Annotated in this window: 45 protein-coding genes, 1 tRNA gene and 5 pseudogenes; 27 read left to right on the top strand and 24 right to left on the bottom strand. The window is 61.0% G+C overall.

Annotated features, from left to right (window positions below):
- Window positions 1–32: 32 nt before the first annotated feature.
- From AB5Y70_RS16730 to AB5Y70_RS16710, 5 genes and pseudogenes are all read right to left on the bottom strand, one after another.
- On the bottom strand, window positions 33–812 hold the full coding sequence (locus tag AB5Y70_RS16730) for a TSUP family transporter (protein WP_010674863.1): 780 nt from the start codon (window positions 810–812) through the stop codon (window positions 33–35).
- A gap of 366 nt (window positions 813–1,178) precedes the next feature.
- Window positions 1,179–1,292, bottom strand: a pseudogene (locus AB5Y70_RS16725) (DTW domain-containing protein); the annotation flags it as partial.
- A gap of 2 nt (window positions 1,293–1,294) precedes the next feature.
- Window positions 1,295–2,044, bottom strand: a complete 750-nt coding sequence (locus AB5Y70_RS16720; RefSeq protein ID WP_010674865.1) for a tRNA-uridine aminocarboxypropyltransferase — start codon at window positions 2,042–2,044, stop codon at window positions 1,295–1,297.
- Between the two features lie 190 nt (window positions 2,045–2,234).
- On the bottom strand, window positions 2,235–3,224 hold the full coding sequence (locus tag AB5Y70_RS16715) for a D-alanine--D-alanine ligase (protein ID WP_010674866.1): 990 nt from the start codon (window positions 3,222–3,224) through the stop codon (window positions 2,235–2,237).
- A gap of 200 nt (window positions 3,225–3,424) precedes the next feature.
- Complete coding sequence (locus AB5Y70_RS16710; RefSeq protein ID WP_029314582.1) at window positions 3,425–4,033, bottom strand: 2OG-Fe(II) oxygenase; 609 nt, start codon at window positions 4,031–4,033, stop codon at window positions 3,425–3,427.
- 207 nt (window positions 4,034–4,240) lie between these two features.
- Here AB5Y70_RS16710 and AB5Y70_RS16705 point away from each other — a divergent pair, with 207 nt between their 5' ends.
- Both AB5Y70_RS16705 and AB5Y70_RS16700 read left to right on the top strand, forming a co-directional pair.
- Window positions 4,241–4,717, top strand: coding sequence for a glutathione peroxidase (locus tag AB5Y70_RS16705; protein WP_368176082.1), 477 nt, complete (start codon window positions 4,241–4,243; stop codon window positions 4,715–4,717).
- A 260-nt stretch (window positions 4,718–4,977) separates the two neighbouring features.
- Window positions 4,978–6,366, top strand: coding sequence for a DEAD/DEAH box helicase (locus AB5Y70_RS16700; protein WP_010674869.1), 1,389 nt, complete (start codon window positions 4,978–4,980; stop codon window positions 6,364–6,366).
- A gap of 70 nt (window positions 6,367–6,436) precedes the next feature.
- Here the strand turns inward: AB5Y70_RS16700 and AB5Y70_RS16695 are convergent, their stop codons facing one another.
- The 3 genes and pseudogenes from AB5Y70_RS16695 to AB5Y70_RS16685 form a co-directional block, all read right to left on the bottom strand.
- The gene (locus AB5Y70_RS16695; RefSeq protein WP_010674870.1) at window positions 6,437–6,874 is read right to left on the bottom strand and encodes an acetyltransferase; all 438 of its coding nucleotides are present in this window, start codon (window positions 6,872–6,874) and stop codon (window positions 6,437–6,439) included.
- Between the two features lie 36 nt (window positions 6,875–6,910).
- Window positions 6,911–7,395, bottom strand: a pseudogene (locus AB5Y70_RS16690) (GNAT family N-acetyltransferase).
- A gap of 117 nt (window positions 7,396–7,512) precedes the next feature.
- A complete protein-coding gene (locus tag AB5Y70_RS16685) occupies window positions 7,513–8,358 on the bottom strand; it encodes a DUF5718 family protein (RefSeq protein WP_010674872.1) in 846 nt (281 codons plus the stop codon).
- Between the two features lie 267 nt (window positions 8,359–8,625).
- On the opposite strand from AB5Y70_RS16685, the pseudogene AB5Y70_RS16680 reads away from it, so the two are divergent.
- The 4 genes and pseudogenes from AB5Y70_RS16680 to AB5Y70_RS16665 all read left to right on the top strand — a co-directional run.
- Window positions 8,626–9,162: pseudogene (locus AB5Y70_RS16680) on the top strand (class IV adenylate cyclase); the annotation flags it as partial.
- Between the two features lie 43 nt (window positions 9,163–9,205).
- Window positions 9,206–9,598 (top strand): NUDIX domain-containing protein, encoded by a 393-nt coding sequence (locus AB5Y70_RS16675; protein ID WP_010674874.1) that lies wholly within the window; start codon window positions 9,206–9,208, stop codon window positions 9,596–9,598.
- A gap of 101 nt (window positions 9,599–9,699) precedes the next feature.
- Entirely contained in the window at window positions 9,700–10,206 is a 507-nt protein-coding gene (locus tag AB5Y70_RS16670) for a GNAT family N-acetyltransferase (RefSeq protein WP_010674875.1), read from the top strand.
- Window positions 10,207–10,310: 104 nt separating this feature from the next.
- Complete coding sequence (locus tag AB5Y70_RS16665; RefSeq protein WP_010674876.1) at window positions 10,311–10,619, top strand: antibiotic biosynthesis monooxygenase; 309 nt, start codon at window positions 10,311–10,313, stop codon at window positions 10,617–10,619.
- A 40-nt stretch (window positions 10,620–10,659) separates the two neighbouring features.
- Here the strand turns inward: AB5Y70_RS16665 and pdxY are convergent, their stop codons facing one another.
- The 3 genes from pdxY to AB5Y70_RS16650 all read right to left on the bottom strand — a co-directional run bounded on the left by pdxY (window position 10,660) and on the right by AB5Y70_RS16650 (window position 13,431).
- Entirely contained in the window at window positions 10,660–11,523 is an 864-nt protein-coding gene (gene pdxY, locus AB5Y70_RS16660) for a pyridoxal kinase PdxY (protein WP_010674877.1), read from the bottom strand.
- 511 nt (window positions 11,524–12,034) lie between these two features.
- The gene (locus AB5Y70_RS16655; RefSeq protein ID WP_029314586.1) at window positions 12,035–12,790 is read right to left on the bottom strand and encodes a DUF429 domain-containing protein; all 756 of its coding nucleotides are present in this window, start codon (window positions 12,788–12,790) and stop codon (window positions 12,035–12,037) included.
- 77 nt (window positions 12,791–12,867) lie between these two features.
- The gene (locus AB5Y70_RS16650; protein WP_010674879.1) at window positions 12,868–13,431 is read right to left on the bottom strand and encodes a hypothetical protein; all 564 of its coding nucleotides are present in this window, start codon (window positions 13,429–13,431) and stop codon (window positions 12,868–12,870) included.
- Window positions 13,432–13,725: 294 nt separating this feature from the next.
- On the opposite strand from AB5Y70_RS16650, the gene AB5Y70_RS16645 reads away from it, so the two are divergent.
- The 4 genes and pseudogenes from AB5Y70_RS16645 (at window position 13,726) to ybcJ (ending at window position 16,759) form a co-directional block, all read left to right on the top strand.
- The gene (locus tag AB5Y70_RS16645) at window positions 13,726–14,076 is read left to right on the top strand and encodes a phasin family protein (RefSeq protein ID WP_029314588.1); all 351 of its coding nucleotides are present in this window, start codon (window positions 13,726–13,728) and stop codon (window positions 14,074–14,076) included.
- Window positions 14,077–14,171: 95 nt separating this feature from the next.
- A pseudogene (locus tag AB5Y70_RS16640) lies at window positions 14,172–15,959 on the top strand (class I poly(R)-hydroxyalkanoic acid synthase).
- Complete coding sequence (locus AB5Y70_RS16635) at window positions 15,956–16,360, top strand: MaoC family dehydratase (protein WP_010674881.1); 405 nt, start codon at window positions 15,956–15,958, stop codon at window positions 16,358–16,360. Before AB5Y70_RS16640 ends, AB5Y70_RS16635 begins: the two are co-directional and overlap by 4 nt.
- A 165-nt stretch (window positions 16,361–16,525) precedes the next feature.
- The gene (gene ybcJ, locus AB5Y70_RS16630) at window positions 16,526–16,759 is read left to right on the top strand and encodes a ribosome-associated protein YbcJ (RefSeq protein WP_010674882.1); all 234 of its coding nucleotides are present in this window, start codon (window positions 16,526–16,528) and stop codon (window positions 16,757–16,759) included.
- A gap of 156 nt (window positions 16,760–16,915) precedes the next feature.
- Here ybcJ and AB5Y70_RS16625 read toward each other — a convergent pair whose 3' ends face one another.
- Together AB5Y70_RS16625 and AB5Y70_RS16620 are read right to left on the bottom strand one after the other, a co-directional pair.
- A complete protein-coding gene (locus tag AB5Y70_RS16625) occupies window positions 16,916–17,389 on the bottom strand; it encodes a DUF4442 domain-containing protein (RefSeq protein WP_010674883.1) in 474 nt (157 codons plus the stop codon).
- A gap of 364 nt (window positions 17,390–17,753) precedes the next feature.
- Window positions 17,754–18,607, bottom strand: a protein-coding gene (locus AB5Y70_RS16620; protein WP_085943961.1) for an IS5 family transposase whose coding sequence is annotated in 2 segments (ribosomal slippage) — window positions 17,754–18,265 and window positions 18,265–18,607 — 855 coding nt in all. Because the reading frame shifts where the segments join, the coding sequence is not laid out codon by codon here.
- 141 nt (window positions 18,608–18,748) lie between these two features.
- Between AB5Y70_RS16620 and AB5Y70_RS16615 the strand changes: the two genes are divergently transcribed.
- Both AB5Y70_RS16615 and AB5Y70_RS16610 read left to right on the top strand, forming a co-directional pair.
- Window positions 18,749–19,105, top strand: a complete 357-nt coding sequence (locus AB5Y70_RS16615) for a hypothetical protein (protein ID WP_010674886.1) — start codon at window positions 18,749–18,751, stop codon at window positions 19,103–19,105.
- Window positions 19,053–19,930 (top strand): annotated as a pseudogene (locus AB5Y70_RS16610) (hypothetical protein). Before AB5Y70_RS16615 ends, AB5Y70_RS16610 begins: the two are co-directional and overlap by 53 nt.
- A gap of 55 nt (window positions 19,931–19,985) precedes the next feature.
- Here the strand turns inward: AB5Y70_RS16610 and AB5Y70_RS16605 are convergent.
- The 3 genes from AB5Y70_RS16605 to AB5Y70_RS16595 all read right to left on the bottom strand — a co-directional run bounded on the left by AB5Y70_RS16605 (window position 19,986) and on the right by AB5Y70_RS16595 (window position 26,521).
- On the bottom strand, window positions 19,986–21,737 hold the full coding sequence (locus tag AB5Y70_RS16605) for an ABC transporter transmembrane domain-containing protein (protein ID WP_010674889.1): 1,752 nt from the start codon (window positions 21,735–21,737) through the stop codon (window positions 19,986–19,988).
- A 109-nt stretch (window positions 21,738–21,846) separates the two neighbouring features.
- Window positions 21,847–23,583: an ABC transporter transmembrane domain-containing protein gene (locus AB5Y70_RS16600; RefSeq protein WP_029314593.1), complete on the bottom strand. Its 1,737-nt coding sequence runs from the start codon at window positions 23,581–23,583 to the stop codon at window positions 21,847–21,849.
- Window positions 23,584–23,722: 139 nt separating this feature from the next.
- Entirely contained in the window at window positions 23,723–26,521 is a 2,799-nt protein-coding gene (locus AB5Y70_RS16595) for a response regulator (RefSeq protein ID WP_010674891.1), read from the bottom strand.
- Between the two features lie 153 nt (window positions 26,522–26,674).
- Here AB5Y70_RS16595 and trxC point away from each other — a divergent pair, with 153 nt between their 5' ends.
- From trxC to AB5Y70_RS16580, 3 genes are all read left to right on the top strand, one after another.
- Window positions 26,675–27,115, top strand: coding sequence for a thioredoxin TrxC (gene trxC / locus AB5Y70_RS16590; RefSeq protein WP_010674892.1), 441 nt, complete (start codon window positions 26,675–26,677; stop codon window positions 27,113–27,115).
- A 154-nt stretch (window positions 27,116–27,269) separates the two neighbouring features.
- Entirely contained in the window at window positions 27,270–28,658 is a 1,389-nt protein-coding gene (locus tag AB5Y70_RS16585) for a DASS family sodium-coupled anion symporter (RefSeq protein WP_010674893.1), read from the top strand.
- Window positions 28,659–28,859: 201 nt separating this feature from the next.
- The gene (locus AB5Y70_RS16580) at window positions 28,860–29,426 is read left to right on the top strand and encodes a cytochrome b/b6 domain-containing protein (RefSeq protein ID WP_010674894.1); all 567 of its coding nucleotides are present in this window, start codon (window positions 28,860–28,862) and stop codon (window positions 29,424–29,426) included.
- A 64-nt stretch (window positions 29,427–29,490) separates the two neighbouring features.
- Here the strand turns inward: AB5Y70_RS16580 and AB5Y70_RS16575 are convergent, their stop codons facing one another.
- Together AB5Y70_RS16575 and AB5Y70_RS16570 are read right to left on the bottom strand one after the other, a co-directional pair.
- The gene (locus AB5Y70_RS16575) at window positions 29,491–31,965 is read right to left on the bottom strand and encodes a glycogen/starch/alpha-glucan phosphorylase (protein WP_010674895.1); all 2,475 of its coding nucleotides are present in this window, start codon (window positions 31,963–31,965) and stop codon (window positions 29,491–29,493) included.
- Between the two features lie 393 nt (window positions 31,966–32,358).
- Window positions 32,359–32,556 carry a DUF4250 domain-containing protein gene (locus tag AB5Y70_RS16570; RefSeq protein ID WP_005323525.1) on the bottom strand — a complete coding sequence of 66 codons (198 nt, stop codon included), beginning with the start codon at window positions 32,554–32,556 and terminating at the stop codon, window positions 32,359–32,361.
- A gap of 234 nt (window positions 32,557–32,790) precedes the next feature.
- Between AB5Y70_RS16570 and AB5Y70_RS16565 the strand changes: the two genes are divergently transcribed.
- A complete protein-coding gene (locus AB5Y70_RS16565; RefSeq protein WP_010674896.1) occupies window positions 32,791–33,270 on the top strand; it encodes a cell division inhibitor in 480 nt (159 codons plus the stop codon).
- A 289-nt stretch (window positions 33,271–33,559) separates the two neighbouring features.
- Here the strand turns inward: AB5Y70_RS16565 and AB5Y70_RS16560 are convergent, their stop codons facing one another.
- Window positions 33,560–35,083, bottom strand: coding sequence for a fumarate hydratase (locus AB5Y70_RS16560; protein WP_010674897.1), 1,524 nt, complete (start codon window positions 35,081–35,083; stop codon window positions 33,560–33,562).
- A 297-nt stretch (window positions 35,084–35,380) separates the two neighbouring features.
- Between AB5Y70_RS16560 and pabB the strand changes: the two genes are divergently transcribed.
- From pabB to AB5Y70_RS16545, 3 genes are all read left to right on the top strand, one after another.
- Window positions 35,381–36,664 (top strand): aminodeoxychorismate synthase component I, encoded by a 1,284-nt coding sequence (gene pabB / locus AB5Y70_RS16555; protein ID WP_041201622.1) that lies wholly within the window; start codon window positions 35,381–35,383, stop codon window positions 36,662–36,664.
- Window positions 36,665–36,707: 43 nt separating this feature from the next.
- Window positions 36,708–37,274, top strand: coding sequence for a CoA pyrophosphatase (locus AB5Y70_RS16550; RefSeq protein ID WP_029314598.1), 567 nt, complete (start codon window positions 36,708–36,710; stop codon window positions 37,272–37,274).
- Window positions 37,275–37,489: 215 nt separating this feature from the next.
- Window positions 37,490–38,788, top strand: a complete 1,299-nt coding sequence (locus AB5Y70_RS16545; RefSeq protein ID WP_029314600.1) for a serine/threonine transporter — start codon at window positions 37,490–37,492, stop codon at window positions 38,786–38,788.
- 740 nt (window positions 38,789–39,528) lie between these two features.
- Here AB5Y70_RS16545 and sstT read toward each other — a convergent pair.
- Window positions 39,529–40,779, bottom strand: coding sequence for a serine/threonine transporter SstT (gene sstT / locus AB5Y70_RS16540; protein ID WP_010674901.1), 1,251 nt, complete (start codon window positions 40,777–40,779; stop codon window positions 39,529–39,531).
- 332 nt (window positions 40,780–41,111) lie between these two features.
- Between sstT and AB5Y70_RS16535 the strand changes: the two genes are divergently transcribed.
- The 4 genes from AB5Y70_RS16535 (at window position 41,112) to AB5Y70_RS16520 (ending at window position 48,356) form a co-directional block, all read left to right on the top strand.
- A complete protein-coding gene (locus tag AB5Y70_RS16535) occupies window positions 41,112–43,034 on the top strand; it encodes an ATP-dependent DNA helicase RecQ (RefSeq protein WP_114523010.1) in 1,923 nt (640 codons plus the stop codon).
- A gap of 572 nt (window positions 43,035–43,606) precedes the next feature.
- Window positions 43,607–45,529: a PrkA family serine protein kinase gene (locus AB5Y70_RS16530; protein WP_010674903.1), complete on the top strand. Its 1,923-nt coding sequence runs from the start codon at window positions 43,607–43,609 to the stop codon at window positions 45,527–45,529.
- 24 nt (window positions 45,530–45,553) lie between these two features.
- A complete protein-coding gene (locus tag AB5Y70_RS16525; protein ID WP_010674904.1) occupies window positions 45,554–46,825 on the top strand; it encodes a YeaH/YhbH family protein in 1,272 nt (423 codons plus the stop codon).
- Between the two features lie 10 nt (window positions 46,826–46,835).
- Complete coding sequence (locus AB5Y70_RS16520) at window positions 46,836–48,356, top strand: SpoVR family protein (protein ID WP_010674905.1); 1,521 nt, start codon at window positions 46,836–46,838, stop codon at window positions 48,354–48,356.
- A 59-nt stretch (window positions 48,357–48,415) separates the two neighbouring features.
- Here AB5Y70_RS16520 and fadR read toward each other — a convergent pair whose 3' ends face one another.
- Window positions 48,416–49,129, bottom strand: coding sequence for a fatty acid metabolism transcriptional regulator FadR (gene fadR, locus AB5Y70_RS16515; protein ID WP_010674906.1), 714 nt, complete (start codon window positions 49,127–49,129; stop codon window positions 48,416–48,418).
- Window positions 49,130–49,462: 333 nt separating this feature from the next.
- On the opposite strand from fadR, the gene nhaB reads away from it, so the two are divergent.
- Together nhaB and dsbB are read left to right on the top strand one after the other, a co-directional pair.
- A complete protein-coding gene (gene nhaB, locus AB5Y70_RS16510) occupies window positions 49,463–51,037 on the top strand; it encodes a Na(+)/H(+) antiporter NhaB (protein ID WP_010674907.1) in 1,575 nt (524 codons plus the stop codon).
- Window positions 51,038–51,123: 86 nt separating this feature from the next.
- Entirely contained in the window at window positions 51,124–51,645 is a 522-nt protein-coding gene (dsbB, locus tag AB5Y70_RS16505) for a disulfide bond formation protein DsbB (protein WP_010674908.1), read from the top strand.
- 246 nt (window positions 51,646–51,891) lie between these two features.
- Here dsbB and AB5Y70_RS16500 read toward each other — a convergent pair whose 3' ends face one another.
- The 3 genes from AB5Y70_RS16500 to uvrB all read right to left on the bottom strand — a co-directional run bounded on the left by AB5Y70_RS16500 (window position 51,892) and on the right by uvrB (window position 54,968).
- On the bottom strand, window positions 51,892–52,554 hold the full coding sequence (locus AB5Y70_RS16500) for a DedA family protein (protein ID WP_010674909.1): 663 nt from the start codon (window positions 52,552–52,554) through the stop codon (window positions 51,892–51,894).
- A gap of 147 nt (window positions 52,555–52,701) precedes the next feature.
- Complete coding sequence (locus tag AB5Y70_RS16495; RefSeq protein WP_010674910.1) at window positions 52,702–52,959, bottom strand: DUF1232 domain-containing protein; 258 nt, start codon at window positions 52,957–52,959, stop codon at window positions 52,702–52,704.
- Complete coding sequence (gene uvrB, locus AB5Y70_RS16490; RefSeq protein WP_010674911.1) at window positions 52,956–54,968, bottom strand: excinuclease ABC subunit UvrB; 2,013 nt, start codon at window positions 54,966–54,968, stop codon at window positions 52,956–52,958. The genes AB5Y70_RS16495 and uvrB overlap by 4 nt, the downstream gene beginning before the upstream one ends.
- Window positions 54,969–55,100: 132 nt before the next feature.
- Here uvrB and AB5Y70_RS16485 point away from each other — a divergent pair.
- Together AB5Y70_RS16485 and AB5Y70_RS16480 are read left to right on the top strand one after the other, a co-directional pair.
- Window positions 55,101–55,176, top strand: a tRNA-Asn gene (locus AB5Y70_RS16485).
- Window positions 55,177–55,947: 771 nt separating this feature from the next.
- Window positions 55,948–57,633, top strand: coding sequence for an aspartate:alanine antiporter (locus tag AB5Y70_RS16480; protein WP_029314601.1), 1,686 nt, complete (start codon window positions 55,948–55,950; stop codon window positions 57,631–57,633).
- The last annotated feature ends 38 nt before the right edge of the window (window positions 57,634–57,671 follow it).

Raw genomic sequence — 57,671 nt, 5'->3', positions numbered from 1 at the left:
GCGATCGGGCCCTCGTCATGGCGGGTACCGGCTCAGCCCAACCAGGCAAAGAGCTCGGGGTACTGGCTCCACACCAGCTTGGCGGACATCACCAGGGAGACGGTCACCAGCAGCGGCTTGATGAGCTTCACCCCTTTCTTGAGCACCAGCTTGGAGCCCATGCGCGCCCCGATGAACTGCCCCAGCGCCATGCACAGCCCCACGCTCCACACCACCTTGCCCCCCAGGGTGAAGAAGAGCAGAGAAGCGATGTTGGAGGTGAAGTTGAGCAGCTTGGTGTGGGCGGTGGCCCGCGCCATGCCGAAGCCCGCCAGGGCCACGAAACCGATGGCAAAAAACGACCCCGTGCCCGGCCCGAAGAAGCCGTCATAAAAGCCCACGCCCCCTCCCACCAGCAGGGCGAACGCCATGGGGGTGAGGCGGCGCTGGCTCTCCGCATCGCTCACCCTGGGGGAGAAGTAGAAGTAGCAGGCAAACGCCATCAGCAGGAAGGGGAGCAGCCGCTCCAGGATGGCGGCATCGATGGTCTGCACCGCCAGGGTGCCGATGGCCGCCCCGATGAAGGTGCAGATGACAGCCGGCCAGATGATGGCCCACTCAAGGAGCCCCTTGCGGGCATAAAACCAGGTGGCGGAGAAAGAACCGAAACTGCTCTGCAACTTGTTGGTGCCAAGCACCAGGGCCGGCGGCATGCCGGTGGCCAGCAGGGCCGGCACCGTCAAGAGCCCTCCGCCCCCGGCGATGGCATCGATAAAGCCGGCGATGAGGGCCACCCCGAACAGGGCGACCAGGGTGAGCAGTTCCAGTTCCATCCATAGACCTCGTGTGATTGGCGGCGCCCGGCATGGCCTGGAGCCTGAAGGAGTCAACAGGTCGCTATCCTAGCGAGGGCGGGCTCATGAAGCCAACGAAACAATGGCAGCCAACTAATTCCTTATTTTCATTAATCAGCGTGCGAGAGGGCCTGTGCTTTGATAGCCGCCACCCACTGCAACAGGGGCGCTTCATCCTCGCCGGGTGCACGGCTTACCCGGCCAGCCATCTAGCGGCTGCTGATGAGGATTAATCCAGAGCGCGGCTCTGGCCCTTGATGGCCTCCACCCCCTGCAACAGGGGCGCTTCATCAGCACCGGGCGCACAGCTTACCCGGCCAGCCATGTAGCGGCTGCTGATGAGGATTAATCCAGAGCGCGGCTCTGGCCCTTGATGGCCTCCAGCCCCTCCAGCAGGGGCGCTTCATCCTCACCGGGCGCACGGCTTACCCGGCCAGCCATGTAGCGGCTGCTGATGAGGATTAATCCAGAGCGCGGCTCTGGCCCTTGATGGCCTCCAGCCCCTCCAGCAGGGGCCCTTCATCAGCACCGGGTGCACGGCTAACCCGGCCAGCCATGTAGCGGCTGCTGAAGAGATTGAACCAGAGCTGCAGCGCCTGTCCCGCCCGCAGCTCCCCGGCCACTTCCAGCACGCAGGCGGCCACCTCGGCGGTGCACAGGTGCTCGTCGCTGTGGGCGACGCGCATGCCGTAGGTAGAGAGCGCATCCGGCTTGATGGCGAGCACCGGGAAGCCGTCCAGATAGGGACTCTTGTTGAACATCTTGCGCGCCTCGGGCCAGGTGCCGTCCAGCAGGATGAACAGCGGCTTCTTGCCGGGGGCCAGTACCACCTCGCCGGTCAGGCGGTCGGGCGCTTTCTCGCAGGCGGGAAAGACCAAGTAGGGCTGCCAGGCGGGATCCGCCAGCAGGGCCAGCAGCTCGGGATGGGGTTCGGTACGCGACCAGAGAAAGGCCCAGGTGGAGTCCGGCAGCACGTCGGCGATGAGGCGCCCGGTGTTGGAGGGCTTCATGGGCTCGCTGTCATACATCATGAGGCAGAAACCGGCCTCGGCCTTGAGCGCCGGGCGCCAGTCGCAGGCACACCAGTCGTGGCGCAGCTGGCAGGCATCACAGCGTGGCACGCTGCCGCCACGGGCAAGAAAGGGTCGGGTCGAGACGCTCTTGCGCCAGATGCGCAGGCGGTTGACGGCGTGATCGGGGATGGGCTTCATGGAACGCGGCTCTGACGGTGCCTGTGGCGGGACAAAAGGGGGCTGATTGTAACGGCGCGCCCTCCTGGCGGCAAGGCTTGCCGGGCGGCGCCCTGCCCCCTTCCCTCCCCGCGCTCTGCCCGCTTCCCCCCATGAAAAAAGGGGCCCTGAGGCCCCTACTCACCATCCGTTGCAACCGGGTCTGGCGACATCAGACCGCCTTTCGCAGGATCTGCTCCAGATAGTGCGCGAAGCTGTGGCCGTGGTGCTCCAGCAGTTTCGGGAACATGGAGATGGAGGTCATGCCCGGGAAGGTGTTGATCTCGTTGAGCAAAATCTCCCCCTCTTCGGTCAGGAAGAAGTCGATGCGCGACAGGTGGGTCAGCTTGAGCTGACGGAACGCCTTGAGCGCGTACTCGTGAATGGCGTCAGCCTGCGCCTGAGTCAGTCCCTCGGCCTTGAGCGCGGTCTCGGTGTGACTGGCACTGCTGTACTTCTCTTCATAGGTGTAGAACTTGTCCTGGGGTACGCAGATCTCCCCCGGATAGGTGGCCACCAGCTCGTCACCATACTGGTAGACCGCCACTTCCAGCTCGCGGGGCTTGACCGCTTTTTCGATCAATACCTGCTCGGAGTAACCGAAGGCATCGGCAATACCCTTCACCAGGTCTGCCTCGTTGCTGGCGGAGTAGCAACCCACGGAAGAGCCCTGGGAGGCCGCCTTGATGAAGACCTTGCCCCACTTGGCCAGCGCCGCTTTCGCCTCGATCAGGCTCGCCTCGCCTTGCTCGGTCAGGAACAGGTAGGGGGTATTGGGGATGCCGATGGCGGTGAGCCACAGCTTGGTGGTGATCTTGTTGAAGCACACCTTGCTCGCCTCGGCGTCACAACCCAGATAAGGCAGGCCGGCCAGCTCGAGGAAGGATTGCAGATCGCCGGTCTCACCGGGATAGCCGTGGATGCAGGGCACCACGTAGTCCACCGGACGGGCCACGCTGTCGAACGAGAGCAGCTTGTCCAGCCCCAGCTTGCACTCGCGACCGTCGGCGGAGAGCCAGCGGTCGGCAAACATCTCGACCCGGGTCACTTCGATACCGGGCAGGAGCCCGAGCTGTTTTTCGAGGAAATTGGCGCTGCGCAGCGAGACTTCGTGCTCGGAGCCGCCACCGCCGCACAGCAGCAAGACATGCATGTTCTTCATTAGATGTGATCCCTTGGGAGAAGCGGCTTCGTCATCACCATGTCAAACCCAACCGCATGAAAACCGGACGAAGCCAGAAACGAACATAAGTGCGGGCAGTGTAGCAAGGGAGGGGAAGCCTTGTCAGCCGATGGGGCGCACCTCCCCCTGCCCGGACAGATAAAAGTCTCTTCCTGTGTCAGAAACAGGATGAAATGCGCTCAGCGGGGGGGATCGACCCGCCCGGCGCCATTGCCGTTGACCCGAAACCAGCCGGCAATGCTGTAGCGCTCCCGGCTTGCGGGCAGCACCTCGTGGGGAAACTCTTCAGACAGGAAGAGCACCAGCCGCCCGCCCCGGGGGGAGACATCCATCAGAAACTGCTCGCTGTCGTCATAGACCCGCAATATTCCCCCCGCCTCTGGCTGCCAGTCGTTGTTCAGGTAGAACACCGAGGTGAGCCGGCGGTTGGATCGCCCGGCGAAGGCGTCGCGATGGGTGACGTAGAAGTCCCCCTGACGGTAGCGGGCAAAGTGGGCCTCGTAGTCGAACAGCCCCAGCATCAGGCTGCGATTGGCGGCCAGACGCAGGGACTCCATCCGGGCCAGATAGTCGGCCACCGGCGCGCCGAGGGAGGCGTCGAGCCAGTGGATCTGATCCCGACGGATATCGCGGTTGTCCTGATGCAGGGTCTCGCGCCCGATCCCCGCCGGTCGCCACTCGTCCGGCAGGCAGGCCTTGAGGGCATCCACCTCGGCGGCGGTTAAAAAATCATCCACTATCACCCAACCCCGGGTGTAGATGGCATCCATGACGGCTTGATAATCCAAGATAGGCTCGCAGCGAGGGGAGAGAGTGCGCTTTGTAGCGACTTCGGACCATCGGCACAAACCGGATTGCTTCTCTTGAGAAGTCCCGCCATCAATAGGAGTCTGGGGGGAACAGACGCCCTCCCCCTTGCTCCCCGGCCCTCGGCCCGTTAACGTGCAAGGATTGTCCCCGGGCGCCTTGTCGCCCCTCTTGCATCAGGAGAAACCATGCCCCTGCCCCTCATCCCCCTGCAACGACTCGATGGCACGGCCTGGTCCACCGCCGATCTGCAGGGCCGTGTCGTGCTAGTGGTCAACGTGGCAAGCCGCTGCGGTTTTACCCCCCAATACACCGGGCTTGAGGCCCTCTATCGCCAGTTCGGCCCCCAAGGCTTCGAGATCCTGGGCTTTCCCTGCGATCAGTTCGGCCATCAGGAGCCGGGCGATGCCGAGGAGATCGCCCGCTTCTGCTCGCTCGACTACCCTGTCAGCTTCCCCCTGATGGCCAAGTGCGAGGTCAACGGCGCCGGGGCCCACCCCCTCTATCGCTGGCTCAGGGAGCAAAAGCCCGGACTCCTTGGCAGCGAGGCCATCAAGTGGAACTTCACCAAGTTCCTGATTGACCGTGAAGGCCGGGTGATGGACCGCTTCGCCCCCCAGACCAGGCCGGAGGATCTGGTGCAGGCCATCGAGGGACTGCTCTGACGGGCGTGCGCCGAGGCCAGGGGGGCCCCTCTTAGCGCCCCCTGGCCTTTCCCTGCCGGGATGGCCGTGGCAACCCTGCTCGCGACACGGCTGCTGCGCGTGCGCCTCGCATCTGCTATATTACGCGCCCACTGTCTCTTGTGCGGTCGCTTTGCCGGGCTCAGGCCCAGCCTCGATGGCGGCCCACCCTATTTTCCATGTCGTGACGGACCAAGGCTGCCGTCACCCGTTGAGCCCAAGGCTCGGAGTGTCCCTCGAACATGTCATTCAATGAACTGGGTCTGTCACCGCACATCCTGCGGGCCGTCAAGGAGCTGGGTTACGAACAACCCACCCCCATCCAGCAGCAAGCCATTCCCGCCATCCTGGCCGGGCAGGACGTGCTGGGCGGCGCCCAGACAGGCACGGGCAAGACGGCCGGTTTCACCCTGCCCATGCTTCATCGACTGCTGGCCAACCACGGCCGTGGCGGTCGTCGCCAGGTGCGAGCCCTGGTGCTGACCCCGACCCGGGAGCTGGCCGCCCAGGTGGGCGAGAGCATCATCAAATATGCCCACCACCTGCCGTTTCGTACCCTGATCGCCTATGGCGGCGTCAGCATCAAGCCGAACCTGGACGCCATCAAGCTCGGGGTCGACATCCTGGTCGCCACCCCGGGCCGCCTGCTGGATCTGCTGACCCAGGGCGCCCTGACCCTGAGCGCCCTCGAGGTGCTGGTGCTGGATGAAGCGGACAGAATGCTCGACATGGGGTTCATCACCGACATTCGCCGCATCATGAAGGCCCTGCCGGAGGAGCGTCAGACCCTGCTCTTCTCCGCCACCTTCTCCAATGACATCAAGGCGCTGGCGGACGATCTGCTCAAGGATCCCACCCTCATCGAGGTGGATCCCAGCAACACCGCCGCCGAGCAGGTAAGCCAGCGCATCATCCAGGTCGATCGGGAACGCCGCCGGGAGATGCTCTCCCACATGATTGGCCGTGGCAACTGGCAGCGGGTGCTGGTGTTCGTGCGCACCAAGCAGATTGCCGACAGGCTCGCCCAGCAGATGCAGAAAGATGGCCTGGATACGGTCGCCATCCACGGTGACAAGAGCCAGGGGGCCCGCAACCGGGCGCTGGCGGATTTTCGTGAAGGCAAGGTGCGGGTGCTGGTTGCCACCGATATCGCCGCACGGGGTCTGGACATCGATCAGCTGCCCCACGTGATCAACTTCGAGCTGCCCCAGATGGCGGAGGATTACATCCACCGCATCGGCCGCACCGGCCGTGCCGGGCGCGGCGGCGAGGCCATCTCCCTGGTGAGCCAGGACGAGCTGGGTCAGCTCAAGGAGATCGAGGCGCTGATCGGCCAATCCCTGACCGTGGAGATCCTGGAAGGGTACGAGCCGAGCGGCAAGCCGAGCCGCCAGACCCTGCCGGGCAGCAAGCCGGTGCAAAACCCGCCCCGCGCCCGTGGCCATGCCAACGCCAAGGGCAAACCCGCCGCCGGGAAAGGCAAGGGGGATGGCGCCAAGAAGCCGGCCCAGCCTGCGCAAAACAAGTCCCGCAAGCGGGAAGTGGTGGGCGAGGACATCGGTTTCGCCCCCATGCGCCGCCTGCCCAAGGCCCAGCGGGGCGACTATCAGGACAACTCCAACGAGGAGTGAGGCGGCGCGAGCACTGCGTCCTGAACAACAAAAAACCGCCCGAGGGCGGTTTTTTTATGCTCTGGCGCCCTTAACCGGCGGCCAAGGCCATGTGCAGCAGGGGATAGGGCTTGCCCTGGCCATCCAGGGGGGAGCGCCCCGTCACCTCGAAGCCCAGGTGCTGGTAGAAGCCGACAGCCTGGGCATTCTGTTCGTTGACGTCCACGCGAGTCGCCCCCAGACAACGGATGGCGTGGTCCACCAGCTGGCGGCCGACCCCGCCCCCTCTCGCCTCGGGAGCGATGAACAGCATCTCGATATTGCCCTCAGCCACCCCGATAAAACCGACGATCACGCCATCCTGCCTGGCGCAATAAAGGCGCACGGCATCGAAATAGTGTTCGAGGATGAGAGGCTTGAGGGTGGCGATGTCTTCCTCTTGCAGGAAGTGATGGGTAGCGCGTACCGAGGCCTCCCAGAGAGCGATCAGGGCCGGGTAATCCTCGGTTTGTGCTGGTTCTATCTTCATGAATTGTTGGCTCAATTTATGGCAAAAGCGCCGATGCTAAGCCTTGGGGCCGAACCTCGTCAAGGTGCAGCCCTGGGCCTCTGCCTGCTTGATGACAAACCCCTTCTCGATGCCCGCCTTGAAGCCCAGCTTCTCATAGAGGCGATGGGCTTCATCGCGCCCTTCCCCCGAGAGCAGCATCACCTTGTAGCCATCCAGCCCCCAGGCCAGGGAGAGCGCCTGTTCAAGCACCTTCTGGCTCAGCCCCTGGCGTCGGAACGCAGAGGCCGTTACCACGTGCTCTATGATGCCAAAGGGCCTGCCGCCGTTGCTCAGGGTCGGGATCACCCCGAGCTGGCAGGTGGCGGCGAGCTCACCGCCCACCTTCGCCACGATGATCCGCACCTCGGGCCTGGCCAGCAGGCTCGCGAGCGTCTCCCTCGCCATGGAAAGCGGCATCACGGGATCCCGTGGTCTGAGCTCGGCGTAAAGGCTGAGCAAGCCGCCAGATCCTGCTCCCTGCACTCTCTGATCACCACCATGGCAACCCACCTGATCTGCCACTCCTCTTTCGGCTGATCATGCATGACGCCAGCATGGAGTGTGCGCAGGCATAATAGAGAAAGAAGATGCCTCCCCAGGTTGGGAAGGCATCGCGATCAACGGGTCTTGACCGCCTGGAGCAGGACAGAGACATCGGCGCCAACGCGGCGGGTCGCGATGGCTTCGCGAATGTCGCTCTCGCTGTAGCGACTGGCGGGGTAGACCACCACGCAGGCGGTGTCACCGGGAGCGAGGAAGTGTGTCTCGCCAAAGGGGGTGTAGCGGGTGGCGCCAATGCTGATGAGCGCATGGGCCGGGCGCCCCGCCTGGGCCAGCAGCCCCTGGATATGCTCGGCCGGGCCTTCGTCCTGCTGATGGTTGAACTTGTCGATGGCCCACGCCAGCAACTGACCGTGGAAGTAGCTGTAGTCCACCGCCGCGCTGTCGATCCCGTAGGGGTGCAGCTCCCCGTCCCGCTCCAGATAGCAGGCGATGCGGTAGTCATCGAGCTCGCATCCTGCGGCAAAGTGGGTCAGGGGCAGCAGGTTCGCGGCCAGCCCCTTGCTCTCTTCACCCCAGTTCTTCTTCTCGCTGATCTTGTTGGCATTGGGGCGACGGATGGAGCAGTCGTTGTAGGCGCCAAACGCCTTGGGATGGATGGCCACCACCTGCTCCCCCGCGTACTCCAGCTCGCACCACAGTGCCACCTCGGGTTCAATCTGCACCTTCTCGTCCCCGCTCACCGCCGCCTCCGGCAGGAAGATGGCATCGCCGCTCAGGGGAAAGACCCCGAGCTGGCCGGGATGGTTCGGCACATAGAAGGGGAACAGCGCCTTGGGGGCGACCTTGTCGTCAACCTTGACGGCGACGAAGTCCGCCGCCTCCCCTGCCTGCTCCAGGTGACCGGCGAAGTTGCCCGCCACGCCCAGTCCGATAAAGGGGGGCTGTGAGGTGATCTGCATCTGTGGCTCCACTGGCGCGGCCGGGGCCGCCGCCTCGTTGTCGTTGTTCAGGGCGGAAATACCGCCAAAGAGGGAGCTTATTAGAGCACAGCCCCCGTACGGCGCCCAGCCACCGGGCCACAAGCTGTGCACCAGGGCGGATTTCCCCTCACCATCTGGTCATAAAGTCGGCAGTCGATGCGAAGCTGTGATCCCGATGCTTGGGAGAGCCCGGCACTTTTGCTAGGCTGCCCTATTCATTTGCCGTTCGGGAGCCGTCGCAAGGCCATGGCCACCCACTTTCAGGGGCGCTTCGAGGTGGAGTTCAAATACCGCCTGACGGACAGCGCCGCCTTTGTGCATACCCTCACGGCCCTCAGCCCCGAGGTGATGGTGGCGGACAATCATGAGCAGGACTGCTACTTCGACACGGCAGATGGCGCCCTGGCCCGGGCAGAGAAGAGCCTGATCATCCGCACCATGGCCCCCAGCGGCATCCGGCTCTGGATAGTCAAAGGACCCGGACCCGATCGCTGCGAGGCGGTCAACATCACCGATGCGGACAAGGCGGCCAGCATGGTGCGCACCCTGGGCTACCAGCCGGTGCTGACCATCGACAAGCGGCGCAGCATCTATTTTCTGGGGGCCTTCCACGTCACGGTGGATCACCTGGCAGGCGTCGGTGATTTTGCCGAGCTCGCCATCATGACTGACGACGAGACCGCCCTGCCCGCCTACCGCGCGCAGTTGCTGGCGCTGGCTAGCCGGCTGGGACTGGCGCCCGAGATGCGGGAAACCCGCTCCTATCGCACCCTGTGCGAGCAGCGAGCCCCCCCCTTTGACAAGCGGCAACAAGAGGAATCTGCCCATGATCGACAAACTCGCCTGGCTGACCTTCAAGGAGGGACAACTGCTGTGCGCCCGCTCCCACGGCAAGGACATCTACTACATTCCGGGGGGCAAGCGCGAGCCGGGCGAGAGCGACGAGGCGGCCCTCGTTCGTGAAATCGAGGAAGAGCTCGCGGTCATCCTGAAACCCGACACCCTGGCGTTCGCCTGCGAGTTCAGCGCCCAGGCGGACGGCAAGCCGCAAGGGGTGAATGTCAATCTGCGTTGCTACACGGGGGACGCCGACGGCACGCCCGTCGCCTCGGCGGAGATCGCCGAGCTGCGCTGGCTGGACAGCCGCCACCTGGCCGAAGTCTCCCCCGTCTCCCGCCTGCTGTTCCAGTGGCTGGCAGCGCAGGGACTGATCCATTAAGAGACGGCGCACCTGACCGGATGATAATAGCACCGGCAGGAGAGTCCGCGCCCGAGACGTTAATCCCCCACGTGGGCCAAGAGAGAAGATGAGGACATTCAATGGAGATCCTTGAGGTCGAGAGCACCAGAGGCATCAAACCGGCGCTGATCGCCCTGCTGCAAGATTGCGTGGCCAGCGGTGCCTCGGTGGGCTTTCTGCCTCCCCTGCAGGAAGAGCAGGGGCTGGCGTACTGGCAAGGCATCGAGGGGGAGCTGGCGGATGGAGTGCGCAAGCTCTGGGTGGCGTTTGATCAGCACCATCTGGTGGGCGCCCTGCAGCTCTCCCTGTGCACAAAGGCCAACGGGGGCCACAGGGCCGAAGTGGAAAAGCTGATGGTCCACAGCCAGGCCCGTGGCAAGGGGGTGGGCCGCGCCCTGATGAACGCCATGGAGCAAGGGGCCCGGGACGCCAGGCGTACCTTGCTGGTGCTGGATACCCGGGTCGGCGACGTGGCCTCCAGCCTCTATCGCCAGCTCGGCTATCAGGAGGCCGGCCAGATCCCGGACTTCGCCCGCAATGGGGACGGCACCCTCGCCGCCACCCAGTTCTTCTACAAGCAGCTCTGAGGCAGACGGCCTGGCAAGACCGGACAGCGTGCCGGTCTTGCCCCCTCCAAGGCTCGGCGTACATAGGTTTTTGGTTCAATCAGACTCATCGGCAAGGAGCCATCATGATATTGGAAGTCGCCCATCTGCAGATCATTCCCGGCAAGGCCACTGACTTCGAGCAGGCCTTCGCCCGAGCCCAGCACATCATCAGCGCCATGCCCGGCTACCTGGGCCACCAGTTGCAGCGTGCCCTGGACGATCCCCATCACTACCTGCTGCTGGTGCAGTGGGCGCGGCTGGAAGATCACACCCGGGGGTTCAGGGGCTCCCCCCGGTACCAGGAGTGGAAGGCCCTGCTGCACCACTTCTACGACCCCTTCCCCAGGGTCGAACATTTTCAGGATGCAACACCGATCAGTGCCGCAAGCTGAACCTTGATCAGCTCGTCCCGTCACGGGCTGATCAATGGCGTCAGGCCAGGCGCTCGGCCCTGTGGGCAATCTGCGGCTCGGCAAAGGCGCTCTGGGCCGCGATGAGCTGCAGCTCGTAGGCATTCGCCTCCCAGGTCTGTCTCAGCACCGCATCCACCGCGGCGTTGGTGCGCTCGAAGGCGCTCACCCCATCATATCCCGCCTGCAGGTTGGCCAACATCAGGGCGCTGATGAGATCCCCCACGCCCACCGGTTGGCGCGCGAAATCGTAAAGGGGACGGGCGATCAGATAGTCTCCCTCGGGGGTGGCAAGCAGCATCTCGAAGCGGCCGGGGACGCTGGCGGCGCGACCCAGGTGCTTGACCAGCACCATCTTCACCCCCTTCTCCAGCAACTGGCGTGCGGCGACCCGGGTCTGGGCCAGGGTTGTCAGATGGACATCGCACAGGGTCTCCAGCTCCAGCAGATTGGGGGCCATGATGTCCGCCACCGGCAGGGCCTGCTCGGTGAGAAAGCGGGTGACGCCCGGGGCGACGATGCACCCCTTCTCCGGATGCCCCATCACGGGATCGCAGAAATAGAGGGCCGCCGGATTGGCTCGTTTCACCGCCGCCACCACCGCCAGGATCTCGTCCCCCTGCTCCGCCGAGCCCAGATAGCCACTTAGCACCGCATCGCAGCGCGCCAGCACCTCGATATTGCAAAGCCCCTGGCACAAGGCGGCAATGTGGCCCGCCGGCATTGCCATTCCCTGCCAACCCGCCTCGTACTGGGTGTGGTTGGAGAACTGCACCGTATTGATGGGCCACACCTCCATGCCGAGACGGCGCATGGGGAACACGGCGGCGCTGTTGCCGGCACAGCCAAACACCACGTGGGACTGGATAGAGAGAATGCGTTTCATCGACACCACCGGACAAGAAGCCTGAGGAAAAGAGGCAATATATCGGATGAAGAGACGGCTCTTCCAGCAATTAACGCCCTGACTCCCTATTTATGCTTCTGCAGGCTTAACCTGCCGCATATTTGACCCCCGCTACCCTGTTTCTGTACAACCCTGGAGCCATCTCCCCGCTGCTGCGGGGTGATAAATGTACTTGTACGTCTCTTGTCTGATGGCATACAAGGTGATTTTTAAACCAGCCATGAACAGTCGGGATCAAGGATGAGGTCCGATGAAAAGGCGCCAGTCGGCAGTCGGCAGTCGGCAGTCGGCAGTCGGCAGTCGCAAAGTAAGGCAACAAGGGCAAGGGTCAAGGAGACGTCGGAAGATCACAGGACAAAGGCGGCCTCCCCTTGCCTGACACCGTGGCAACGGCAAGCCATACGCAGTGGCGACAGCAAGTCACGTCACCAGTGCCGTGACTGCAGCGAGTCGCCAGCAGTCGTCAGAGGGAGCGCGGTGCTTGGGCGTCTCAATCCCGGGCGAAGTGGTAGACCCAGCCTTCGTCCGGTGCCATCTCCTCCGGCAGGTCCACCAGAGCAGGCAGCGAGGTGACGGCCCCTTCGGCCGCATATTGCAGGGCCATCAGGGCGCAGAGCGCGGCATCATAGGGATCCGTTCCAGGGATGAGGATTGCTGGCAGGTGGGGTTGCAGCTCGGGCCGCACAGCAGAGGCTTTGCCCCCCATTTTGGCCAGGGCGGGATAGACCTCCAGCACCGCGCGCCCGGCAGCCCTCGCCCGTTTTGGCACCAGTTGCAGATCCCCGAGGCGCGGCAGCATGGAGAGGGCCAGGGTGGCGTTGTTGCCGAGCCTGTCGAAGGTGGCGGAGAGGGGCTTCTTGCCATAGTGCTGATAGAGCCAGCGCTCGCAATCCCGGTAGGCGTAAGGGTTGTCAATCTCCCGCTGGGGCACGGGAAAGCCGCTCCCCCACCCCGCCAGCAGATCGGCGAGGGCGCGGGGAAAGGCCAGGGGCGCATCGATGCCGAGAGCAAGGCGCGGGCAGGCCAGCACCTGCATCAGCGCCACCTCGTCTTGCAGGGCCGGGCGCAGCAGGGCATCCAGATCCGGCGCGACCCGGGAGCTCAGGCGAAACAGGGGGGAGATCCCGAGCCAGTGCAGACGCGACTCCCGGGCCTGCCAACCCACCACCGCCACCGCCTGGGCATTGCCCTGCCAGCCCCTCACGTCCCAGCCGATGCCGATGGCGTCCATGTGTTCCGTTGTCATGCCCCTGTTACCTCTGTGCAGCCTTGATGGAGCACAGGGTAATGGCTGCCCCTCCTAAAGCAAGGGCAAGTTGGTCCCTAGAAGGATTTCTTGAAGTTGATCAGGGGCAGAATGGGGAAGATGCCGTTCTCGGCGTAGTTGGCCAGGCCAATCTGCAAGCCGTCCAGGTGCTTGGTGGCATTGACGAATCCCAGCTGGAACGTGGTGCGTTCGGCATAGTTGACGAAGCCGACGTTGGCCAGGGCATTGCCCTGGGCGATGTTGACCGCCCCCCAGTTGAGCCCCTTCACATTGTTGGTCAGGTTGACGAAGCCCAGATTGAGGCCGGTATCCTGCCCTTCGTGCCAGTTGACGGCGTTGATGGCGACCCCGCCAAACTGATGGCGCACCCGGCTCGCGCCAAAGAACACACCAAGCTGCAGGCCGGTGAACTGATCCACGTCGGAGAGGGCGAACACCGGCAGATCGATCCCCTTCACCTGGCCGGTGCGGCCGTAGAGGAAGGAAGCCCTTGCCCCTTCCACCTGATTGGACGAGGGCAGGTTGACACCGGGCAGGGAGATCTGGACCGGCGTGCTGGCCTGGGCGACACCGGCGAGGGTCAGGGCACCACAGCCGAGCAGCAGGGCGAACGGTTTCATCGGGGATTCCTTGTGAAGAGGGTGTGGCTCAAGGGTACCAGCGCAGGCCCCGGGGAACGAGACCCCGCCCCCTGCCCTGCGTCACCTCTCGTCTGAACCCGGGGATGGCTCTCTCGGCGGATTGGAAAATTCAAACAGAAACTAACATTTATACCAAAGGTGGATTGGTTGCAGAATGCTCAAACGTGTGTTTGAACAGAGCAAACAACACGTAACACAGGGATGACGTGCTGTACCCGCAAGAAGGGTCGATTGACCCGCAAAAACAGTGTTCTGCCGAACCGGAGACCCATGATGAATATGGACGTGATCAAGAGCTTTACCGAGCAGATGCAAGGCTTTGCCGCTCCCCTCACCCGCTACAACCAGCTGCTGGCCAGCAACATCGAACAGCTGACCCGGTTGCAACTGGTGTCCGCCAATGCCTACGCCGAACTGGGGCTCAACCAGTTGCAGGCCGTCGGCAAGGTGCAGGATGCCCAGAGCCTGGCGGCCCTCGGCACCGTGCAGCTGGAGAGCGCCAGCCAGCTCTCCCGCCAGATGCTGGATGACATCCAGAAGCTCAGCACCCTCGGCCAGCAGTTCAAGGAAGAACTGGATGCCCTGACCGCAGATGGCATCAAGAAGAGCACGGGCAAGGCCTGATAACCCCTGGCTGCCCGTCTTGCGGGCAGCCACATCTCCCCACGACTCGACAGAACGGGCAAGTGCCCGCCCCGGGCGTGGGTGAAGGAGAACACATGAGCCAATCATCTTACGGCCCGCTGTTCGAGGCCCTGGCCCACTACAACGACAAGCTGCTGGCCATGGCCAGAGCCCAGACCGAGCGCACCGCCCAGGCCCTGCTGCAGACCAGTCTGGACGATCTGGGCCAGGTGCTGGAGCAGGGCAGCCAGCAGCCCTGGCAGCTGATCCAGTCCCAGATGAACTGGTGGCAGGATCAGCTCAAGCTGATGCAGCACACCCTGCTCAAGAGTGCAGGCCAGCCGAGCGAGCCGGTGATCACCCCGGATCGCAGCGATCGCCGCTTCAAGGCCGACGCCTGGAGCGAGCAACCCCTCTATGACTACCTCAAGCAATCCTATCTGCTGACCGCAAGACACCTGCTGGCGGCGGTGGATGCCCTGGAGGGCGTGCCCGAGAAGAGCCGGGAGCGACTGCGCTTTTTCACCCGCCAGTACGTCAACGCCATGGCTCCCAGCAACTTCCTGGCCACCAACCCGGAGCTGCTCAAGCTCACCCTGGAGTCCGACGGCCAGAATCTGGTGCGCGGCCTTGCGCTCCTGGCCGAAGATCTGGAGCGCAGCGCCGATCACCTCAACATCCGCCTGACCGACGAGTCCGCCTTCGAGCTCGGCCGGGATCTGGCGACCACCCCGGGCCGGGTAGTGCTGCGCACCGAGCTCTTTGAGCTCATCCAGTACAGCCCGACCACAGCGACGGTGGGCAAGACCCCGGTGCTGGTCGTGCCCCCCTTCATCAACAAGTACTACATCATGGACATGCGCCCCCAGAACTCCCTGGTGGCCTGGCTGGTCGCCCAGGGGCAGACGGTCTTCATGATCTCCTGGCGCAACCCGGGGGTGGCACAGGGGCAGGTCGATCTCGACGACTACGTGGTGGACGGGGTCATCGCCGCCCTGGACGCCGTGGAGGCAGCCACCGGCGAGCGGGAGGTGCACGGCATCGGCTACTGCATCGGTGGCACTGCGTTGTCACTCGCCATGGGCTGGCTGGCGGCGCGGCGCCAGAAGCAGCGGGTGCGTAGCGCCACCCTGTTCACCACCCTGCTGGACTTCTCCCAGCCCGGGGAGCTTGGCATCTTCATCCACGAGCCCATCATCGCGGCGCTGGAGGCGCAGAACGAGGCCAGGGGCATCATGGACGGGCGCCAGCTGGCGGTCTCCTTCAGTCTGCTGCGGGAGAACAGCCTCTAGTGGAACTACTACATCGACAGCTACCTCAAGGGCCAGAGCCCGGTGGCATCCGATCTGCTGCACTGGAACAGCGACAGCACCAACGTGGCGGGCAAGATCCACAACAGCCTGCTGCGCCGACTCTACCTGGAAAACCAGCTGGTGAAGGGGGAGCTCAAGATCCGCCACACCCGCATCGCTCTCGCCAAGGTGAAGACCCCGGTGCTGCTGGTGTCCGCCGTGGACGATCACATCGCCCTCTGGCAGGGAACCTGGCAGGGCATGGCGCTGTTCGGGGGCGAACGGCGCTTCATTCTGGCCGAATCCGGGCACATCGCCGGCATCATCAATCCACCGGATGCCAACAAATACGGCTTCTGGCAGAGCGAGGTCGAGGCGGACAGCCCGGCGCAGTGGCTGGCGGGGGCGACCCACCAGAGCGGCTCCTGGTGGCCCGAGATGATGCGCTTTATCAAAGACCGTGACGAAGCAGAACCCGTCCCCGCCCGGCAGCCTGTCGAGGGGCTGGAGGCGGCCCCCGGCAGCTACGTCAAGGTACGGCTCAATCCGGTGTTTGCCGGCGTCAGGATGCAAGAAGAGGAACCCGCATGAGTACACAACCCCTTGCCGTGGGCCAGAAGGCTCGCCTGACCAAGCGCTTCGGCCCGGCCGAGGTGGCGGCCTTCGCCGGCCTCTCGGAGGATTTCAATCCCCTGCACCTGGACCCGGACTTTGCCGCCACGACGGTGTTCGAGCGCCCCATCGTCCACGGAATGCTGCTGGCGAGCCTCTTCTCCGGGCTCCTCGGGCAGCAACTGCCCGGGAAAGGGAGCATCTATCTGGGCCAGAGCCTCTCCTTCACGCTCCCGGTGTTCGTGGGGGACGAGGTGACGGCGGAGGTGGAGGTGATTGCCCTTCGAAGCGACAAGCCCATCGCCACCCTGGCCACCCGCATCTTCACCCAGGGCGGCGCCCTCGCCGTGACGGGGGAAGCGGTGGTGAAACTCCCTTGAGCGCCAGTGGCCCCCAGAGACACAACCAGCCCGGTCGGGCTGGTTTTATTGCCTGTGCTCGCCCCTTTTTCGGGGCAATTCGGCCCGGGCCCTTTCCCTGCCCCGCCTAACTGCCTAGAATGAGCCCCCGCTGTTTCAGCCATTCATCCAGCTAGAGGATTTCCCATGGAGACGTTTCTGCTCGAAGGTCACCCCTTCGTTGCCTTGTGTGACCTGATCAAGCATCAGGGTTGGGCCGATTGTGGCGGTGCCGCCAAGGCGCTGGTCGCCGAGGGCCTGGTGGAAGTGGACGGTCAGGTCGAGACCCGCAAACGCTGCAAGATAGTCGCCGAGCAGGTGGTCAACTTCAACGGCATGAAGGTAGTCGTGAAAGAAGGCGTCAGCCCCGAGATCCTCTGATCCTGACGCCCTGCCACGCAAGCGCTACCCAGCACAGTGGCCGAGCGGGCGGTCAACTTCAACGGCATGAAGCATGAAGGCCGTGGTGAAGGAAGGGAGCAGTCCCGAGATCCTTTGATACCGGCTTGAACAAGGGCGCCAAGCGCCCTCTGGCCTTCAGCTTGCCTTGATGGAGAGGGTCAGCACAAAGCGGGCCATGGCCTCGTCGCCGTTGCGCGACGGGCAGGTGGCCACCACCTGGATGGGGCGGTTGATGCGCTGACCGCTCGCCAGGGACTCGTCGATCATGGCGTCGATAAGCTCCCCCGCCGCGCAATCAAACTGCACGTCCCCCTCCGGGCGCTTCAAAAACTCCCCTTGCACATCCTTGAAGGCAAAATGCACCTTCTTGCGCCGCGCCCGCCCCTTCTCCATGACCAGGAGCCCCCCCACCAGGTCGGCACCGGTGGCGAGCGCCCCGAAATACATGCTGCCCAGGTGGTTGCGGGTGCGCCAGCCCAGCGGAATGCGGATGCGCAGCGCCCTGGCGTCCATCTGCTCGATGACGGGGGCACAGAAACCAATGACGGGAATGTAGCGCCAGGCGAACAGACGCAGGGCGAGGTTGGCTTTGAGGCGTTGCAGGTCCATTGCAAACTGATCCGATGAGTAAATGTGATACAAATGTTGCCAGTCTGCTTCCCGATAGACAAGCCTCCCGTGCCATCCCTGTGAGCGGCCCCCCAAAGGGTATTTGCAAAATTCATGCAATGGCCAGGTTCTATTTGCCTGGCAAATGATAAAACCGGCCTTTCCTGACCCCGGGTCGCCCCTCTCTTTTCCCTTTTTCCGATTTTTTTCAAGGTCCCGCCCCGGATGACGGGACCATGACGGCCATATCCGAATGAAACACAACGAGAAATACTCCCCGTCTGGGGGCTAGCCCAGGATCCCGCCCCCGCCACTGGGATTATTCGCAGTAACCAAACCCCCTCTCCCTCGCTAGGCTGTGTTCTCAAAATGCTGGTTTTCTGTCCACCAATAGCTCTCGTAAGTAACGAAGGCAGAAAGCCAGCTTGATAAAAGCAGCAAAACTTCCCGCCAGCTTTTCATATCTCGTTGAGAATCGGCGAAACTTCTTCAGCCATCCGAAGCACCGCTCGACCACATTTCGCCTGCGATAACGAGCTTTGTCTAATACCAGAGGTCGTCCCTTATGGTGCCGCTGCTGGTCGCTGCGCTGCGGGATGACTGCTTTTATCCCTCTGCGCCGGAGTTCGGCCCGCAAAGCCCTGCTGCTATAGGCCTTATCTGCGGCAAGATGCGTTGGTCGCGTGCGATAACGGCCTGATGAAGTCGGGATCCTTGCCATGGCCAACGCACTTGTCGCATATCTGATTTCCGCTGATTGCTCCGGCGAAAGGCAGAACCCCAGCGGTAAACCATTACCATCAGTGACCAAGTGAATTTTGCTGCCAAAACCACCACGAGAGCGACCAAGTGCTTGATTCACCGGAGTGTTTTTTTACGCGCTCCGGCAGCATCTTTGGATACCCTGACATTGGAGCCGTCCAGGCACCACAGGTCGAAATCGATGAGCCCTTCTTCATTGAGCTTGAGTTGCAGCGCTTCCAGAATGGCATCAATCCGGCCTGCATCCTGCCAACGCCGGAAGGTGTTGTAGACCGAATTCCATGGTCCGAAACGTTCTGGAAGGTCTCGCCAAGGAGCTCCGGTGTGGAGTATCCAGAGAATGCCATCGAGCACTTGGCGCGGTTCATGGGTAGGGCGCCCGATCAGGCTTCGAGAAGGAAACTGGGGCTCGATAAGCCCCCATTGTGCATCAGTCAGCTGATAACGGTGGGACACGGAATGGATCTTAAGCTGTTGAGAAGATGTGAGATTATATCTTCATCACTTTAAGAACACAGCCTAGGCTGTTGCTGGCCAGGAAGTAGCCACTCGGCACCGGGTCAACCCGTCTACCAATCTCACCATAAGGATAGAGAGATGAGTCACGTGCAACAGTTGTTCAACGGGGGCGAGAGCGCCGGTACTTTCCAGCTCAACTTCAACAACAACCGTGCCTACGAGCTGTTTGGCCGGGAGTACCTCAAGTGCTATGCCAACCTCAGCGCCAAGGGGAAGATGAGCAAGCCCCTGCCCACCGGGCCGCTGAGCTACACCGTCGACTTCGCCATGGATTGCGGCTGCAGTTCGGTGCTGTTTGACTTCAACCTCGCCTACAAGAAGACCTTCGGCAACCAGTTGCAGGCCCCCCTGTGGCGCGAGTCGGACTACGAGGCCGTAGCTGGTGCTCTGCCAGCTGGTGCGCGAGGCACCGGCCAACCGCCTGAGCAACCATGATCAGTTCGCCGAGGCCGAGGCCTTCTTCAACGACGTCAATCTGCCCGACACCGTCCGGGCGGTGGGCAGTGATCCCTATGCCGACAAGGACGGCCTGGTGGAGTTCATCGTGGCCAACGAGCTGCTGGACGATCCCGCAGTCATGGCCAAGCTGGCGGAACAGAAGGCCTACCTCATCGCCATCACCTCCGTGGTCACCGCCTACATCAACCGTTACGCCGAAGCCTATGGCGAGCAGTACAAGACGGACGCGGATCTCTGGGCCAGGGCCCTCTCCAAGATCCCCCTGATGGGGCCGAGCAAGATCGATCAGCAGAGCTACAGCCGCCACATCAAGGGGCTCAGCATCGCCACCGACTTCATCAACTTCATCATGGACGTGGTGGTGAGCCAGGGCACCACGGCGCTGGCCAGCTTCAACAAGTTCCTGCAAAAGCAGGGGGATGCCATCCGCTTCGGGGTGGAGAACAACAAGGACTTCACAAGACCATCACGGTGGGGGTCACAGTGGAAGTGTTCAAGGTGGGCAACGAGCTGGTCTATGTGCCGAAGATCAAGCAGTACCGCGTCAACTTCGACCGCCAGAACAGCAAGTTCACCTCCGCCTGTGCCAGCGCCGAGTTCGTCGACATCTACTTCAACTACCTCTATGCCGCCAACGTGTTCGACTACGAGGCCCTCAAGGACCCCGAGATCAAGCGCGACTTCGACAACTTCATCCAGAAGCAGCGCAAGGCACAAATTGAAGAAGCGGATACCTTCTTCAACGATGACTTCCCGCCCCTGGAGCCCAAGCTGGTCAGCCGCAGCAAGGTCACGGTGTAACCCTGCCTGTCAAAAAAAACAGCCGGCAGATGCCGGCTGTTTTTTTAGGTGGGCCTCAGGCCCGTTTCTCTTCAAGCCAGGCCCCCTGGCTCTGCATCTCGAACAGCTGGGCATAATGCCCCCCCAGCGCCATCAGCTCGCCGTGGGTGCCGCGCTCGCTCACCCACCCGCGGGAGAGCAGCAGGATTTCATCGGCATCCACAATGGTGGAGAGACGGTGGGCGATGGCGATGGTGGTGCGGCCACGGCGTGCCGCCGAGAGCGCCTGGGAGAGGGCGAGCTCGGTCTGGGAGTCCACGCTCGCGGTCGCCTCGTCCAGGATGAGGATGCGCGGATCCCCCACCTGGGCGCGAGCAAAGGAGAGCAGCTGGCGCTGGCCAGCGGAGAGGTTCTTGCCCCCCTCCTCCATCAGGGTGGCCAGGCCATCGGGCAGGCGGCGCACGAAATCGGCCAGCTGCACCTCCTCCAGGGCCTGCCAGAGCCGCCCATCCTCGATGCCGTCACGCCCAAGGCGCAGGTTCTCGGCCAGGGTGCCGACGAAGATGAAAGGATCCTGCTGCACCAGGCCGATGCTGCGGCGCACCGCCGAGAGAGCCAGGCCGTTCATGGGGTGATCATCGAAGTGGATGCTCCCCCGATCCAGGGGGTAGAAACCCATCAGCAGGCTGATGATGGTGGACTTGCCGCTGCCGGTGTGGCCCACCAGCGCCAGCATCTGGCCCGGCCGGGTGGCAAAGCTCACATCTTGCAGCACCTGCTGCTCCCCGTCGTAGGAGAAGCCCACCCCGTCGAAGCGTACCCGTCCCTCCAGGGGGCGCACCTCCCCGTCGGTGCTCTCGCGGGTTTCATCGAGCAGGGCGAATACCCGCTCCCCCGCCACCATGGCCTGCTGCAACTGGTTGAGCTGGTTGGTCATCTCGATGAGGGGCTCGATCATCCGCCCCAGATAGCTGATGAAGGCGTAAAGCACCCCCACCTGAATGGCCCCCGCCGTGCTCAGCCCCTCGTGGGCAAACAGGGCCAGCAGACCGATGAGCACCATCATGTAGAAGAGATCGATGAGGGGGCGCAGCAGGATGCCGTTGATCTTGAGGCTCTTGATCCGCGCCTGCCAGTGCTGCTGGTTCACCCCCGCAAAAGCAATGGCGAAGTGGCGCTCCTGCACCATGGCCTGGATCACCGGCATCCCCTGCAACGACTCGTTGAGACGGCTGTTGATGTCGGAGAGCAAGGATCGGGTCGCCCGCACCACGGGCACGCTCAGTTTCTGGTAGAGCCACATCACGGCCCCCACCGCCGGCAGCAGGGTGGCGCACACCAGCATCAGGTGAAAGTCCAGCAGCGCCATGGAGAGCAGGATGCCGCACAGGAGCACCACTTTTTGCACCAGGAGCCCTATCACCTGGACATAGAGGTTCATGATCGCCTCGGTGTCGTTGGTGATGCGGGAGATGAGGGAGCCCGAGCGGTGCTTGTCGAAATAGCGGGCAGGCAGGCGGATGGCGGTGGCGAACACCTGCTCGCGCAGACGCTGCACCACCGCCTGGGCGATGCGGTTGAAGCGCAGGGATTGCAGGTAGAAGCCGGCCGCCGACAACACCTGCAACCCCAGATAACCGGCGGCAAGGGCGGCGATGATGCCCCACTCCAGCCGGCGCGGCGCCAGGTAGTCATCGATGAAGAGCTTGATGAGCAAGGGACCCGCCACCTCGGCGCCGGTGGCGAGCAGCAGGCAGATGCCCGCCTGCACCAGCCAGCGGGGGTAGCTGGCGCAGTAGGCGAGCAGCCGTTTGATGGTTGGATTCACAGACTTGCCTCCAGCGCAACGTTCCACGGGAATTGACTCTCTTTGCTCCCCTCTCCGCTCGCGGGAGCCGGGCGGGGGGTGAAGGAAACCAGGGGCCTTGTCATCCTGTTCACAGGCTCTCCTCCACGTCCTGCTCCAGGCGCTGGTAGCGGACCATGTCCGCGTACCAGCCGTTCCTGGCCATCAGGGTCTCGTGACGGCCCCGCTCGCTGATCGCGCCCTGTTCCAGCACCAGGATCTCGTCCGCCTGCTCCACCGCCGTCATGCGGTGGCTCACCAGCACCAGGGTGCGCTTGTGGACCTTGAGGGCCAGCAGGATCTGCTGCTCGGTGTGGGCATCCACCGCCGAGAGGGCGTCATCCAGCACCAGGATAGGGGCATCCAGCAGCAGGGCGCGGGCGATGGCCAGACGCTGCTTCTGACCGCCGGAGAGGGTCACCCCCTTCTCTCCCACCTCGGTTTCATACCCTTTGGGGAAGCGACTGATGTCGTCGTGAACGCAGGCGATGCGCGCCACCCGTTCAATCTCCTCCCGGCTCGCCTCGGGGCGGCCCAGGGCGATGTTGGCCGCGATGGTGGTGGAGAACAGAAACGGCTCCTGGGGCACATAGGCAAACTGGCTGCGCAGCTCACCCAGCGACAGTTGCGAGATGGGCACCTCCCCCATGCGGATCTCCCCGGCCGTGGGGTTGGCCAGGCGCATCAGCAGCTTGAGCAGGGAGCTCTTGCCTGCCCCGGTGCGTCCCACTATCCCCAGCATGGCGCCAGCCTGCAGGGTGACATCCACCCCCTGCAACAGGGTGCGCTGCTCCAGCCGGTAGCCCAGCCCCAGCACCCGCAGGGGAAAGGCCGAGGCCAGCGCCATGGGATGGGCCGGCTCCTCGATGTCGCTGTGCTCCCCCAGCAGGCTTTCGATGCGCGAGTAGGCGGCGCTGCCCCGCTCGATGATGTTGAACAGCCAGGCGATGGCGAACATGGGCCAGATGAGCTGGCCGAGGTACATGGTGAAGCTGGTGAGCTCCCCCAGAGTCAGCTTGTCTTGCAGCACCAGGGCGCTGCCCCCTGCGACAGCCAGAAAATAGGAGCAGCCGATGCACAGGTAAATCACGGGGTCGAACTTGGCGTCGATGCGGGCCACCGCCATGTTGCGCTCCCCCGCCTGACGGGTCAGCTCGGCAAAGCCCTCGTCCTCTAGGGATTCGACCGCGTAGGATTTGAGCACCCGCACCCCGGAGAGGGCCTCCTGGGTCTTGTTGTTGAGGCGGGAGAAGGCCCCCTGAGCCGCCTTGAACTCCTTGTAGATCTGGGTCCCGAAGCGGTTCATGAAGAAGGCCATCACCGGCAGGGGCAGCAGGGAGAGCAGGGTCAGCTGCCAGGAGTACTGGCTGCACATGATGGAGAGCACCAGGATGCCGACGATGAAGGAGTCCACCAGGGTCAGTACCCCTTCCCCTGCGGTCATCTCCACCGCCTGGATGTCGTTGGTGGCGTGGGCCATCAGATCACCGGTGCGGTGGCGCTGGTAGAAATCCGGGCTCATGCGGGTGAAGTGGCTGAACAGCCGGTTGCGCAGCACGTAGGCGAGCCGGTAGGAGGCACCGAACAGCATGACCCGCCACACGTAGCGCAGCAGGTAGATAAGCAGTCCCAGGCCAAAAAGCCCCGCCAGATAGCCGGTCAGGGTGCCGCTGTCCAGGTCACCCTTGGCGATGCCATCCACCACCCAGCCCACCACCTTGGGGGGGATCACGGTAAACAGGGCCACCAGCATCAGCAGGGAGATGGCCACCAGATAACGCCGCCACTGATCCTTGAAAAACCAGCCAAGCCGCAAAAATACGCTCACAGAGAAGTCCTTGGTCGCGGCGCGCTGCCGCGTGATCATGAAGAGAAGCTCAATACAATCGCCCCCTGGCGGGGGCGAACGAGTGGGTCATCATAGCCTGAAGCGGGTGACTTGAGAACGATTGCTATCTTGCCCTCCCTCAGAGCCGCTTGTCGGGGGGCGAAAACGGGAAAGCGACCGACTCCTGCTGCTCCCCGGTGAGCAGGAAGTGGGAGACCTCCTCCCGGGTCTGGGTAAAGACCTGCTGCAACTGGTTGAGCTCCCCCTCGCTCAGCTCCTCCTGCAGCCGCAGCCGCCACTCCAGTTCCCCGGCCAGCAGTTGCAGGCGGGAAGCGGAGATGTTGGCCGAGACCCCCTTCAGGGTATGCAGCAAGCGGCACGCCACTTCGGGCTGCTGGCGACGCAGGGCGGTGCGGATGTCCCACAGATCGTCCTTGTGCTCGGAGAGGAACAGCTTGAAGAGGATCTGCAGCGCCTCCCTGTCATGCTCCAGCCGGCGCAGGGCATCCTCCAGATCCAGCACGCCCATGAGGGCCGGCGGCTTGACCTCGATGGGCACCTTGGGCTCCCCGCCGCTGCTCTTCACCCATTGCAGCAGGTTGTTGTAGAGATCGAGCTTGCTCACCGGCTTGGTGACATAGCCGTTCATGCCGACGCCAAGGCAGCGCTCCCTGTCCCCCGGCATGGCGCTGGCGGTGAGGGCGATGATGGGCACATCATGCTTGTCCACCATCTTGCGGATCTGGCGGGTGGCATCCAGCCCGTCCAGCACCGGCATCTGCAGATCCATCAGGATGACGTCGAACGGCTGCTCCGCCACCTGCTCCACCGCCTCGCGGCCGTTGTCCACCACGGTGACCTTGGCCTCCACCCGGCGCAGGTACTCCAGAATGAGCTGCTGGTTGACCCGGTTGTCCTCGGCCAGCAGCACCCGGGTACCACGCAGCAGCTCCCGGAACTGCTGCTGATCCCCCTGTGCCTCCGCCTGGCGGACCTTGCTGTCATGGGAGCTGCCGTTGAGCAGTTCGTCCACCTTGGCCAGCAAGGCGTTTTCGGTCATGGGCTTGGCCAGGAAGTGGGTCAGTCCCATGCTTTCCATCCGCCCGTGCAGCCCCTCCCTGGACCAGGCGCTGGTCATCAGGACAGGCAGGCGCCGCCACTGGCTGTGCTGGTACATCTCGAGGGCCAAGTCCAGGCCATCCTCCTGACCCATGCGCCAGTCGAGGATGGCGAGGCGGATGTGATGCCCCTCTTCACGCAGCACCTGACGGGCGCGGGAGAGGCTGTTGACCGTGATGACGGACGCCCCCGCCCGCCCCAGGATGTCCTTGGCCAGTTCCAGCACCAGCTCATTGTCATCCATCATCAGGATCAGGGGCTGGTGATCGAAGAAGACCCGGCGCCCCGAGACCCCGTACACCGCTTGGGAGATGGGGATCTCGAACAGGAAGGTGGAGCCCACCCCGGGTTTGCTCTGCACGGTGATCTCCCCGCCCATCAGCCCCACCAGGCGCTGGGAGATGTTGAGGCCAAGCCCGGAGCCGCCATATTTGCGGGTATTGCCCGCCTCCAGCTGGGTAAAGGGCTGGAACAGCTGGGCCTGCTTCTCCGGGGCGATGCCGATGCCGGTATCCCGCACGCTGAAACAGACCCGCATGGGATGCTGGCTGGTGAGGGTGATGGCCACCTCCACCTCGCCCCGCTCGGTGAACTTGATGGCATTGTTCACCAGGTTGACCAGTACCTGACCGAGGCGCAGCGGATCCCCGCGCAGAAAGTCGGGCACGGCGGGAGACTTGTTGATGATGACCTCGATGTGCTTGCGCTCCGCCAGATCCGCGAACATGGCGGCGAGGGAGTCGAGCTGCTCGCTGAGATCGAAGTCGATCTCCTCCAAGGTCAACTTGCCGGACTCCACCTTGGTGAGATCCAGAATGTCGTTGATGAGCAGCAGCAAGGTGTCCGACGAGGATCTGATCTTGTTGAGATAGTCCCGCTGCTGGGGATCCAGACTGGTTTGCAGTGCCAGGGCGCTGAAGCCGATGATGGCATTCATGGGGGTGCGGATCTCGTGGCTCATGTTGGCCAGGAAGTCGCTCTTGGCCTGGGCCAGCAGCGCGGCATGGCGAGAGAGCTCGCTCAGCTTCTGGTTGCGACGCCACAGGGTCGCGGCCACCAGCGAGAAGCAGAGCAGCGCCCCCCCCAGCACCATCAGGTAGAAGCGGCTCTTGAGGGAGGAGGCCCGCTCCAGCTTGCTCTGCTTCCAGGCGGGCAGTGAGCTCAGCCCCTTCATCTCCACCACCTGATTGCGCAGGCGATGGTACTCCATCACCTGCTGATTGAACTCCTGGCCCAGCCGGACGAGGGCCGTGACCCTCGGCTGCTCGCCATAGCGGTCAAGCAGGTGCTGCTGGAGTTGCAACAGTTGCCGCTGCTCGTTCTGATCCCAGCTGCGTCGGAGGTAGTGGTGCAGGCGCATGAGTTCGGTAAGGTCGCGGTACTGCGCCTCACCGACCGGCAGGGTGCCTTGCAACGCCTTGAGCTGGCCCTGGAAGCGGGGAGCCAGATACTCGATGGTCATCTCCATGGTGTAAAGCCTGGCGAGATCCAGCAGATAACCGTCGATGTCCCGCTGCAACGCCTGGGAGCCGGGGTCGTCCACCGACTCCGGATCCTCGTGCACCAGCCTGACGAACCTGTCCAGGTGACTGGAAAGCAGGCTCAGACGTTGCTGTACGCTGCCATCGCTGGCCTTCTCGCGCCCCAGCAGATAGACGGTATCGGTATTGACCCGATTGAGCACCATCTCAGCCGCCACGCTCAAATCGAAGGCACGCTGCTGCTGGCTGAGCAACTGCCAGCAATAGGCAGAAAAGCCCACCAGCGATACGATGATAAGGCCAAAGACAACATGATTGCCCCGTGCAACACTCTTCATCCCGTCTCGATTCTCATGTCATGGTCGGCCATCCGGTGACATCAGGTCACGGCCGGAGGCCAACTGTGAAAAACCACTGAGTGCTATGTTACCGTTAGTCGGCGCTCTGATTGCAATAAAGATGTTGCCGGGCCATGAAATAAGGAAGCAATTATGTCACTTGTCACCACCTATTGTAGCCAATGCTTTACCCGCAACCGCCTGCCTGTCGAAAAAGCAGACTCAAACGCGAAGTGTGGCCGCTGCCGTCACGCCCTCTTCGAACAAACCCCGGTGGCGGGGCGTCAGGCCAGCTTCGATGCCCTGATCCAGTCCGACATCCCGGTGGTGGTGGACTTTTGGGCAAGCTGGTGTGGCCCCTGCCTGCAGTTTGCCCCCGTCTTTCAGGAGGTCGCCCGGGAGCTTGAGCCCCGCCTTCGCTTCGTGAAACTCGATACCGAGCAGGAGGCCGCCATCGCAGGTCGCTATGGCATTCGCAGCATTCCTACCCTGATGGTCTTCCAGCGGGGGGAGATCCTGGCACAGCGCAGCGGCTCCCTGCCCAAGAGCCTGTTCAAGGAGTGGCTGCTCTCCTTCACCTCCCCTGTCAAATGAAAATAAAATGTTTCATTTCTGTTTGATCGAAGATCCATTTTCACTTGACTCTGTGAGTCGCCACATGATTTGACCATATCCCCCTGTTTCAAACAGGGGGATATATGTAACCTCGGCATCACAACAACAACCATAAATTAACCGAGAGAACGTTATGCACACATCGGCTGTACCTCCGACTCCCCCCTCACGCTGGCTGGACATCAAGTCCGGGATCGTCATCCTGGATCTGCTCCTGCTCTGCGCCATGCTGGCATGGCTCCCGTTTGACCCCATGGTCAACAAGGGGCTGGCCATCCTAATCTTCATCGCCATCCTCTGGCTGACCGAGGCGGTGAACATCACCATCACTGCCATCTCCATCCCGGTGCTCGCCACCCTGCTCGGGGTGTTCGACATGAGCAAGTCGCTGACCGACTTTGCCAACCCCGTCCTGTTCCTCTTCTTTGGCGGCTTTGCCCTCGCTGCAGCCCTCTCCAAGCAGGGACTCGACACCCAGATCGCCGGCAAGGTGATGCAGCTCGCCAAGGGACACCTGGGCTGGGCTTCCATCGTGCTCTTCACCATCACGGCCGCCCTCTCCATGTGGATCAGCAACACCGCAACCGCGGCCATGATGATGCCGCTGGCCCTCGGCATGCTGAAAGGGCTGGACGTTCACAAGGAGCGCCGCACCCTGGTCTTCGTGCTGCTTGGCGTCGCCTATAGCGCCAGCATCGGTGGCATCGGCACACTGGTGGGCAGCCCCCCCAATGCCATCGCCGCCGCCCAGATGGGCTTGGGCTTCACCGACTGGCTGGAGTTCGGCATCCCCGTGGTGATCATCTTCATGCCGGTAGGCATCGGCCTGCTCTACTGGGTGACCCGTCCCAATCTCTCCCACCAGGTCAGCACCGAGCAGGTCACCATCGAGTGGACAGGTCAGCGCAAAGTGACCCTGGCCATCTTCCTGACCACGGTGCTGCTGTGGATTGGATCCCAGCCTCTTGCCAAGGCGCTGGGCGGCATTCCCCAGTTCGATACCCTGATCGCCATGGGCGCCATCCTGGCCATCGCCGTCAGCCGCGTCGCCAGCTGGGATGACATCAACCAGAACACCGACTGGGGCGTGCTGCTGCTGTTCGGGGGTGGTCTCACCTTGAGCGCCATCCTCAAGCAGACCGGGGCCAACGCCTTCCTGGCGGAGCACCTCTCCAGCGGCCTCTCCTCCATGCCCATCTTCGTGATCCTGCTCTGCCTGGCCGCCTTCGTGGTGTTCCTGACCGAGCTGGTCTCCAACACCGCCACTGCCGCGCTGCTGGTGCCGCTGTTCGCCGGGGTGGCCGAGGCACTGGGGGTCTCCCCCATCGTGGTCTCCGTGCTGATCGCTGTCGGCGCCTCCTGTGCCTTCATGCTGCCGGTGGCCACGCCTCCCAACGCCATCGTCTTCGCCAGCGGCCATATCCAGCAGCGGGAGATGATGCGGGCCGGCCTGGTACTGAACCTGGTGTTCACCGTCATCCTGACCATGCTGGCCTATTTCATGGGGGATATCCTCCACTGAGGTTCGCCCCCTAATGCCCCTCCAAGCCCCGCATCGCCGGGGCTTTTTCTCGCCCCGAAACCACCGCACTCCCTACCCGCGACATCACGGCGACATTAACTTGCACTTAAGAAATCGCCTCCATGATGCTGACAACGGCCATCACGCAGTCATGGCTGACGATGGCGATGATCATGGACATCACGACAAGGGGATCACCTCATGGGTAAGACGATGCAGAACAACCGTGAAATCAAGGTATGGGATCCGGTGGTCAGGGTATTTCACTGGGCCACTGTGCTGTTGTGCGTGCTGAATCTCTTCATCCTTGAAGAGGGGGCGCGCAACCACCGCTATGCGGGATATGCGCTGGCCGGACTGCTGGCACTGCGCATCGTATGGGGATTCATCGGCTCCTATCATGCCCGCTTCGCCCAGTGGCTGCCGACACCGACCGGCGTCATCACCTATCTCAAGGAGACGATCAAGGGGCGCCACCCCTACTACGCCGGTCAAAATCCTTTGGGGTCCTTGATGATACTGCTGCTGTTGACCTGCCTTGTCGGCACCGCCGCCAGCGGGATCATGACCGAATACGGGCCGCTCTCCGGCACCCATCGCATGGAAGAGATCCACGAGTTCTTTGCCAAGGGGCTGCAGGTGGCCATCTTCGTCCATGTACTGGCCGTCATCGCCCTGGATCGTCTGGTACGGGGTGATCTCGTCAGGGCGATGATCACCGGCAAGAAACGGGTGCCGGCGGACACCCGGGTGGTCGACAGGCCCTGAGCCTCCCTCAGCCCGACAGATGAAAAAAAACCCCGCATCGCGGGGTTTTTCACAGGAGCAGACATCAGCCGACGCTGCAGCTCGTCAGTTTCCAGATACGGTCTACGTAATCCTGGATGGAGCGGTCGGAGTTGAACTTGCCCATGGTGGCAGAGTTGATGATGGCTTTCTTCGCCCACAGGGCCGGATCCCGGTACCAGGCATCGATCAGCTTGTGCGCCTCGGAGTAGGACTCGAAATCCGCCAGTGTCAGGTAAGGGTCTCCCCCTTCCAGCAAGGAGCGCTTGATGGAGGCCAGCTCACCCGGACGACCCGGCGTGAAGTAGTCGGTATCAAACCAGTCCAGCACGGCTTTCAGCTCGGAGTTGGCGTAGTAGAAGTCATACGGGTTGTAGCCGCGCACCTTCAGGGACTTCACCTCGTCCACATTCAGACCGAAGATGGCGCAGTTCTCGGCACCCGCCTCTTCGGCGATCTCGATGTTGGCTCCATCCAGCGTCCCGATGGTGATGGCACCGTTCAGCGCCATCTTCATGTTGCCGGTACCGGATGCTTCGTAACCTGCGGTGGAGATCTGCTCGGAGACATCCGCCGCCGGGATCAGCTTCTCGGCAAGGCTCACGCGGTAGTTCGGCATGAACACCACTTTCAGCTTGCCCTGAATACGGGCGTCGTTGTTGACCCGCTCCGCCAGCTTGTTGATGGCGTAGATGATGTCCTTGGCCAGCTTGTAGCCGGGCGCCGCCTTGGAGCCGAAGATGAACACCCGCGGATGCATGTCATAGTCCGGGTTCGCCAGCAGGCGACGGTAGAGCGCCATGATGTGGATGAGGTTCAGTTGCTGGCGCTTGTACTCGTGCAGACGCTTGATCTGGACGTCGAAGATCGCCTCCGCACTCACGTCGATGCCGGTTTCCGCCTTGATGACCTTGACCAGCTTCTCCTTGTTGTGGCGCTTGATGGTCATGAACTGCTGCTGGAACGCCTTGTCGTCGGCAAACTTCACCACGCTGCGCAGCTTGTCCAGTTGCAGCGGCCACTCCTTGCCCACCACCTCGTTGTAGAGTTCGGCCAGTTCCGGGTTGCAGGCCAGCAGCCAGCGACGGGGAGTCACACCATTGGTGACGTTGCACATCTTCTCGGGCCACAGCTCGGCATACTCGGGGAAGAGATCTTCCTTCACCAGCTTGGAGTGGATCTCGGCCACGCCGTTCACCTTGGAGGAGCCGATGACGCACAGGTTGCCCATACGCACCTTGCGCACGTCACCCTCTTCGATGATGGAGAGCTTGGCCTTGATGGCATCGTTGCCCGGCCACTTGGGCTCCACCAGCTCGTTCAGGAAGCGGGCGTTGATTTCATAAATGATCTCGAGGTGACGGGGCAGTACCTTCTCGAACAGGCTGACGGACCACTTCTCCAGCGCTTCCGGCAGCAGGGTGTGGTTGGTGTAGGAGAAGACCTGATAGCAGATGCCCCAGGCGGTATCCCAGTTCAGCCCCTCTTCGTCCACCAGCACGCGCATCAGCTCGGGGATGGCCACGGTGGGGTGGGTATCGTTGAGCTGGATGGCGATTTGCGCGGCAAAGTTGCTGAAGTCACTGCCATGCACCCGCTTGTAGCGACGCATGATGTCCTTGATGGAGCAGGCGCAGAAGAAGTACTGCTGGATCAGGCGCAGCTCCTTGCCGGCGTCGGTCTCATCGTTCGGGTAGAGCACCTTGGAGATGGTCTCGGCCTGGGCCTTCTCGGCCTGGGAGTCGATATAACCACCGGCGTTGAACACGTCCCAGTCGAAGAACTCGGAGGCGCGGGATTCCCACAGACGCAGGATGTTGACGGTGTGACCACCGAAGCCGACCACCGGAATGTCCCAGGGCACCCCTTTGATCTTGCGACCGGCGTGCCACACCTTCTTCAGGCCACCCTTGTCACCAAAGACGGTCTCCACGTAGCCGTAGAGCGGGATCTCCTGCACCGATTCCGGGCGGCAGATCTCCCAGGGGTTGCCATATTCGCGCCAGGAGTCCGGACGCTCGATCTGACGGCCATCCTGAATTTCCTGACGGAACAGGCCGTGCTCGTAGTGGATGCCATAGCCCACCGCCGGGTAGTTCAGAGTGGCCAGGGAATCGATGAAGCAGGCAGCCAGACGACCCAGGCCGCCGTTGCCAAGGGCCATGTCAGGCTCTTGTTCACACAGATCGGTCAGTTCCAGACCAAGTTCACCCAGCGCCTCTTCACAGACTTTGTAGAGGGAGAGGTTGTGCAGGTTGTTGGAGGTCAAACGCCCCATCAAAAATTCAGCAGAGAGATAGTGAATCGCACGAGTATCTTTCTTGAAGTGAGCCTGCTGAGTACGGGTCAGGCGCTCGTACACCTGTTCATTGACGGCGGCAGCGGTCGCTTTCCACCAGGCATCCGGAGAGGCTTTCTGTTCGCTTGTACCCAAGGTAGAACGCAGGTGACGCACGATACTCGCCTTGAGCTGATCTTTATCCAGTTGGAGATCCTGGTCTGTCTTCTTCTTGGTAGCCATAAACCATTTTCCTTCGTTACAAATAAAAAATGTCATCCCATCGGGTGGACCGGCGCTGTTGTTATCTCAGAATATGCTCCGGCGGGGGCATACTAGCTAAAGCCAAGGGTTTAAAAGTTAACGTGAGTCACACTTTAACGCATAAAAATGACAGTTTCACCATGAAAACCCTTTCCTTTAGCCAGCCTGAATGAAATATAAATTTCGTTTTAAATCATAGTGATATAAGAAAACAAAAAAGATAGTTTCATGAATAGGTTTTCAATGATTGCCTGTGACTGAAAATACGTGAAAATAACCGCCGACTAGGGAGAAATTGAAAGCGCTTTCAATTCACACCCCCTCGTCAGGTAATAAAAAGGATGCCCCAATCGGAGCACCCTTTGATTTCAATTAACCATGTGCCTTGAACTGATTGCTCATAGGGTCGTAGTGATACCCGATCTGTTGCAGACGTGTAGCCAGCTGATCTTCTGTCATGTCGTAGTAAGCCAGCAGCTCTTCCAGACCATCACACTCCAGCCGCAGCTTCTCGTTGATGATCCCGAGCAGAATGTTCGCATCCAGTCGTTGCAAGGTACTAACGTCCATCTCGCTCCCTCCTCTCCCTATACAGGACTGTATAACCATGAGCGCCGACCCGAAGTTTGTCTACAGGTTAAAAAACACCCTGTATAAGGAAGATATAAATATCCTTTTTAATCATGTAGTTAAACTCATCTCCTGTTAATCGGCTCACACTTTTAGCCACAAATGACTTGTCACTCCTTGCGAACAGAACTACTGTATGCGCATACAGCATGGTTATTCATACAGGAACGACATATGAGCCAGCCCCTGAATCTTTGCCCCCCCTCCTCCTCTGCCGGTCTGATCACCACCTGGCCCACTCGCCATCAGAGCAAGATGGGACAAGAGCAGCGGCGCGGCCCTCTCCATCAGGAAGCGCCGCTGCTGGATGCCCTGGGGCAACTGAGTCAGTCTGACAGTGGCTGGATCCTGCTCGTCGCCCCGCCCGGTCTGCCCGCCGCCGCGCAATTGCAGGCCAGAGGGATCAATCCTGCCAGGGTGCTTGTCGTGCACGCCCCCAAGATCAAGAATTGGCAGCGCCTGCTGGAGCAGAGCCTGATCAATGGTCACTGCGCCGCCGTGCTGACCTGGCTGCCCGAACAGGTCGCCCTGGACCGGAGCACATTGAGCACCCTGGGCCAGCGTGCCGGTGTCCTGACCCGCTTCTTCGAGCCCGCAACCCCTCTGGGTGGGGCACTGAGCTACGGCGGCCAGGATATCTACCTGAACCACTGATCGCCCCTTCGGCGTGACAGCCAATGCGCCGGCATTGCCCACCGGGTTATCCAGGCTTCCGACCCGGGATGCCATGGCGACAAAGACAAAGACAAAGCAGCACAGCAGCACAGCAGCACAGCAGCACAGCAGCACAGCAGCACAGCAGCACAGCAGCACAGCAGCAGTAAATTTGCTCAGGCCCAGACCGTCAAATGGGGCCCGCAAAAAAAGGCGACCCGAGGGTCGCCTTTCAACATGCTGCTGTACGGGGGCTAATCGCCCTCCGTTTGCATCGAAGTCCGATTGATCAAGCCAGCTTGGTCTCCAGCTCGGCAATTTTGGCGGACCAGTAGGCCGGGCCGGTCTCGTGGATGTTGTTGCCCTGGGAGTCGACCGCCACGGTGACCGGCATGTCTTCCACCTCGAACTCGTAGATGGCCTCCATCCCCAGATCGGCAAAGGCCACCACGCGCGCCTTCTTGATGGCTTTCGCTACCAGATAGGCGGCGCCGCCCACCGCCATCAGGTAGACAGCCTGGTGCTGCTTGATGCTCTCGACCGTCTTGGGGCCGCGCTCGGACTTGCCGATCATGCCGATAAGGCCGGTTTCTCCCAGCATCATGTCGGTGAATTTGTCCATCCGGGTGGACGTGGTGGGGCCAGCCGGGCCGACCACCTCGTCACGCACCGCATCGACCGGGCCCACGTAATAGATGAAGCGGTTGGTGAAATCGACCCCTTCCGGCAGTCCTTCACCTTTTTTCAGCATGTCGGCGATGCGCTTGTGGGCGGCGTCGCGGCCGGTCAGGATCTTGCCGGAGAGCAGCACGGTATCACCGCTCTTCCAGCTGGCAAGCTCTGCCTTGGTGATGCCATCCACGTTGACCCGGCGCACATTGCCACCGGACTCACGGGTGATCTCCGGCCAGTCTTCCAGCCTGGGGGGTGTCAGCTCCGCCGGGCCGGAGCCATCGAGTTCGAAATGCACGTGACGGGTGGCGGCGCAGTTGGGGATCATCACCACGGGCTTGGAGGCGGCGTGGGTCGGTGCGGATTTCACCTTCACATCCAGCACCGTGGTCAGGCCGCCCAGCCCCTGGGCACCGATCCCGAGCTTATTGACCTTGTCATAGAGCTCGACCCTCAGCTTCTCTTCGGTGGTCTCGGGACCACGGGCAATCAGCTCCTGGATGTCTATGTGCTCCATCAGAGCTTCCTTGGCGAGCACCGCCGCCTTCTCGGCGGTGCCGCCGATGCCGATGCCGAGCATGCCGGGCGGGCACCAGCCAGCCCCCATGGTCGGCACCGTCTTGAGCACCCACTCCACGATGTCGTCGGAGGGATTGAGCATCACCATCTTCGATTTGTTTTCGGAGCCGCCGCCCTTGGCCGCGATACTCACTTCCACCTTGTTGCCCGGGATCATGTCGATGTGCACGACAGCGGGGGCATTGTCTTTGGTGTTCTTGCGGCTGCCGGCCGGATCCGCCAGCACGGAGGCGCGCAGCGGGTTGTCCGGATTGGTATAGGCGCGGCGGGTGCCCTCATCCACCATCTCCTGGACCGTCATGTCGCTGTCCCACTGTACCTGCATGCCGATCTTGACGAAGCAGGTGACGATACCGGTGTCCTGACAGAGCGGGCGATGACCTTCGGCAGACATGCGGGAGTTGATCAGAATCTGGGCCAGGGCATCTTTGGCGGCCGGGTTGATCTCGCGGTCATAGGCGGCCTTGGCGGCCTGCACGAAATCGAGGGGGTGGTAGAAGGAGATGTACTGCAGGGCGTCAGCAATGGAATCGATAAAGTCCTGTTTTCTAATGATGCTCATATCATCCTCACTGGTCCTTGTTATCGCTTGCGCGAGCAAGGGCTTCCATATGAGCCGGGCCTTCGGCAGGTGGCAAATGCACCTGGAGCCGGCAGACTGCGGCGTGTTTTTATAACGGTGTTTTTCTTAAAAATGCCGGCGGCCATGATACGCTTGACCACCCGAACCGGCTAGGGAGCCGGGCGCAAACTGTTGCCTATGTAACAAAAAATGAAACCAAGACTGCATATCCACCATTTCGACCCGCAGGCCTCGCTCCACACCTGGTTTGCCTGCCTGCAACACCAACCCTGGGCCATCCTGCTGGAATCCGCCGGCCCCCTGGGGGCTGACAACGGTTTTGACATCATCAGCGCCGATCCGCTTGCCACCCTGGAAACCCGGGGTACCAGCACCTGCCTCACCCAGGATAACCACCAGCACCATCATGACGGCGATCCCCTCGCCCTGCTCGCCAAGACCCAGCAAGCCCTGCTTGGGGAGCGCGTTGAGGATGACTCGGGATTGCCGTTTATCGGGGGAGCCCTGGGACTCTTTGGCTACGATCTGGGCCGACGATTCGAGCGTCTGCCCGCAGTGGCGCAACAGGACATCCAGGTGCCCGACATGGCGGTCGGGATCTACGACTGGGCGCTGCTGCGAAATGTCGCGACGGGACACTGGCAACTGGCCCACTGGGGTGATGAAGCCGGCCTCGCCCGCAGGCTCGACTGGCTGATGGCGCAGCGCGAACGACCCCCCCTCCCCCTTCGCCTGACCGGCCCCTGGCAGAGCAACATGACGCGGGCCGAATACGGAGACAAGTTTGCCCGTATCCAGGCCTATCTGGCGGCGGGGGATTGTTACCAGATCAACCTGACCCAGCGCTTCAGCGCCCCTTATCAGGGGGATGAATGGTCCGCCTATCTCGCCCTGAGCGCCGCCAACAAGGCGCCGTTCTCCGCCTTTGTCCGCCTGCCGCACAGCGCCATTCTGAGCCTCTCCCCGGAGCGTTTCCTGCTGCTCGACAAGCGCCATATCGAGACCAAGCCCATCAAGGGCACCCGGCCTCGCCACCCTGATCCCGCCCAGGATGCCAGGGTGGCCGAGTCGCTCGCCAGCGCCGACAAGGACAGATCGGAGAACCTGATGATCGTCGATCTGCTGCGCAACGACATCGGCCGGGTGAGCCGGCCGGGGTCGGTCACGGTCCCGCACCTCTTTGCCGTGGAATCCTTCCCGGCGGTGCATCATCTGGTTTCCACCATTCACGGAGAACTGGATGCGCGCTGGCAAGAAGTGGATCTGCTGCGGGCCTGCTTCCCCGGCGGCTCCATCACAGGGGCTCCCAAGATCCGGGCGATGGAGATCATCGAGGAGCTGGAACCGGTGCGGCGCAATGCCTACTGCGGCAGCATCGGTTATCTGAGTCAGCACGGAAGGATGGATACCAGCATCTGCATCCGTACCCTGATCGCCGAAGCCGGTCAGCTGCACTGCTGGGCGGGGGGCGGCATCATCGCCGACTCCGATCCCGACGCCGAATATCAGGAGACCTACGACAAGGTGGCCCGCATCCTGCCACTGCTCGATGCCCTTTGACCCCATCCGGCCCTGCGGGGCCGACACAAGGAGACCCATGGAGATGACGAGTGCCGAGCTGCTGACCCGCTTTTTGCTGCAGCGCCCCGCCCCCGCCCATCGCCTGGCACTGGCCGGGCTCAAACCTGCCGCCGTGTTGATCCCCCTGGTGGAGCGCCCCGAGGGCCTGCACCTGCTGCTGACGCGCCGCAGCGCCGCCCTGCGCCACCACCCGGGGCAGATCAGCTTTCCCGGCGGGCGCCAGGACCCGGAAGACCGGGACCTCATTCACACCGCGCTCAGGGAAACCGAGGAGGAGCTTGGCATTCCCCCCTCCCAGATCCGGATCATCGGCAGCCTCACCCCTCTCAATACCGTCTCACGCTACGATGTGCTGCCGGTCCTCGCCATGCTCGACCCAGGCTACGGGCTGACCCTGAGCCAGGACGAGGTGGCCCAGGCCTTCGAAGTCCCCCTCGCCCACGTGCTGGATCCGGGGCAGCACATAGCCCTGAGCCTGCCAAGGGCGGACGGACGTCACACCATCTATTGGATCCCTTGGGAGCAATCTTTCATCTGGGGGGCCACTGCCAGCATGATCCGCCAGCTTGCCCAACACATCTCGACATAACATTTCGACAACATGATGAGGTGGGAAATTATCCAGTTAACATTCAAATAACACTGCATTTGATAAATAAATTTTGATTTTTTATTCTTTTGATCACATTTCTACAAGAAAGTACGGGTTTTAGCCGCACAAAGGTGAATTTGATCAACATTTTTGATTAAAAAGAAAGTATTCTTGCGCCGACTAATTAAAACCACACATTCGGGGTGAGACACATGTCCAATACTGTCACTGGCGCACAGGATGTTGCAGCCGCACAGGAGCAAGGAATCAGCTCGGTCCAATCTCGCGGTTGGAGTAAACAAGACACCACCTGGGTGATCAGCCTGTTCGGTACCGCCGTCGGTGCAGGTATCCTGTTCCTGCCCATCAACGCCGGCATGGGTGGCTTCTGGCCGCTGGTAGTGATGGCGCTGCTGGTCGGCCCCATGACCTACCTGGCACACCGTGGTCTGGCGCGCTTCGTGCTCTCCTCCAAGCAGCCCAATGCCGACATCACCCAGGTGGTGGAAGAGCACTTCGGCGTGGGTGCCGGTAAATTGATCACCCTGCTCTACTTCTTTGCCATCTACCCCATCGTGCTGATCTACGGCGTGGGCATCACCAACACGGTGGAAAGCTTCCTGGTCAACCAGTTGCAGATGACGCCGCCCCCGCGCTGGATCCTCTCCATCGTGCTCATCATGGCCATGATGTCCGTGATGCTGGCTGGCGAGAAGCTGATGCTGAAAGTGACCGAGTTCCTGGTCTATCCGCTCATCGCCATTCTGGCGGGCATCTCCCTGTACCTGATCCCGGACTGGACCGGTGCGGCCCTGAATGAAATGCCGAGCACCAAGGATTTCGCCACCACCCTGTGGCTGACCATCCCGGTGCTGGTGTTCTCCTTCAACCACAGCCCGGCCATCTCCAGCTTCGCCCTGGCTCAGCGCCGTGATCACGGTGAGCATGCCGTCGCCAAGTCCGACGCCATCCTCAAGCGCACCGCCATCATTCTGCTGGGCTTCGTGATGTTCTTCGTCTTCTCCTGCGTGATGAGCCTGACGCCGGCCCAGCTGGCAGAAGCCAAGTCCCAGAACATCGCCGTGCTCTCCTACCTGGCCAACCAGCATGCGAGCCCCATCATCTCCTACTTCGGTCCGCTGGTTGCCTTCGTGGCCATCGTCTCCTCCTTCTTCGGCCACTATCTGGGTGCCCGTGAAGGTCTGAAAGGGATGATCGTCCAGAACATGCGCAGCTCCGGCAAGGCACCGAACCACAAGAAAGTGGAGCTGTTCATCATCGCCTTCTTCATCCTGACCCTGTGGGGCGTGGCCGTGATCAACCCCTCCATCCTCGGGATGATCGAATCCCTGGGTGGCCCCATCATCGCCACCATCCTGTTCCTCATGCCCATGTACGCCATCAAGCGCGTCCCGGCCATGGCGAAATACCAGGGTCAGATCAGCAACGTCTTCGTGGCGACCATGGGCCTTATCGCCATCTCCGCCATCCTTTATCAACTGGTCGGCTAAGCCTTCCTGCGATACCGTCGGGCCAGCATCTGGCCCGGCGCCTCCCACAGCCCGGCAGATCTCCTCTGCCGGGCTGAGTTCGTTGTGATCATAAGGTACTGGGCTCAGATGATCAGAGCCCCCTGCCCTCAAATCAGAGACAGCCCTTTCACCCACTCTCTTTCCCCTTGGTGACAGCTTGCCGCTCATATTCCTTCCCCAATGACACACGACCAAGACGTACTGTGTTATCCCGTCATCTGCTGCGCGCCATCGGCCTTGCCAGACAGAACACCAGAGCCCTTGTCCTTACCAGGAACGCCCGCTCTTCGGGGTTTAGCCCAGAGAGCCGACACCCCCACCCAATGGAGCCTTTCTTCAAGGTACTCAGGGAAAGTACCGGCTACAGGGCGCAGGCAAACCGCCGAGAGGGCCTTGACCGGGCTTCCCGTACAGCGTCCGAAGAGCAGATGACCCCTTCGGTCACCAGAGGGGATGTCACACGCCGCCATGCTGACAGCACAATCAGCCCGATATGCCCGGCGAATGCAGCGCCGGGCACGTTTGTACAGGGAATGGCTTGTTGGCGGTGGCGAGAACACGTAAGGCAGCCAACGGGCCCCTCCCGAGAAATCACACAGGGGGATCCGAGCACTGTCAGTGCCATGACACGGCGAGAAGGTGCAGGGCGCCTGACGCGCGCGCAAATAAAAAGCGCCCTCCGAAGAGGGCGCCTGTGCAGAGCGGAAAGTCTGAGGGGATCAAGCTTCGCGGCTGGGGACCGGGGCGGCATCCAGCAGGCTCTCATCCTCGGCCATGCAGGCCGCCGCAGTGAACAGCACGTCGGTGGAGCTGTTGAGGGCCGTTTCGGCGGAATCCTGCAACACCCCGATGATGAAGCCAACGGCCACCACCTGCATGGCGATGTCGTTGCTGATACCGAACAGGCTGCACGCCAGCGGGATCAGCAGCAGGGAGCCGCCCGCCACACCGGAGGCGCCACAGGCACTGATGGTGGCGACGACGGAGAGCAGAATGGCGGTTGCCATGTCCACTTCCATCCCCAGGGTATGCACCGCCGCCATGGAGAGCACGGTAATGGTGATGGCGGCGCCGGCCATGTTGATGGTGGCACCCAGCGGGATGGAGACCGCATAGGTGTCTTCCGGCAGGCGCAGCCTCTCGGCCAGGGCCATGTTGACCGGAATGTTGGCGGCGGAGCTGCGGGTGAAGAAGGCGGTCACACCGCTCTCTTTCAGGCAGGTCAGCACCAGGGGATAGGGGTTGCGCTTGATCTTCCAGAAGACGATGAGCGGATTGACCACGAAGGCGATGAACAGCATGCAGCCGATCAGTACCACCAGCAGCTGGGCATAGCCAAACAGCGCATCGAAGCCGGTTTCAGCCAGGGTGGAGGCAACCAGGCCCAGGATGCCGAGCGGAGCGCAACGGATCACGGCCTTGACGATGGCGGAAACCCCGTGAGACACATCGGAAATCAGTGATTTGGTGCTCTCATTGGCGTGACGCATGGCGATACCAAGGCCGATGGCCCAGGCCAGGATGCCGATATAGTTGGCTTCCAGCAGTGCTTTCACCGGGTTGGTCACCACGTTGAACAGCAGGGTCTGCAGCACTTCCGTGATGCCCCCCGGCGGCGTGATCTCGGTAGCGCCTGCCACCAGATGCAGGTTGGAGGGGAAGAGGAAGCTCGCCACCACTGCCACGGCAGCCGCCAGGAAGGTACCCAGCACATAGAGCAGCAGGATCGGTTTCATGTTGGTCTTCTGACCCTGCTTGTGGCCGATGATCGCCGACATCACCAGCACGAAGACCAGCAGCGGCGCCACGGCCTTCAGGGCACCGACGAACAGGCTGCCGAGCAGACCCGCCGCCTTGGCCCACTCGGGCATGAACATCGCAAGAAGGATACCGAATACCAGACCGACTAGGATCTGGCTAACCAGACTGGTGCTGTTGACCAGTCGAATGAGGGGGTGTTGTTGTGTCATCAAGTAGTCCCTGTGCACTCATGGTGCGTGAATCATTAGTCCTGTTGGCAACCAGCCCCGCGCATTGGCACCGGTCCGTTGACGGTGACGCCGTGGGCAGCTCTTCTGGTGGATCTGTCCCGTTCGCGTGGGGTTGCGGACAAGAATATCCCATCTGCCATGGTTTTTTTCCACATAATCACTGAAAAATATCAGGGTTACCTCACAAAAAATCTACAACAATGTGATAACACAATATCAACCACGGTCAAAATGTCACCAAACCAGTCCGATCATCGGCCACCACTGGGCCAGAAGTGATATGATGACGCCCTTTTTCAGGGAGCCTTGCCATGATCACCTCTTTATTGACCCGACACTTCGGCTTTGATCGCTTGCGGCCCGGGCAGGAAGCGGTGATCAGTCGTCTGCTGGCCGGCAAGAGCGCCGCAGCCATCTTCCCGACTGGCGCGGGGAAATCCCTCTGTTATCAATTGCCCGCCCTCGCACTGCCCCACCTGACCCTGGTCATCTCTCCCCTGCTGGCCCTGATGCACGATCAGCTCGCCTTTTTGCGCAGCAAGGGGATCGCCGCCGCCACTCTGGACTCCAGCCAGACAGCGGAAGAGAGCCGGCGCGTGATGCAGCAGGCCAGCGATGGCCAGCTCAAGATCCTGATGATTTCGGTGGAGCGCCTCAAAAATGAGCGCTTTCGCCGCTTCATCGCCCACATCCCCCTGTCACTGCTGGTGGTGGACGAGGCCCACTGCATCTCGGAGTGGGGCCACAACTTTCGCCCCGACTACCTCAAGCTGCCGGATCATCGCCGTGAACTGGCCATCCCCCAGGTGCTGTTGCTGACCGCCACCGCCACCCCGGCCGTCATGGCGGACATGCAGGCAAAATTTGCCATCGACCGGGACGATCTGGTGGTCACCGGTTTCTACAGACCCAATCTGGATCTGGCCGTCCTCCCGCTGGCCGGCAGTGCCCGCGATACCTGGCTGCGCGAGGAGCTGCACCGGGATCCGGCCGCCCCCACCATCGTCTACGTGACTCTGCAACACAGCGCAGAGCAGTGCGCCGCGCAGCTACAGGCCAGCGGCATCCGGGCATGCGCCTACCATGCGGGGCTCGATCCCGCCCTGCGCAGCCAGATCCAGCATGACTTCATGGCTGGCAGACTCGACTGCATCGTGGCCACCATCGCCTTTGGCATGGGCATCGACAAGGCCGACATTCGCCGGGTCATTCACTACGACCTGCCCAAGTCCATCGAGAACTACAGTCAGGAGATAGGCCGCGCCGGACGTGACGGGCTTCCCTCCCGCTGCACCGTGCTGGCGAGCCGCGCCCAGTTGCCGGTACTGGAAAACTTCGTCTATGGGGATACGCCGGACAGGGACGCCATCGCGCACTTGCTCGATATCGTGCGCCAGAGCGGCGCTGAGTGGGAATTCAGCCTGCTGCGCCTCTCCAACGAGACCAACATTCGCCAACTGCCCCTCAAGACCCTGCTGGTCTATCTGGAGATGGCGGGGGTCATTGCACCGGCCTACAGCTACTTTGCCGAGTACCGCTTCAGGTTCGTACTGGAAAAACAGGCGATCCTCGCTCGTTTCAATTCCGAACGCCGCCAGTTCCTGGAGCAGGTCTTTGCCTGCGCACCCCAGGCGCGCACCTGGTGCACCATGGACTTCGAAGCGCTGTGGCAGGGATACCAGGGGGAACGCCAGCGCGCCGCGACGGCGCTGGACTACCTGCAGCAGCAGGGTTGGATCGAGCTTGAAAGCAAGCAGATGACCGAGGTCTATCGGGTGCTGAGCCAGCAAATCGATACCGCGACCCTGGCCGAAGAGCTGCATGGATTGTTTGAAAAGAAAGAGCAGAGCGAACTGGCCCGCCTTCAGGCGCTGCTGGCCTTTTTCACCTCGACCACCTGCCTCAGCCATGAGCTTGCCCGCTATTTTGCCGACGACGCGGCCCCCGAGCGGTGCGGGCACTGTTCCGTCTGCCGGGGAGAGATCGCCGTGTTGCCGCCGCTTGCATCACCGGGCTTGCCCAACGAGCACGGTTTGCGCGCCTGGTGCGATCCGCTGATCGCCCTGTGCCATCAGCGCCATCCCAGGATCCTGACCCGTTTCCTGTGTGGCATCGCCACCCCGCTGACGACCCGTCTCAAGGCCAGGGATCTGGCCGGTTTTGGCCAGTTGGCGGACCATCCCTTCGCCGAGGTGCTGGCGGTGGTGTCAGCCCTCTATCCCGCCGAATCCTGAGCTTGCAGGTTTGGCGCCGTTCAGGCGCTGAAAAAATAAGACCCTCGCGGATGCGAGGGTCAAGCCAACGGAAACGTGCTTAAACAGAGCTTAGTATCTGCACAATCACCCACTCTCTTGCTAAAGCGATGACTGCTCGACACAGGGCCAATCTAGAGCAGCCAGAATGTAGCGTCAATGTAAAAATTAGAGCAAAAGCATCAAACAAATAACGTTACGTTAACGTAAGCGACACGTCTTTTTACCCTCTATTCCCTGCCGCCCTTGCCCTTGCTGGCACCGCCCCCTGACAAAACAGAGCGTCACCATTTTCTCCCTCTGGCACACAAAGATTTATTTTTTATGTCTTTGACATTTGCATCACTGTCGTGGCAAAAATAATTTAACAGTCAGTAACATAGGTATGTCACTTACTGCTTCTTCCCGCACGAGGATCGGGAAGCTCCCGCACAAACTTAAACCAATGATGGCGATGGATTACTGGGGGCTGTTGACTAGGCTTAAGAGGTAAACAGAACAAAAGTAGTGATCCACTCTTTTTCAGGGCAAGCGACTATAACGAGGGCTAAGTTATGGGCATCTTCGAGCACTATCAACAGCGGTATGAGAAGGCCAGAGAGGAGGAGTACAGCATCCAGGAGTTTCTGGATATGTGCAAACAGGACAAATCCTGCTACGCCTCTGCCGCCGAACGTCTGCTGACCGCCATCGGCGAGCCGGAAATGATCGACACCTCGACCAATCCACGTCTCAGCCGTCTCTTTTCCAACCGCGTCGTCGCACGTTATCCCGCTTTCAAAGACTTCTATGGCATGGAAGAAGCCATCGAACAGATTGTCTCCTATCTCAAACATTCCGCTCAGGGTCTGGAAGAGAAGAAACAGATCCTCTATCTGCTCGGACCGGTTGGCGGCGGTAAATCCTCGCTGGCAGAGAAACTCAAATCCCTGATGCAAAAAGTGCCCATCTATCGCATCAAGGGCTCACCAGTGAATGATCACCCCTTCTGCCTGTTTGACATCGACGAAGATGGCGAAATCCTCGAGAAGGAGTACGGCATCCCTCGCCGTTATCTGCGCCCCATCATGTCTCCCTGGGTCGCCAAGCGCCTTCACGAGTTTGGCGGCGACATCACCAAGTTCAAGGTGGAGAAGGTGAACCCCTCCATCCTCGATCAGATCGCCATCGCCAAAACCGAACCGGGGGACGACAACAACCAGGACATCTCCTCCCTGGTCGGCAAGGTCGATATCCGCATGCTGGAACACTTCGCCCAGGATGATGCCGATGCTTACTCCTACTCCGGTGCGCTATGCAAGGCAAACCAGGGGATGATGGAGTTCGTCGAGATGTTCAAGGCCCCCATCAAGGTGCTGCACCCGCTGCTGACGGCGACGCAAGAGGGGAACTACAACGGTACCGAAGGGCTCTCCGCCCTCCCCTTCGACGGCATCCTGCTGGCCCACTCCAACGAATCCGAGTGGCAGCAGTTCCGCAACAACAAGAACAACGAAGCCTTCCTCGACCGTGTTTACATCGTCAAGGTGCCCTACTGCCTGCGCGTCTCGGAAGAGGTGAAGATCTATGAAAAACTGCTGTTCAACAGCGAGCTGACCGAGGCCAAATGCGCACCGGGTACTCTGGAGTTGCTGGGCCAGTTCTCGGTGCTGTCGCGGCTCAAGGAGCCGGAAAACTCCAGCCTCTATTCCAAGATGCGAGTCTATGACGGCGAGAGTCTCAAAGACACGGATCCCAAAGCGAAAAGCTATCAGGAGTACCGGGATTATGCGGGGGTTGACGAGGGCATGAACGGCCTTTCCACCCGTTTCGCGTTCAAGATCCTCTCCCGTGTCTTCAACTTCGACCACGCGGAAGTGGCAGCCAACCCGGTGCACCTCTTCTATGTGCTGGAGCAGCAGATAGAGCGCGAGCAGTTCCCGCAAGAGCTGCACGATCGCTATCTGGAGTTCATCAAGGGTTACCTGACTCCGCGCTACGTCGAGTTCATCGGCAAGGAGATCCAGACCGCCTACCTCGAGTCGTATTCAGAGTACGGTCAGAACATCTTCGATCGCTACGTCACCTACGCCGACTTCTGGATCCAGGATCAGGAGTATCGTGACCCAGAAACCGGCCAGCTGTTTGACAGAGCGTCTCTCAACAGCGAGCTGGAGAAAATTGAAAAACCTGCCGGGATCAGCAACCCGAAAGATTTCCGCAACGAAATCGTCAACTTCGTGCTGCGTGCCCGGGCCAACAATGCAGGCCGTAACCCCAACTGGACCAGTTACGAGAAGCTGCGCACCGTGATCGAGAAGAAGATGTTCTCCAACACGGAAGAGCTGCTGCCGGTTATCTCCTTCAACAGCAAAACCTCGGCTGAGGAGCAGAAGAAGCACGATAACTTTGTCGAACGGATGATGGAGAAAGGCTACACACGTAAACAGGTGCGGCTGCTCTCCGAGTGGTATCTCAGGGTACGCAAGTCATCCTGACCCTGCCGTGTTCAAGGGGGAGTTATGGCGCATTTTATCGACCGCAGGCTCAACGGCAAAAACAAAAGCGCTGTCAATCGGCAGCGCTTCATCCGCCGCTACAAGAAGCAGATAAAACAAGCGGTCTCGGATGCTGTCTCCAAGCGCAGCATTCAGGACGTGGACAAGGGTGAGAGCATCAGCATCCCGACCAAGGACATCGGGGAACCCCATTTTCATCAGGGTCATGGCGGCAAACGGGAGATGGTGCATCCAGGCAACGACCAGTTCGTATCTGGTGACAAGATTGACCGGCCCAAAGGGGGTGGCGGCGGCCAAGGGAGTGGCGAGGGCCAGGCTTCGGATCAAGGAGAGGGAGTCGATGATTTCGTCTTCCAGATCTCCAAGGACGAGTACCTGGACTTGCTGTTCGAGGATCTGGAGCTGCCGCGGCTGCAAAAGACCCAGCTCAACCAGCTGATGGAGATGAAGACCTATCGGGCCGGCTACACCTCCAACGGGGTGCCTGCCAACATCAACGTGGTGCGCTCCCTGCAAAATTCGCTGGCGCGGCGCATGGCGCTGCAGGCAGGCAAGAAACGTCAGTTGCGTGAACTGGAGGAGCGCCTGGCCCAGCTGGCTTGCGAGCCCAACGACCATTTCGCCGAAATGGCGCAACTTGAAAAAGAGATCAGGGAGCTGAAACGACGGATCGATGCGGTCCCCTTTATCGACACCTTCGACCTCAAATTCAACAACTTTGTCAAACGGCCCGTCCCCTCGAGCCAGGCGGTGATGTTCTGCCTGATGGACGTCTCCGGTTCCATGGATCAGGCTACCAAGGAGATGGCCAAGCGTTTCTATATCCTGCTTTATCTATTCCTGAGCCGGACTTACAAGAATGTCGAGGTGGTCTACATCCGCCACCACACCCAGGCCAAGGAGGTGGACGAGCACGAGTTCTTCTACTCCCAGGAGACCGGCGGCACCATCGTCTCCAGTGCGCTCAAGATGATGAACGACATCATCAACGAACGTTATCCCGCCAACCAGTGGAACATCTATGCGGCGCAGGCCTCTGATGGTGACAACTGGGCCGATGACTCACCCCAGTGCAGGGAGATCCTGATGCGCGACATCATGCCGCGGGTGCGTTACTACTCCTACATCGAGATCACTACCCGCGCCCACCAGACCCTGTGGCACGAATATGAGGCGGTGGCAGAGCAATACGCCCACTTCGCCATGGAGCACATTCGCAAGGTCGAGGACATTTATCCGGTGTTCCGGGAATTGTTCAAGAAGCAAGCGGCTTGAGGGATCACATATGGTAGAAACCGCAAGAAAGATAGCGCCGCTGGACGATGGTCCTGACTGGAACTTCGATCTGCTGGAGCTTTATCACCAGGAGATAGCCCGGGTCGCCAAATTCTATCGGCTCGACACCTATCCCAACCAGATCGAGGTGATCACTGCAGAGCAGATGATGGATGCCTACTCCAGTGTCGGCATGCCCATCGGTTATCAACACTGGTCATTCGGCAAGCGCTTTATCCACACCGAACGCAACTACAAGCGCGGCCAGATGGGACTCGCCTACGAGATCGTCATCAACTCGGACCCCTGCATCGCCTATCTGATGGAAGAGAACACCATGCCGATGCAGGCGCTGGTCATGGCCCACGCCTGCTATGGTCACAACTCCTTCTTCAAGAACAACTATCTGTTCAAGGCCTGGACCGATGCCTCCTCCATCATCGACTACCTGTTGTTTGCCAAGAACTACATCACCGAGTGCGAGGAAAAACACGGCATCGATGCGGTGGAGAAACTGCTTGACTCCTGCCATGCCCTGATGAACTTCGGGGTGGATCGTTACAAGCGGCCCCAGAAGATTTCTCTGGCCGAGGAGAAACGGCGCCAGAAGGCGCGGGAAGATTATCTGCAAACCCAGGTCAATGAGCTGTGGCGTACCCTGCCCAAGCAGCACAAGATTGCCGGGGTGGAAGACAGGCGCTATCCTGCCGAGCCTCAGGAGAACATCCTCTATTTCATCGAAAAGAATGCCCCCCTGCTCGAGCCCTGGCAGCGCGAGGTGGTGCGTATCGTGCGCAAGATCAGTCAGTACTTCTACCCGCAGAAGCAGACGCAGGTGATGAACGAGGGCTGGGCCACCTTCTGGCACTACACCATTCTCAACCACCTCTATGACGAGGGAAAAATCAGCGATCGCTTCATGCTGGAGGTACTGCACAGCCACACCAACGTGGTCTATCAGCCCCCCTACAACAGCCGGTATTACTCGGGGATCAACCCCTACGCCCTTGGCTTTGCCATGTTCACGGACCTGCGTCGCATCTGCGAACACCCGACCGAGGAGGACAGATACTGGTTCCCCGATTACGCTGGCACCAACTGGGTCGAGACATTGCATTTCGCCATGCAGAACTTCAAGGACGAAAGCTTCATCAGCCAGTTCCTCAGTCCCAAGGTGATGCGCGACATGAAGCTCTTTGCCATCGATGACGACGATCTGAAGAACCACCTCAAGGTGTCCGCCATTCACAATGAAGAGGGCTACCGACTGGTGCGTAGCACCCTGTCCGCTCAATACAACCTGAGCAACCTGGAGCCCAACATTCAGGTCTACAACGTGGCAGTGAAAGGCGATCGCTCCCTGACCCTGCGCTATGTTCCCCACAACCGCATCCCCCTTGGCGAGTCACGCCACGAGGTGCTCAAGCATCTGCATCAGCTGTGGGGCTTCGATGTGGTGCTGGAGCAGGACAATGGCGAGCTATCCGCAGATATCATCGGCCGTTGTCCGGACCGCAAGAGCATGACCTGACGTCAGTGCCGGGCATAAAAAAACGCGCCATCAGGCGCGTTTTTCTTGGATCAGGGCAATCAGTTGTCACACAGGTTGCTTGGCATGTCCTGACGCAGACGGGTCCAAAGCTTGCCAGACTCGATGCCGTACTGGCGTACCGTCATGAACACGGCTTCGTGATCCTTAGTTTCGGCCAGCTTGCGCAGCGTCTTGTAGTAGGCATCTGCGGTTTCCCGCGCCTGTTTGTCCGAGAAGTAGTAGCGGCCAACCCGGCTATATAAGCCCTTGAAACCGTTGAGAATCAAGGCATAGATGGGGTTGCCCGAGGCAAATGAAAGCTGGTGATGCAAACGGTAGTCGAAGTCCGCATAGGCCTCGGCCGTGTTCTCCACATCATCGGCACCCCGCAAGATCTCGGCGGCCTGTTCCGGGTTGTTGCGAATGGCGCCACGGATGAAGATGGTGCAGATGTTGGTCCGGGCGGAGAGCAGCTGTGCCACCAGATCCGGCACCTTGTCCTGATCGAGACGTGCCAGTGTCTCCAGAATGTTGAGACCGGAGGTTTCCCAGAAATTGTTGACCTTGGTCGGTTTGCCATGCTGGATGGTGAGCCAGCCATCACGGGCAAGGCGCTGCAACACTTCACGCAAGGTAGTGCGAGTCACGCCGATCAATTCGGACAGCTCGCGCTCCGCCGGTAGAATGGATCCAGGAGGAAAGCGATTGTTCCAGATGGACTCGATGATGTATTCCTCGGCAAACCCGGCAGGGCTTTGCGCTTTAATGACCATGTAATGACTCTGTTGTAGTGCGTAAAAAGGCCCCCGAATAATAGCAAAGCCGGTCATGCTGGCAAGCAGAAGGTCGGTCCTCTGCTCACATTACCCCGATCTTTTTGTTAAAAATATGTATGCGGCGACAAGTGAGGAGTCAACCAACACCAAATGATGGGAATATAAGCGTTTGCTCGCTGGGCAAGTTCAGCGACCTTATTTATAGTTATCGCTCCCTTGATTAAAATCATGTGCAATCAATCTGATACAGGTGAATATCCGGATGTTCGGCTCGGGTCGGGCTCGACTGCATAGACGCAGATATCAACAACAGAACAGAGAACCATCATTATGCCAATCAGCCTAGGGCGCGCGTTTACAAAGAACTTTTTGGGCAATGCTCCGCGATGGTACAAAATTGCCATCGTTCTATTCCTGCTGATCAACCCGATCATTTTCTACGTTGATCCCTTCCTGGCCGGCTGGCTGCTGGTTGTCGAGTTTATTTTCACCCTGGCCATGGCCCTCAAGTGCTATCCGCTGCAACCGGGCGGACTCCTGGCCATCGAAGCCGTGCTCATCGGCATGACCTCCGCCAACCAGATAAAACATGAGCTGGTGGCCAATATCGAAGTGCTTCTGCTGCTGGTCTTCATGGTGGCCGGCATCTACTTCATGAAGCAGTTGCTGCTCTACGTCTTTACCAAGATGCTGGTGCGCATCCACTCCAAAACGTTGCTTTCTCTCGCCTTCTGCCTGGTGTCTGCATTCCTCTCCGCGTTCCTTGATGCCCTGACCGTGATCGCCGTGGTCATCAGCGTCGCAACCGGCTTCTACGCTATCTACCACAAGGTGGCCTCCCGGGATGAGTCCGGCAATCTGCATCATGATGACGAAGAGATTGACGAGCTCTCCCGCCAGCATCTGAACGAATTTCGTGCCTTCCTGCGCAGCCTGATGATGCACGCCGCCATCGGTACCGCCCTGGGGGGCGTCTGCACCCTGGTCGGCGAACCCCAGAACCTCATCATCGGTGAACAGGCGGGGTGGCACTTCGGTGAATTTGCCATTCGCATGGCGCCAGTCACCATCCCGGTCTTCATCTGTGGCCTGCTGACCTGCATCCTGGTCGAAAAATTCCGCTGGTTCGGTTATGGCGCCCGCTTGCCCGAGCCCGTGCGTCACATCATGGAATCCTACGAGCGAGACGAAGACGCACAACGTACCCCGCAGGACAAGGCCAAGCTGATCGTCCAGGCGCTGATTGCCACCTGGCTTATCACGGGTCTTGCCCTCCATCTGGCTGCAGTTGGGCTGATCGGCCTGACGGTCATCGTGCTCGCGACGGCGTTCACCGGCGTGACTGAAGAACACGCGCTTGGCAAGGCATTCCAGGAGGCTTTGCCGTTCACCGCCCTGCTCACCGTCTTTTTCAGCGTGGTGGCGGTCATCATCGATCAACAGCTGTTCAAGCCGGTGATCCAGTGGGTACTGGCGGCCAAGCCGGAGGATCAGCTTGCCCTCTTCTACCTGGCAAACGGTCTGCTCTCCATGGTCAGTGACAACGTCTTCGTCGGCACCGTCTACATCAACGAGGTGAAGACCGCCCTGATCAACGGCGCCATCAGCCGCGAGCATTTTGATCTGCTGGCCGTGGCCATCAACACCGGCACCAACCTGCCGTCGGTCGCCACCCCCAATGGCCAGGCCGCATTCCTGTTCATGCTCACCTCGGCCCTCGCTCCCCTGCTGCGCCTCTCTTATGGCCGCATGGTCTGGATGGCGCTGCCCTATACCCTGGTGCTGGGGCTTGTCGGCTTTTTCTCCGTGGAACTGCTCCTCGGTCCTGCAACCGAATGGTTCTATCAGGCAGGATGGTTGCTGGATCATGGGGCACTGCCACTGCCCACCCCGTCCACACACTGATCATGAAAGGGGCTGTTCGGCCCCTTTCTTTTCAGATGGGGCTCTGCTCTAATTCAGCCACTATTTTTCTATGAGAGATCAATCAGATGATCGAGTATCTTCGCCGCATTGCCAGTCATCGTCTGGCCTGGGGATTGCTGGCAGCCTCCGCTTTCGCGCTGGAACTCTGCGCCCTCTTCTTCCAGCACGTGTTGGGTTTGCACCCTTGCGTGATGTGCATTTATGAACGTATCGCCCTCCTCGGCGTACTCACGGCCGGCCTCCTCGGCATGGTCGCGCCAGAGCGCTGGTACCTGCGCTGGAGTGCCATGCTCCTGTGGGGTTACAGCGCCTTCTGGGGCCTGAAACTGGCGCTCAAGCATGTGGATTACCAGATGAACCCCTCCCCCTTCAACGTATGCGAGGGATTTGTTGACTTCCCTGCCTGGGCACCACTGGATAAGTGGGTTCCCTGGATGTTCTACCCGGACGGCGACTGCAGCGAGATCAGCTGGCAGTTCCTCGGTTTCTCCATGCCGCAGTGGCTCGTGGTCATCTTTGCCGCCTATCTGCTGGTGTTCGTCATCGTGGCTGCTGGCAACCTGATAAAAGGGCGCTGCTGCAACTAGTTCGTCACTCGACCCTAAGAAGGGAGCCCATGGCTCCCTTTTTATTTCCTCTTTATCGCCTCACGACCCCATGCCCAGAGGGCCGGATCTCCTTCTCCCTGTTCTGCCAATGAAGTGGCTGCCTGCGGGTGTGCATCATCGTAACAGGCCACAAGCGGGTCAAAGGGCGCAGCAGCGACCTGCCACTCGGCCTACCAACAAGAAGGGAGCCATCGGCTCCCTTCTTTCATGTCGTGCACGGCGATGTCACGCGCCTTCGGAGGTAGCCTTGCTGGCACTTCTCCTGGCCTTCACCATGCCGATCACCATGGGCAACAAGGAGACCGCGATGATGCCGAAGATGAGCAGGGTAAAGTTGTGGCGCACTACCGGCAGATTGCCAAAGAAGTGGCCGGCATAGACGAAGGAGAGCACCCACAAGAGCCCCCCCACCAGGTTGAACGCCAGGAAGCGGGGATAGGTCATGGCCCCCATGCCCGCCACGAAGGGGGCGAAGGTGCGCACTATGGGCAGGAAGCGGGTGATGATGATGGTCTTGCCGCCATGCTTGGCATAGAAGGCATGGGTCTTGACCAGATAGTCCCGGCGAAAGATTTTGGAATCGGGGTTGCGAAACAGCTGCTCACCGAAGAAGTGGCCTATGGTGTAGTTCACCACGTTGCCGAGCACCGCGGCGATGATCAGCACGGCGGCTAGGGTGTGCACGTCCAACACGCTGCCCACGGTGAGGGCACCTGCAGCAAACAACAGGGAGTCCCCCGGCAGGAAGGGAGTCACCACCAGCCCGGTTTCACAGAAGATGATGAGAAACAGGATGGCGTATACCCAGACGCCATAGTTCTCGAACAGCTCTTTCAGATGCACGTCAACGTGCAGAATAAAGTCGATGGCAAAGAGGATCAGATCCATTTTTTGGTACCCATGAAGTGAACGGCGTGGAGTCTACGCCAATGAGACCTGGCTCACAATCTCCCCATGGTCCCCTTTTTCGAATCCCATGAAGGGAGTCATTCAGTCCCCCCTTCTTTTCCCCTTTCCCTGAACGTAGGCTTCTGCTCACTCGGCCTTGTCCAGAGCGGCCAGCACCTCGCCGGGCAGGCATTTCTCCCAGCCCCACAAGAGGAGCAGCAACAGGGTCGCGTCGTCGAGCCAGCCAAGGAGAGGCACCACATCGGGGACAACGTCCACCGGGCTGATGCCATAGAGCAGGATAAGGATCACCAGCCCCTTCGCCCACCAGGGTGTGCCTGGGTGGCGAAAGCCCTGATAGAGGCGGCGCAAACGCCGCCAGATGAGCCAGCGTCTGGCGCTCATGACTCGATCAGCTCGCCGCGCAGCCGCTGGATCTGATCCCGCAGCGCCGCCGCCTGTTCGAACTCCAGATCCCGCGCATGCTGGAACATTTGCTCTTCCATCCGCTTGATCTCCTTGCTGATCTCGCTGGCAGAGCGGGCATGGTACTCCCCTTGCGGTTCGGCAGCCTTGCGACTCCCCTTGCCGGCCTTGCCCGCCGTGCGGCTGCCCCCCATGTCCATCACATCGCCGATGGCCTTGTTGAGCCCCTTCGGCACGATGCCGTGTTCCAGGTTGTGGGCGTGTTGCAGGGCGCGGCGCCGCTCGGTCTCTTCAATCGCGACCTTCATGGAGTTGGTGATGGTATCGCCGTAAAGGATCACCTTGCCGTTGAGGTTACGTGCCGCCCGGCCGATGGTCTGAATGAGGGAGCGGGTGGAGCGCAGGAAGCCCTCTTTATCCGCATCCAGAATGGCCACCAGGGAGACTTCCGGCATGTCGAGGCCTTCGCGCAGCAGGTTGATGCCCACCAGGACATCGAACTTGCCAAGGCGCAGGTCGCGGATGATCTCCACCCGCTCCACGGTATCAATGTCCGAGTGCAGATAGCGCACCCGTACCTCGTGATCTGCCAGGTATTCGGTCAAGTCCTCCGCCATCCGCTTGGTCAGTGTCGTGACCAGCACCCGCTCCTCCACGGCGACCCGCTTGCGGATCTCGGAGAGCAGATCGTCCACCTGGGTGCTGACCGGCCGCACTTCCACCTCGGGATCGAGCAGGCCGGTGGGACGCACCACCTGCTGCACCACGTCACCGCCGGACTTTTCCAGCTCGTAGGGGCCCGGGGTCGCCGAGACGAACACCGTCTGGGGCATCAGCGCCTCGAACTCGTCGAACTTGAGGGGCCGGTTGTCCAGCGCCGAGGGAAGCCGGAAGCCGTACTCCACCAGGGTCTCCTTGCGGGATCTGTCCCCTTTGAACATGGCGCCGATCTGCGGCACCGTGACGTGGGATTCGTCGATGATGAGCAGGCCGTCCCCCGGCAGGTAGTCAAACAGGGTGGGCGGCGGCTCACCCGGCGCGCGACCGGAGAGGTAGCGGCTGTAGTTCTCGATACCGGAGCAGTAACCCAGCTCCTGCATCATCTCCATGTCGAACTGGGTGCGCTGGCTGATGCGCTGCTCCTCCACCAGCTTGTTGAGGCTCATCAGCTGCTCGCGCCGCCCCTTGAGTTCCTCCTTGATGTGCTCGATGGCACCCAGAATGGTTTCCCGCGGGGTGGCGTAGTGGGTCTTGGGGTAGATGGTGTAGCGCACCACCGTCTGCTCGATGGCACCGGTCAGGGGATCGAACAGGGAGAGGCGTTCTACCTCTTCATCAAACAGCTCCACCCGCAGGGCCAGCTTGTCCGATTCGGCGGGGTAGATGTCGATCACCTCCCCCCGCACCCGGAAGGTGCCGCGCTGGAAGGCCATGTCGTTGCGGGTGTACTGCAGTTCGGCGAGGCGGCGCAGGATATCCCGCTGATTGATCACGTCTCCCACTTTGAGGTGCAGCATCATGCTGAGGTAGGCCTGGGGATCCCCCAGACCATAGATGGCCGACACCGAGGCGACGATCACCACGTCGCGCCGCTCCAGCAGCGCCTTGGTGGCTGACAGCCGCATCTGCTCGATGTGATCGTTGATGGAGGCATCCTTCTCGATGAAGGTGTCCGTGGTCGGCACATAGGCTTCGGGCTGGTAGTAATCGTAATAAGAGACGAAATACTCCACCGCGTTGTCGGGGAAGAACTCCTTCATCTCCCCATAGAGCTGGGCCGCCAGGGTCTTGTTGGGCGCCAGGATCATGGTGGGGCGATTGAGGGTCGCGATGACGTTGGCCATGGTAAAGGTCTTGCCCGAACCGGTCACCCCGAGCAGGGTCTGGTGGGCCAGTCCCGACTCGATGCCATCGAGCAGCTGGGCGATGGCCCTCGGCTGATCCCCGGCGGGTTGAAACTGGCTGGCCAACTGGAATAACTTGCTCATGACGACTCCCGGCAAAAAACGGCAAGGGTGCAGTGTACCCCGAGTTGAAGGAGCTGGGTATCCGCTCACCCTCCCTGATGGCTATTGACCCCGAAATACGACCTCTGTATGATGCACCTCCTTGCCTGATGTTCCCCCGTAGTTCAGTCGGTAGAACGGCGGACTGTTAATCCGTATGTCACTGGTTCAAGTCCAGTCGGGGGAGCCAATTCCTCACCATCTCGGTGCAAGTTATCCACTTTAGTGCTTTCCTCTTCCAATTTTAATGCACAAGCCCTTCCCTGCGGCCTGACTCCTTTTTGATCTCCCGATACTGACCAGCAGCGTTTTGTTCTGCTGCGCATAACTATTTGATTTTTATAGAAACAATTAATTGCAGGTATTTTTTGAACAGTCCTTGCAGCCCAGTATTGGCGCGGCTTTCAGCCTGATCGCCAAGTTTCATGAACAGGGTTATCCACAGTTTCTGTGGGTAACTTGACCAAAGCCACGGTTCATCTGGGTTGGCAGCCATTGTCCCCGGTTTGCGCTGGCCGCCTCCCCTCTTCCCCATTTTCTGCTGTTTTTCCCTTCCCCCCTAAATGGGATGAATTGACTCGCGGTGCTGCCTGTGGGTGATTTTTTTTCGCTATGCCGCATCCTGCGGGTCAGCCCTCGCCGGATGAGTCATAAGTCTCTTTTGTAACCCTTCAATTTCCTCAGTGGAAAATGCTGAAAAACGTGCCCGTTTGCTCCCCATGCAGCAGGTAATAAATTGTCCACAGGAGTGTCATCCCCTCCCGGCTCGACAGCATATTTCACTCATTGACAGCGGGCCTTGCAGCGTAAAATAGAGGTGTTTTCCCCAGCCCCCCCTCGCATCCCTATCTTCACCGAAGAGACCAGCACTTAACTGGCTGTTAATCCGCTTTGGCGCTTCTTTCTTGATACAGGATCCGGCACAATATCGGCCCCACTTTTTTCCTCGGTTTTTCCGGGCATGACCATAGATTTCGTGACATTGCTACATCAAAGCGACTCCCTGCTGCTGTTCGTGGTACTGGCCTTCGGGCTGCTGCTGGGCAAGGTACGCATCGGCAACTTCCAGATAGGCAACACCATAGGCGTGCTCTTCACCGCCCTGCTGTTTGGCCAGATGGGATTCCAGTTTTCCACCTCCACTGAAAACGTCGGCTTCATGCTGTTCATCTTCTGCGTGGGGATTGAAGCGGGGCCGCACTTTTTCAGCGTCTTCCTTCGCGACGGCATCCACTACATCACCCTGACCCTGGTGATCCTGCTGTCGGCCCTGCTGCTGACCGTGGGGCTCGCCAAGTTCTTCAATCTGGGGCCCGGCATGGCCGCCGGCATTCTGGCAGGTTCCCTCACCTCCACGCCGGCCCTGGTGGGGGCCCAGGACGCCCTGCGAAGCGGATTGCTCAACCTGCCCCACCAGACCGACATGCAGTCGGTGCTCGACAACATGGGGATAGGCTACGCCCTGACCTACTTGGTGGGCCTGGTGGGCCTGATGCTGGTGGTGCGCTACCTTCCTTCCCTGGCTAGGCTGGATCTCAACACCGAGGCCCAGAAGATCGCCCGCGAGCGGGGGCTCTCCGACAGCGAGAGCCGCAAGACCTATCTGCCCATCATCCGCGCCTATCGGGTCGGCCCGGAGCTCGCCGCCTGGATCGGCGGTCGTACCCTGCGCGAAACCGGCATCTATCCCCACACAGGCTGCTATGTGGAGCGCATTCGCCGCAACGGCATTCTGGCCAGCCCCGATGGTGACGCCGTCATTCAGGAAGGGGACGAGATCGCCCTGGTGGGCTACCCCGAGAGCCACGAGAAGCTCGACGTCAACTACCGCAACGGCAAGGAGGTGTTCGATCGCAACCTCCTTGACCTGCAGATCGTCACCGAAGAGATCGTGGTGAAGAATGATGCCGTGGTGGGTCGCCATCTGGTGGAGCTCAACCTCACCGAGAAGGGATGCTTCCTCAACCGGGTGGTGCGCTCCCAGATAGAGATGCCGTTCGATCGCAACATCATGCTGCAAAAGGGCGACGTGCTGCAGATCAGCGGCGAGAAGCAGCGGGTCAAGCTGCTGGCCAACAAGATAGGCTTCATCAGCATCCACAGCCAGACCACGGATCTGGTGGCTTTCGCCACCTTCTTCGTGCTGGGCCTGCTCATCGGCTCCGTCTCCCTGGTGTTCGGCCAGATAGAGTTCGGCCTCGGCAATGCCGTCGGTCTGCTGCTGGCGGGGATCCTGATGGGCTACCTGCGTGCCAACCACCCCACGGTGGGCTATGTGCCACCAGGCGCCCTGCGCCTTGCCAAGGATCTCGGACTCGCCGTCTTCATGGTGAGTACCGGCCTCAAGGCCGGGGGCGGCATCCTCGATCACCTGAGCGAAGTGGGGATGGTGGTGCTCTTCTCCGGCATGCTGGTGACCACCTTGCCGGTGCTGGTAGGCTACCTGTTCGGTGTCTGGGTGCTGAAAATGAACCCGGCCCTGCTGCTCGGCGCCATCACCGGGGCCCGTACCTGCGCCCCGGCCATGGACGTGGTGAACGAGGCGGCCAACAGCTCCATCCCGGCGCTCGGCTACGCCGGCACCTATGCGGTGGCCAACGTCATGCTGACCCTGGCGGGCTCCTTCATCATCGGCTTCTGGTTCTAGCCGCAGAGTACCTGCCCGCCCATGAAAAAAGGGAGCCT

Source organism: Aeromonas sp. s1(2024) (genome assembly GCF_040908005.1).
Lineage (GTDB): Bacteria > Pseudomonadota > Gammaproteobacteria > Enterobacterales > Aeromonadaceae > Aeromonas > Aeromonas caviae.
Note: the sequence above shows the minus strand (reverse complement) of the source record. Positions and strands in the feature narration are given on the sequence as shown.

Bases quoted from the DNA above. Each gene is read 5' to 3' on its own strand.
- AB5Y70_RS16730 (WP_010674863.1), bottom strand. From the start codon at position 812: ATGGAACTGGAACTGCTCACCCTGGTCGCCCTGTTCGGGGTGGCCCTC.
- AB5Y70_RS16720 (WP_010674865.1), bottom strand. From the start codon at position 2,044: ATGAAGCCCATCCCCGATCACGCCGTCAACCGCCTGCGCATCTGGCGC.
- AB5Y70_RS16715 (WP_010674866.1), bottom strand. From the start codon at position 3,224: ATGAAGAACATGCATGTCTTGCTGCTGTGCGGCGGTGGCGGCTCCGAG.
- AB5Y70_RS16705 (WP_368176082.1), top strand. From the start codon at position 4,241: ATGCCCCTGCCCCTCATCCCCCTGCAACGACTCGATGGCACGGCCTGG.
- AB5Y70_RS16700 (WP_010674869.1), top strand. From the start codon at position 4,978: ATGTCATTCAATGAACTGGGTCTGTCACCGCACATCCTGCGGGCCGTC.
- AB5Y70_RS16695 (WP_010674870.1), bottom strand. From the start codon at position 6,874: ATGAAGATAGAACCAGCACAAACCGAGGATTACCCGGCCCTGATCGCT.
- AB5Y70_RS16685 (WP_010674872.1), bottom strand. From the start codon at position 8,358: ATGCAGATCACCTCACAGCCCCCCTTTATCGGACTGGGCGTGGCGGGC.
- AB5Y70_RS16675 (WP_010674874.1), top strand. From the start codon at position 9,206: ATGATCGACAAACTCGCCTGGCTGACCTTCAAGGAGGGACAACTGCTG.
- AB5Y70_RS16670 (WP_010674875.1), top strand. From the start codon at position 9,700: ATGGAGATCCTTGAGGTCGAGAGCACCAGAGGCATCAAACCGGCGCTG.
- AB5Y70_RS16665 (WP_010674876.1), top strand. From the start codon at position 10,311: ATGATATTGGAAGTCGCCCATCTGCAGATCATTCCCGGCAAGGCCACT.
- pdxY (WP_010674877.1), bottom strand. From the start codon at position 11,523: ATGAAACGCATTCTCTCTATCCAGTCCCACGTGGTGTTTGGCTGTGCC.
- AB5Y70_RS16655 (WP_029314586.1), bottom strand. From the start codon at position 12,790: ATGACAACGGAACACATGGACGCCATCGGCATCGGCTGGGACGTGAGG.
- AB5Y70_RS16650 (WP_010674879.1), bottom strand. From the start codon at position 13,431: ATGAAACCGTTCGCCCTGCTGCTCGGCTGTGGTGCCCTGACCCTCGCC.
- AB5Y70_RS16645 (WP_029314588.1), top strand. From the start codon at position 13,726: ATGAATATGGACGTGATCAAGAGCTTTACCGAGCAGATGCAAGGCTTT.
- AB5Y70_RS16635 (WP_010674881.1), top strand. From the start codon at position 15,956: ATGAGTACACAACCCCTTGCCGTGGGCCAGAAGGCTCGCCTGACCAAG.
- ybcJ (WP_010674882.1), top strand. From the start codon at position 16,526: ATGGAGACGTTTCTGCTCGAAGGTCACCCCTTCGTTGCCTTGTGTGAC.
- AB5Y70_RS16625 (WP_010674883.1), bottom strand. From the start codon at position 17,389: ATGGACCTGCAACGCCTCAAAGCCAACCTCGCCCTGCGTCTGTTCGCC.
- AB5Y70_RS16615 (WP_010674886.1), top strand. From the start codon at position 18,749: ATGAGTCACGTGCAACAGTTGTTCAACGGGGGCGAGAGCGCCGGTACT.
- AB5Y70_RS16595 (WP_010674891.1), bottom strand. From the start codon at position 26,521: ATGAAGAGTGTTGCACGGGGCAATCATGTTGTCTTTGGCCTTATCATC.
- trxC (WP_010674892.1), top strand. From the start codon at position 26,675: ATGTCACTTGTCACCACCTATTGTAGCCAATGCTTTACCCGCAACCGC.
- AB5Y70_RS16585 (WP_010674893.1), top strand. From the start codon at position 27,270: ATGCACACATCGGCTGTACCTCCGACTCCCCCCTCACGCTGGCTGGAC.
- AB5Y70_RS16580 (WP_010674894.1), top strand. From the start codon at position 28,860: ATGGGTAAGACGATGCAGAACAACCGTGAAATCAAGGTATGGGATCCG.
- AB5Y70_RS16575 (WP_010674895.1), bottom strand. From the start codon at position 31,965: ATGGCTACCAAGAAGAAGACAGACCAGGATCTCCAACTGGATAAAGAT.
- AB5Y70_RS16570 (WP_005323525.1), bottom strand. From the start codon at position 32,556: ATGGACGTTAGTACCTTGCAACGACTGGATGCGAACATTCTGCTCGGG.
- AB5Y70_RS16565 (WP_010674896.1), top strand. From the start codon at position 32,791: ATGAGCCAGCCCCTGAATCTTTGCCCCCCCTCCTCCTCTGCCGGTCTG.
- AB5Y70_RS16560 (WP_010674897.1), bottom strand. From the start codon at position 35,083: ATGAGCATCATTAGAAAACAGGACTTTATCGATTCCATTGCTGACGCC.
- AB5Y70_RS16550 (WP_029314598.1), top strand. From the start codon at position 36,708: ATGACGAGTGCCGAGCTGCTGACCCGCTTTTTGCTGCAGCGCCCCGCC.
- AB5Y70_RS16545 (WP_029314600.1), top strand. From the start codon at position 37,490: ATGTCCAATACTGTCACTGGCGCACAGGATGTTGCAGCCGCACAGGAG.
- sstT (WP_010674901.1), bottom strand. From the start codon at position 40,779: ATGACACAACAACACCCCCTCATTCGACTGGTCAACAGCACCAGTCTG.
- AB5Y70_RS16535 (WP_114523010.1), top strand. From the start codon at position 41,112: ATGATCACCTCTTTATTGACCCGACACTTCGGCTTTGATCGCTTGCGG.
- AB5Y70_RS16530 (WP_010674903.1), top strand. From the start codon at position 43,607: ATGGGCATCTTCGAGCACTATCAACAGCGGTATGAGAAGGCCAGAGAG.
- AB5Y70_RS16525 (WP_010674904.1), top strand. From the start codon at position 45,554: ATGGCGCATTTTATCGACCGCAGGCTCAACGGCAAAAACAAAAGCGCT.
- AB5Y70_RS16520 (WP_010674905.1), top strand. From the start codon at position 46,836: ATGGTAGAAACCGCAAGAAAGATAGCGCCGCTGGACGATGGTCCTGAC.
- fadR (WP_010674906.1), bottom strand. From the start codon at position 49,129: ATGGTCATTAAAGCGCAAAGCCCTGCCGGGTTTGCCGAGGAATACATC.
- nhaB (WP_010674907.1), top strand. From the start codon at position 49,463: ATGCCAATCAGCCTAGGGCGCGCGTTTACAAAGAACTTTTTGGGCAAT.
- dsbB (WP_010674908.1), top strand. From the start codon at position 51,124: ATGATCGAGTATCTTCGCCGCATTGCCAGTCATCGTCTGGCCTGGGGA.
- AB5Y70_RS16500 (WP_010674909.1), bottom strand. From the start codon at position 52,554: ATGGATCTGATCCTCTTTGCCATCGACTTTATTCTGCACGTTGACGTG.
- AB5Y70_RS16495 (WP_010674910.1), bottom strand. From the start codon at position 52,959: ATGAGCGCCAGACGCTGGCTCATCTGGCGGCGTTTGCGCCGCCTCTAT.
- uvrB (WP_010674911.1), bottom strand. From the start codon at position 54,968: ATGAGCAAGTTATTCCAGTTGGCCAGCCAGTTTCAACCCGCCGGGGAT.
- AB5Y70_RS16480 (WP_029314601.1), top strand. From the start codon at position 55,948: ATGACCATAGATTTCGTGACATTGCTACATCAAAGCGACTCCCTGCTG.